The organism is Paenibacillus sp. JCM 18996 (assembly GCF_055392555.1).
The window spans coordinates 3,875,108-3,917,731 of the sequence record NZ_AP043884.1 but is presented as its reverse complement, the minus strand read 5'-3'; the positions used below and the strand labels follow the sequence as shown (position 1 = coordinate 3,917,731).

The window sequence follows — 42,624 nt, the reverse complement described above, 5'->3', positions numbered from 1 at the left end:
GGCATTTTTCTCAAAGCGCCGTGACGCCCACTTTTGAAAGTGATATAATGACAGCAAAATGATCGCATTCTATGGAAGGATGAAAGTAATGAATTCACTTGCGCAGCTCCTCAACAAGACCATTGAACAAGAAAACCGGCATGTCTATGACATGCTTTCCGGTTTGGGCAAGCAAATTTACTTCCCGAAAGAAGGCATCCTCAGCCAATCCGCAGAAGCGAAAGCGAAAGCGAACAAGTTTAACGCCACCATCGGGACCGCTTTGGAAGGCGGCAAGCCGATGCATTTGAAGGTTATTCAAGATACATTATCCGCCTACGATCCGAAAGATATATACGAATACGCGCCTCCTGCGGGCAAGCCCCAATTAAGAGCCGCATGGCGCAAAAAGATGCTGGAAGAGAACCCGTCCCTGGCAGGCAAAAGCTTCGGCAATCCGATCGCCACCAACGCTTTGACACACGGTTTGAGCATTGTGGCCGACCTGTTTGCGGACAGCGGCGACAGCGTCATTATCCCGGACAAAAACTGGGAGAACTACGAACTCACATTCGGAATTCGCCGCGGAGCGGGCATGGTGAACTACCCTCTCTATAATGAACAAGGACTGTTTAATGCGGAAGGATTGAAGCAGGCCATCCTGGCTCAAAAGGAGAAAGGCAAGGCCATTGTCGTCCTGAACTTCCCGAACAACCCTACAGGATACTCCCCAACGCAAGAAGAAGGCAAAAGCATCTTGGCCGCTATCGCCGCCGGGGCGGAAGCCGGAATTAATGTGGTGGCTGTGACGGATGACGCCTACTTCGGCCTGTTTTTCGAGGATTCGATGCATGAATCGCTGTTCGGCGCTTTGGCCGACCTTCACCCTCGCGTGCTTGCCGTCAAAATCGACGGTGCGACGAAGGAAGAATACGTATGGGGATTCCGTGTCGGTTTCATCACCTATGCCGGCGAAAGCGAAGCGCTGCTCAACGCTTTGGAGCAAAAAACGATGGGGATCATCCGCGCCACCATTTCCAGCGGACCGCACCCTTCGCAGACCTTCGTGCTGCACGCCCTGACTTCCCCGGATTTCGCCGCGCAGAAGCAGGAGAAATTCGACATTATGAAGGGCCGGGCAAATAAGGTAAAAGGCCTGCTCGACAGCGGCAAATACGGCGATGTGTGGGAATATTACCCGTTCAACTCCGGCTATTTCATGTGCTTGAAGCTGAAGACAGTAGACGCGGAAACGCTTCGCACGCTCCTGCTTGACAAGTATGGCGTAGGCACCATCGCCTTGGGCGACACCGATCTGCGCGTCGCCTTCTCCTGTATTGAGGAAGAGCACATCGAGACGCTGTTCGACTTGATCTTCCAAGGCGTGCAGGATCTTCAGAATGTGACTGTAAAGTAATTTATCTCGATCTATAAAGTCAGCGTGTGAGCAAAGCAGCCGAACCGGCTGCTTTTTTTGGATTAAAAATCCAATTAATTGTAAAATTTTGTCGGAAAGTATCTTGTTTTTTCTCTGTTCTTTTGACATATTTATTCACTTAAATAATCTATAATGCTAGATGCCGGAGTATCCGCCCACGAACAAATAGAAAGGGATGACTTTTACAAACATGAACGAATTGTCTATGAAGAATCTGCTTTTCATTGAGAACGATTGCATCAACCCACAGGATGCCATTATTATCCGGCTGTTGCTTGAAGGGGTTGAACTCCATGAAATAAGTTTTTTACAAAGCAGTTCGCTCGACCCTGTAAATAAAAGTCTCACCATAGAAGATGTTTCCGGCAGGATTAGACAGCAGAGGGTGAGCCAGCAATGTGTGAGTTTGTACGAAAAAGCGACAAAACAGACCCAATATTTTTTGGATCCGCGGCTTCACATGTCTAGAGATAAGTATGTAGAACTCCGGGCCAGCAGCCATCTTATTAAGGTAAGCTTACGCGATTACATAGCTAATGAAGCGATGATCCAGGAGATGGATTCCGTCAGGTTACGGACTATTTATAAAAGGATCCGCCAACTGTCCGTGATTTACTCCATCCCGGATCTTAGCTATTTGAACACGGAAACCTTCTCGATGGCTCCAATGTTGTTTGCTTGAAAATATATCAGTGCCAGAAGGCTGCCGGAGCAATTTCGGCGGCCTTATTGTATTTTCCGTTTTGAAGGATACGTTCTCTTCTTAAAAAATAATAACCTCCGAATCATTTATCCACCGCTCTTCTAGCGTCGGAAGCGCTTTGCTATTAGCCTTCTTAATATTCTTACTGCTAAAACAGTGGTTAAAGTAATAAAGTCCAAGGAAAATTGCCAATAAGGTCCCGTAGTAACCAATCACAAAAAACCAATCCATAAATGTCGGTTTTGGGTTGAAACCGTTCATTTTATTTAACGATTATCGGAGTGGATTGTTGCGCTAAGCTGTCCGAATATATCATAAGCGATTCATGATCAAGGTGTTAGCTTGCTGTTACGAACAAAATAACCCTTCGGGTGAATAAAGACAGAAATCTGTTTCTAAGGACAGGGACTGTCTTGTTCATAAATTATAATGAGAGGCAAGTGACGAAAAACATACCGTTCCATTCTGCCGAGTGGAAGCATTGTGTTTTTGTGGAGGGGTATGAGAGACAGACTTGGCTGGCCGTTCCGGTCGAAAGATGTAGAGCGTCATTTTAAAGAATTGATATGACGGCGGTCTTGATGTGGAAAAAGTTATGTAGAAGGCTGGCTGCCCCCTTCTTTGCGAGGCAATGGTGAAAGGGTTTGCCCGGAATGTTCTGGCCCACGGCATACTGGGTTGCTTTGATTAACAGGAAAATATGCTTCTATTTGCTCAGTTTGATTGCCTTGCTGGTCATATAACTGGAAAATGTGCAGTTAATTCAACCCATTCGGGCCAGATATTAGATTAACCGCTGATTTTGATGGAACTTTTCCAGTTAAATGCATCTCCAACCAAATCGAAGTCAAATTAAATGGAGGAATTCCCTTTACTTTTTCCCATTCCGCGATTCTCCCGGCGCATTGCGACACTGCACGGCAAGTGCTCAGACCAACACTTATCCACAGCCACCGAAAATCATAATTTCCTAGACAATAAAAAAGTTCAAGCAACTCGTCTTTCCTTGGAGTCGCTTGAACCTTATATATATGTTTCATAGCATAGTTACTATAGTAATCTGTGTGCAACAGAAACTTCAAACTCTTGACAAGCTTTCACATATAATGCCGTAGTTCAGGTTCAGATCACCGCTTGACCTCAATACCCCCATCATCTGACTCTACTTCAAAATAATCGAATGTACGGTCGTGCCGGTCACCTTGAGTTCAACTGAGCGGTTCAGAGTGAGCTGACCCTCGCCCTGGATCTTCACATCCGAAGCGACAGTGTAAGTTGCATCGCTCACTGTGGTACTATTGTTTACAAGTTGTGAAATGGTGACTGTGGATAATGCGCCTTGATTGTTCAGCGTGCCCAGCTTGTACCACCCGGGTACGCTGACTTCGGCTATGGCTGGCAGCGCAGCTTGTACGACCTCGATATATACGACGACGTTGTTATAAGTGCGGACCTTTACTTCTTCGCCGGCTTTAATATCGGTGACCGTTATTTTTTGGCCGTCGCGGAATACGAAGGTGTTAAGGTCAAGCGTTAAAGCAACCGGGGCGCCGCCTTGAGAGACGGTCAGGACGTTGCCGGAAACGCTTGAAATTACCGTACCTTTAGTCAGGCTCTTATCTTCAGGCATTTTGTCGCCGGTACGGTCAAGCAGGGCGGCAAGCTCTGCGCGCCTGACCGGAGCATTCGGGCGGAATGTATTGTCCTCATAGCCGTCGATCAAGCCCTTTTCCACAGCAACCGCTACGTATCCGCGCGCTCCGGCGGGAATTTTATCCGCATCCTTGAAAGTCAGGTCGGCATTCATCTTGGTCTTCGCTTCACCGTCAAGCTTTAAAGCTTTTACCAATAGAATCGTTGCCCATAAACGGTCTGCGGACTTGTCCGGTTGGACGGCGTTGTCGCTTTCCATAAACAAGGCGTGCTCGGCCGCTACAGCCACATAACCGGTGGCCCAAGGATACGCCGCTTGAATCTTGACTGCATCGGAGAAATACAGCTTCGTCCCCTGCTTGGCCTCAGCCTCGCTGCGCAGACCTAACAAGCGAACTGCGGCCGTTATAGCTTCGATTCTGGTAATATGGTTGTTAGGCTTGAAAGTGCCGTCCTCATAGCCTTCAAACACTCTTTTGGACGCCAAGCTGGCTATGTATCTCATAGCCCACTGCACATCCTGCCCTCTCATGTCTTCAAAATTAAGATTAATTTGAATGTTCGAACCTGTCTGATGTCTCTGATGGTCCTCATTATCATCATTGTTCTGTTGATTCCGCTGTTCCGATCTGTGTTCCCACTTCACATTGCGCTTTTCGTTCTCGTGGTCATCGTCCCTGTCCTTGGCGAATGCAGCCGTAGAGCCTCCCAGAGCCAATGCTAGAGTCAAAGAGCTTACAACCACTTTTTTAAATACAGAATTCATTTCACTGCACTTCCTCTCTTTTTGAGTATGGATTGTTTTTTCTTTGAACCTTCGCGAAGTGTTCATCTTTTCGGTAAAGCATTCGGCGGCGCTGAAACTTTTGGGGGGGTATTGCCAATCTATGAAAAATGGTACAATAATTTCGGTAAAATGCTAGCGAAGGAGTAATAGAATGCCGGTTAAAAAGAAAAAGATCTGGGTGCTGCTCGCGGCATTCACAGTGCTTGCAGCTGTTTTATTTATGGTTATTAGATGGAATGGCTCTCTCCTTGAATCCCGCAAAAACTCACCGGGCACCGAGGTGTCTTCCGACAGTCCGAAGGATGCATCCAAAGCGAAAACCCAGCCGGAGCCGGAAATCCCTTTGGAGAAGACGGATGTGCTGTTGGCAGGAACGGAGCTGGAAGGCCTCTACCTGGCGCGCGCCGCCGCGGATGAAGGGCTGAAGGTGAAGGTGATCGACCCGAGGGACGCTTTTGGCGGGCAGGTGCTGCAGGGAGAGATGCTGTTCCTCGACGAAGCCCGGGACGACGCGTACAAAACTCTGCTGCAGGGCCGGGTAAAAGAGCTGTTCGACGGCTTCCGCAGCGCTAAGATACGCAAACTTCCGGAGTTCCAGTCTTATTTTGGCAAATTGAGCAGTAATCTTCCTATAGAGCAGGGCGTCAAGATCATTGATGTTAAAGAAGCTCCCGCAAGCAGCAGTGGAGAATCGATTCAGACGATAACTTACACATCGAAGGACGGTGCCAAGAAGAGGATTACCGCATCCTATTATGTGGATAATACGGATGACGCCGCGCTGCTGAGCAGGTTGAAGGTGACCCGCCTTCCGGGGCTCGAACAATTTTACGGACAGAAAAATATCGAGTATATGAGCGCCGGCATGATGATGAAGTTCAAGAATGTGGATTGGCAGAAATTTTCCGCCCATTTCAATTCGCTTACCCCTCAGGAAAAAAGTAAAAAATACGGCGGGGGTTCGGTGAACGAGAGCTTTGCAATCGGGTTAAGCGGCATGACCAGCCAATATAAACCGTCCAATGACCGGGTATTCCTGAGAGGGCTGAACGCGGTCAATCAGCGGGACGGAGAGGTTTTGATCAATGCGCTGCTGATATACACCGTCGACCCTTCCGATCCCAAATCGGTAGAGGGGGGCCTTGAGCTGGGCAGGAAAGAAACGCCGCTTATTTTGAACCATTTCCGCAAAGGCATGGTCGGTTGGGAGAACGCAGAGATTAACGGCTACCCGAATTACTTGTATATCCGCGAGTACAACCATTATGAAACGGACTATGTGCTTAAGCCTTCCGATATGCTTGGCGGCCATATGTTCTGGGACAACGTGAGCATCGCCGGATATCCGCTGGATCTGCAGGGAACGAGCGCAAACAAGTGGGGCATCGAGATGGGCCGTCCCGACAAATACGGCATGCCGCTTCGCAGCTTCCTGCTGAAGAACTACGATAACGTGATCGTTGCCGGCAAGAATGTCGGCGCCTCCGCCATCGCCTACGGCAGCGCCCGCATCCAGCCGAATACGAGCCTCGCGGCCGAGTCGATCGGTGTCATTCTCGGTCAGATCAACGGCAAGAAGAAGCTGAAGGATTTGCAAGAACCGGATATGGCCCAACTACACACTTATTTGCAGACAAAGTACGATATCAAGCTGACCAACATCACAGGCAAAAACAAGCTGGCGGGATGGTCTCCGGACGAAATCGCCAAGCTCGACACGGGTGAGATTGTGTATCCGACCTATGTGCACAAGAAGCATTAGACAACAAAAGGCACTGTTACTTCTGGCGTCTCCAGCTGTCGTTAGTCTTTCTGCATCGAAAACTTCAGCAGCATGTCCCGCATCTTGTCCGCTGAACCGCAGTCGGAGCCTCTTTCACCTGTCACCGGGTAAACGTCCATCTCCTCGGCGTCATACGGCATAAGCAGCGAGGATAATATATCTTTGTCTGTTATCCGGGCATCCAGCCAGCGGTTAGCCGTCTGTTGATCCAGTATAACGGGCATACGTTCGTGGTAGACTGCGGCCAAGCGGTTAGAATACGTGGTAAGTATAGTACACGAACGGATTTCTTCCCCGCCCGGCTTCAGCCATACATCGTAAAACCCGGCAAAGCCGAACAGTTTTTGATGACGGAGGACGAATCGGACCGGCTGCTTCACCTTCCGTTCAGCTTTCCAGCCATAGTAGCCGTCACAAGGGATGACGCAGCGGCGGCTGGTAAAAATTTTGCGAAACGCCCGCTTATCCGCCACAGTTTCGCTCGCCGCATTGATGGAATCCGGCGCCCAGAAAGGGAAGAGCCCCCATCTGTAATGCTCCAGCCTCCTCGATCCCCCTTCTGCGACAATGACGGGAACCGGTTGTGTCGGTTCGAGCAAATAGCTGCTTTTGAAGGGAAAAGCCATCTTGTCGATCTGATAATAGGCTTCGATATCGGATAAGGAAGAGGCTAAACTATAACGTTCGCACATAAAACCCACCTGCCTGTCTTTCTCTCTATAGAGATTTGTAGTATAAGAACTCTCCCTGCGGAAGGTACCGAAAGGGCGCATTCGGAATATGCTTCAACAACCATGCGTCTTTTGTCGGGTTATTCTACAGTATCCATTGGCAGGTGGAAAATTATGCGTAAATCAAGTATGGCCGGCCTTCTTCGTTTTTCTGCGCCGAACCAGCAGGGTGACCGTCACCGTGAGGATCGCGCCGTAAAACGCCAGCTCCATATCGTGCTGTGAATCCCAGGGATCTCCCTGCATGCCGAGAAACTGGTCCGCCGTTTCCTTGGAAGCAAGCAGTGCGACCCACATTTCCCCGATTTCATACAGCGCCCCCGCAGCGGTAACCACCGCTATTGCCAGACCGTACGCCCATAGCCGTGCCGTGCCCGCAACCCGTTCAAGCACCTCGGAAATCGGCAGGACAAGCAGCACACCAAAGAAAAAATGAACCACACGGTCGTAATTGCCGCGCGTTGAATGAAAAATATTTTTCATTGTCCCGTCCAGCGGAGTGGCTTGGTAGGAATAATGGGCGCCGATCGTATGCAGCACCAAAAAAGCAGCCATTAGAACATAGGAGCGGTTGGTAAACGTAAATTTCTTGTAGGTAAAAATGACAGCTGCCAGAAAAGCGATAATCAGGACATTCTCCAACATCCAGCCGGTCCGGTCTCGCGGTGAAATGGCGAGCAGCGCCCAGATAATCGCATACACTCCTGCAAAAAACTGCAGAAAACGATTTTCAGAGAAATTATCGTCCCTGCGCATCCAGATGCTTTGCTCCGAACCGGAAAAATCTTTGCCGCGGTCAGCGGCCCAGGTAGTCATCGTCATTCTCCTTTCCCAGCATGCATGGCCTTCTTCTACCTTAGATTTAGCTTTAACCCGATTTTTATGTCCTTCTCCTCAATCACCACATTCTGGATTCTGATCAGCTCGGGCAGGTTTTCGTCCGCCCTCATCTCAAGCGGTTGAATGCTGAACAAGCGTGTTGGAACATTAAGCGCTTTTATCCGAGTCTCCGTGTGTTCAGCTGCAATGTAAGGATCTTTCCAATCCAATGTAAAATTCAGAGTGGCCCCGATCGGCACCAGGTCCCTGTATAACAGGTTCACATCCGCCGTCAGCCGGTTTCCGTTCAGCGAGAACCTGGCCCCTGTCACGGCCAAGTCGGCCGAAACCTGAGGTCTCTGGCTTAGCCCTTTGCGCAGCAGATGGTCCACTTCCTCTTCAGACAGCCTGATCTCCAATTTGCGTGTTTTCAGGATTTCATTGAACTTGCCCGCCAACGCCACCTCTCTATAATTCAAATCCAGGCTCTTGTCGGGCTTAATATAAGCCAAGACTCCAAGCAGCATGAGGCCCGCAATAATGGCTATGCCCGCAACGAAATAGATCAGCTTCTTTATCATCGTTTTGCCTCCATAGGAAATAATAAATATTTTGTTACCCAGATGAACAGGCAAAAAAAAGAGGTCCCCCTTCAACGGAGAACCCATATCTGCCTATTCTTTCGACTGCTTGGCCTTTAGCCACTTTGGAGCCCCTTTGTTTTTGCGGTCCCGTTCCCGGTTCGCTGTGGTTTTGTCCGGCGTCCCGCGCGCGGCTTTTGCCGGGCTCCCGCTTCCCGCTGCTTGGCGGATTCGGGCCGGTTCTTCGCGCTTCTTCCGGCTCGGCGCGATAGACGAACTGTCCGTGCTCTCATTGACTAACGCTTCCTCATTCATCCGGGCCGGTGCGCCGTCCTTACCTGGCGGCTGATGCACCCGCTGTGGTGCCCTCTCCCTCCCCACAGTCCGCGGATCCCTGACCGCCGAATCTGCGGCCGTATCCGGGTGTCTTTTGATCCCCCGCGACTTCTGCGGTATGAACTCGTCAGCGTCGTAAATTTTTCCGCCGTACAGCTGTTTAGCTTGTATCTCAATGTTAAGCTGCTTTTCAAATTTACGCAGAATGAACAGCTCGTTAGGCGCAGCGATGTTTATTGCCGTGCCTTTCTTGCCCATGCGTCCCGTACGGCCGACCCTATGCACATAATGGTCCGCATCCACAGGGGGATCGAGATTAATGACGTGCGTCACATCCTCGATGTCCAATCCCCGCGAGGCCACATCTGTCGCAACCAACAATTGAACGCTTCCTTCGCGGAAAGCTTTCATCACCCTCGCCCGGTCCTGCTTGCCGGCCTCACCGTACAAGGCTTCCGCCGACAGGCCCATATACTTCAGCTTCTCGGTGACCTCGGCTATGCCGTCGGTATCATTGATGAACACCATCGCCGACCGCGGATTGTACAATCGGACCAGCCTTCTTAAGGTATCGATTTTGTCTCTCTCGTCACAAACGAACTGTAGATGCTCGACGGTCGCGGAAGTCCGCTGGGCCGGCTCAATCCGCACCAACTCGGGATCCTTCATCCAACGGTCTGCAATTTGCTGGATCTCCGGAGGGATCGTTGCGGAGAAAAAAAGGATTTGCCTGTCCCGAAGCGCGCTTTTCAGAATGATTTCCACTTCCGCCATCGACCCCAGGTCAAAAACCTGATCCGCCTCATCGACAACGATCGTACGCACATAATGCATGCTTAGCTTTTTCACCTTGATCAGCTCGACAATTCTGCCTGGCGTCCCTACCACGATGTGGGGATGAAGCTTCAGCTTGTCCACCTGCCGGGAAAGCGCCGCTCCTCCGATTAACGATTGGGCCAGAATGCCAGTCCCTTCAGACCAACGTTCCGCCTCCTGAAAAATTTGCATCCCGAGCTCCCGGGTAGGGACAAGAATAACCGCCTGCAGCTGTTTGCTTGACGGATCGATATTCTGCAGCACCGGAAGCAGGTAAGCGAGCGTCTTGCCTGTACCCGTCTGGGACTGGGCGATAAGATCCTTTCCGTCCAGAATGAACGGGATCGACTGCGCCTGTATCGGCGTCGGATCATCGATGGCTCCCCGCCGGAGCTTATGGACCATATCCGGTGAGATTTTAAGCGTTTCAAAACTGGGTACCATGATCTACCTCATTTCTGTCTGGCTGCTTATATTTATTATATGTAACTTTCCTTGGTTTCACAAACCTCCCTGGTCCTGGTTACCCCATTCCTGCTTTATTTTATCGCGGACCGCTTCCCTCGCCCTATACAGCTTCTGCCGAACCATTCCCTCCGTGACCTGGAGCTCATCCGCCATCTCTTTGTAAGTCATCTGCCTGACCCACCTCATCTCCAAAATGCGACGGTAATCCGGCTTAATTTTGCCCACGTAGTCGAGCACCGTTTCAATCAGGATCTTGGCCTCGATTTGATCCTCCAGCGTAGAGACCGCGGACGTGCACACAGCCTCGACGGCGGACTCCAATGCTTTGGGATCCAATTGCCGGACAGCTCTCCTATGCTTTTTCAAATAGTTCAAGGTGACATTCCTTGTCAATTTTCGGAGCCAGTTTTCCAGCTTGTCCGTTTCCGCCAGCCTGGGAGCTTTATTAACCGACCGCAAAAAAGCCTCCTGGATGACATCTTCTGCAGCGGCGCGCTCCTTTACCATATAATATACGCCCGGGTAGACGAGCGAGTTAAATTCCTGATATACCTGCTCCTGTACCATCTTGGGCAATGATACAAATTTTTCCGTCACCAATAAAGCCAAAAGCTTGGACATAAACCCCTCCCCGCAAACGATTTCAAGCTGCCCGATCTTATCGGTAGACAGTCGGCCGTCACTCAAGAGATATAAATTCTAAATTTAATGTGCGTAATAAAGAACGATCGGGCCAAAAGGAAGTTTGCAGCGCGGTGAATGTTATTTGCGGTTGACGATCTTCACAAAAATCCCGTCAAGCATACGGGGAAATAAATGATACAATTTGACGCCAAAGCCGGCGATCCAAGGAAGATTCTTCTCGGGAATGTCACGCACGACGGCATCGACCACCTCGTCCGCAACTCGATCAGGCTTGAGCATAAACCTACGCACGTTAAAGGCATAGCCTCCCGATGGGTCCGCTTTCTCAAAAAAGGGTGTATCGATGGGTCCCGGATTCACCGCGCTCAGAACGACACCCGAGCCAATCAGCTCCTGGCGCAGGGAATTGGTGAAACCTAACACCGCGTGCTTGCTGGCTGTGTAGCCGGACGATTTGGCCGTACCGATCTTCCCCGCCATAGAGGCGATGTTGACGATATTCCCCGCTCCCGCCTGCACCATATGAGGAAGCACGGCTTTGGTACAGCGCACTACACCCATGTAGTTGACGTCCATCATCTCTTCAAAATCGCTGAGCGGCGCTTCCAGCGCAGACTTGAATATACCGAAGCCGGCATTATTGACCAAGACGTCGATGCGCCCGTACTTTTCCATAATCTCATTCACCGTGCGTTCGACATCTTGGGAGGAGGTAACGTCCATAACATACGTATCCAGCGTTCCGGGAAACCTGGAAGCGGCCTCCAGCAGCTTGGCCGAAGAACGGCCCGTGAGTACCGGCACCGCTCCTTTGTCCGCGAACTTGCCGCCTAATAGTGCCCCCAGCCCGCTGGTTGCGCCTGTAATGACAACGATCCTGCCATGTAAGTCTCTCATCGGGCCGCTCCTCCGTCTGCGTTCATCTCAGGCAATCAATACCTGGATATCCAACTCTCCTATGCCTTCCATAATTAACGGAATTGTCAAAGCCTTGACTGAACCCAGCGCTTCTCCGGAAGCATGGACAACTTTGGGAGGCGTAATGTCCACCCGGACGCCCTGGTTGTACAGCATCGTACTGGCGTTGCCGCTGATCATGTTGCCGAGCTCGGAAATCGCGCTCTGGGTAATCTCGTTCATTTCGGTGAGGATATATCCGCCCATCATGGCCGATACCACCTTGAGTGCCACTTCTTCCTGCAGCATGAACACGATGTCCCCCTCCATTTGCCCCGTCATACCTATATAAATCCGTATGTATCCGCCCACCGGCACGATCTCTTTGATGCCGAGCTCACCTGTGGAAGGACGAACATTGGCAACCTGCTCAATGACTATTCTTGCCGACTCCAGAAAAGGATGAATCAATTCTGCCTTCATAGCGACTGCGACGCCTCCGTTACCGATACTCATCCGAATAAAATTTTGTCATGGAATGTCGATCCATGTTAGAAAAGATTGGTAGTAATGCACTAATTATATCGGATTCGCAAGGACAAGTATAGGCAAAAATCGTCCGTTCTTATAGGAACTTAGATTCAATTTTTGCAGCCGGTGCCTATAACTCCGGAAAAACGGCTTTTCCCCGGATCGAGCAAGGTGGTCATTCGCACAGCGGCAGGCCGCTTTTACATCCTTATGCCCGCAGTGTTCCCAGAGCTGTACCGTTTTAGCCCTCTGTGAAAGAACCACACTGAAAATACGCAAAAACAGCAAAGCGTTGCCGCCGCATGGAGAAGAAATCCTGTATCCAGCCGCCCTAGCAAACCAACAGGCACGTACGAGATTATACCGGCGGGGACGACTGTGAAGAGGATGAGCTTGCCCCAGCCCTTGAAAATAGATGTGGGATACAGGCTGAACGTAACCATCGAGCCAGTGAACTGCTGGCCGATCCCCTCGGCATTGCCGATATAAAAAGCAAGCGATTGAACGATTAGAATTGTGGTCAGGAACAGCAGCATGATCAGGATCAGCGAAAGGATGTACTTTCCCCACCCCGCGAGTGTCGGCTCCCCGAATACGGCATAAACGGCCAAGCCGAACAGAATATCGCCCAAATTCGCCACGGCCATACGGCTGATAAGCACATTGAGCAGAACAGGCTTCGGTTGGGCTAAATATACGTCCAGAGTTCCCGTAGACACAATATTGGCCAGCCGCATAGTATTGCCGAAGAAGGACGCCACGAGGCCGAAGCCTGCTGAACCGGTAGCCCACAGCATCAGCATTTCGTGCATTCCCCAACCGCCGACGCTGTTGAATTTCTGAAAAAACAGTCCCCAGAACAGCAGCCAAACCATATCATTAAGAAACATCATGCCTGCCGTCAGCAGAAAGCTGACCCGGAATTCCATGGCTCCCGCCAAATTCAGCTTCCAGCACGTCCAGACAAACTTAAGAGTGTTAACCGCCGTTGACATTGAGTTTCCGCACTCCTCTCCTGTACATGTAAGCCAGCAGCGCTCCGCACAACGAGATCCACAGCCACTGGATACCGAGCGCCGACAAGAGACTGCAAGGATCGAAACGGACGGCCGTTTTGGCCGAAGCATACACAATAGACTGAAAGGGAAGCCACGAGCACACCGTTCTCATCGCATCCGGCATCATTTCCGGAGGAAGCATCATCCCTCCTATGATGAACACGATTTTTTGGTAGACAAATTCAATGCCTCTCGTCTCCTCTACCCAGAAAGCGCACAAAGCCACTATCATATTTAAAATATAATACAGCGTCAATGACCCGAAAGCGGTAACGAGAAAACTGGGCCATCCCCAGCCGAGCGCGGGCCAGCCGAACAAGACGACTCCCAGACAGCAGCCCACGCTGAAGGTAATGGCCAAGCGGAGCAACGCCTCCCCTAAATAGCTGACGTACTGGAACAATAGATAGCTTACGGGGCGGGTGAGCTGGTAGCCGATATCTCCGCTTTTCACCTCCCCTTCGATCTTCAGCGCCATCTGCGGACACGACAGTACGATCGATTCGGCGAAGATCAGGTACCACACCATTTGCTGGAAAGTAAAACCCGAGATGGCAAGAGACGACTGCCCTTCGTAAGTCACCCTCCAAAGCTGGATCAATACATAGAGAATCACCAGGATAAAAAGGGACCTGAGCAGCATCTCATACAGGTATGCCAGCTGGTTGCGGGCCGTAATTTTGCCGATGGCGAAATATTTGGCGCTTTTCATAAACAATCGGGAGCCGGGCCTTGCGGTTTGGGCGGAAGCTTGAAGACTGGGCATCAGCCGGCCTCCTTTCCTGCTTTGGTGTAGATTTGCGCTATGATATGCTCCATCGGAGGATCCTCAATCGTCACATCCGAGAGTCGGCAGGATTGGATCACCTCGGCGAGCACGGCCTCGATTGTAGTTTGGGATAAATCAACGGTTAGAGTCATGGTCTTTTCGGCCTTTTCCGCTACCTCGGCTCCGTGGAGAAGTAAAGATGAGGGCTCCTCCGTCAGCGCCAGCTTGACGGTTTTATGGGTCAAATAATACCGCTTCATCCCGCTTACCGTGTCGTCCAGAATGATCTGCCCGTGATTGATCACAATCGCCCTGTGGCACAGCTGCTCGATATCTCCGGCATCGTGGGACGTCAGGAATACAGTGGTCCCTTCCTCCCGGTTCATTTCCCGGATCAAATCGCGTATTCTCTGCTTGATCACGACGTCCAGCCCGATCGTCGGTTCATCCATGAACACGACTTGGGGCCGGTGCAGCAGGGAAGCCGCAATCTCGCAGCGCATTCTTTCGCCAAGCGAAAGCTTTCTGACCGCTGTATTCAGATAGGGGCCGAGTTCGAAGCGTTCCACCAGGTTATTCCTGCGCCTGAAAAATTCCGTCCGGTCCAGCTCGTATATGCGGCTCATCAGCTCAAAGGAATCGATCGGCGGCAGGTGGTACCACAGCTGCGATTTCTGCCCGAAAACGGAGCCTATCCTGAATGAGAGCCTGCGGCGCTCTTTCCAGGGGCAGCATCCGAGCACCTCCGCTTCTCCGAACGTGGGATGCAGGATGCCGGTGAGCATTTTCATCGTTGTCGACTTGCCCGCGCCGTTGGGCCCCAGAAAAGCAAGCATCTCTCCCTGCTCAACCGTGAAATCAATGGGATGGACCGCCATCTTCTCGCTTAACTCCGGCTTAAGCAAAGAGCTGACGCTGCCCAGAAAGCCCTCGCGCTTCTTCTTTACCGTAAAGCTTTTGCTGAGCCCGTTTACCCGTATGGCTGTCATCGTCTCTCCCCCTCACCGCTCATGCAGAGCCGTCACTCCGTCAGCATCACCTTGATGACTCTTTAAAGCAATAAAGACCTTCGGAAGCTTCGCTTAAGCAGCGGAACTTGCCGAAGGTCTTTTATCCCTACGGTGTAGCGCGGCGATCGCCCTGCGCCCGGCTTCGCTCGGTTGGAACGTCGCTGCGGCGCAGCTCAATTCCGTTTCCCTAGAAGCCCTTCCATCAATTTTGTTAGATATTAACATCCCATGTTGGTTATTGTCAATACAAATTATGGGAAGCAAATTACGAGAACGGACAAGTTACGGAAATAGCAGAGGTCTCCTTGTACGACCCTCGTTCCCTGTACGCCTCTTGTTCCTTGTGCGCCTCACCCGAAATTGTCTGATAGAGCTAATTTTGTTACGATAAGCTTAATCTTTGATTCAGAAAGGAAGAAACTAATGCCCGGCTTTATTCTCGATATGGACGGCACGCTGTACCATGGAAAACATCCGATCCCCCATGCCGCGGAATTCGTGCGGCATCTGAGGGACCGGCGTCTGCCGTTCCTGCTCATGACCAACAACTCCTCCAAAACTCCGGCACAAGTCGCCGATCATCTGCGGGAGACGGGAATTGCCGCGGGTGAAGAGGAAATCTTCACGTCCGCCCAAGCCGCCGCTCAGTATTTGAGCGAGCGCCGGAAGAATGGCCGGGTCTACGCCATCGGCGAGACCGGCTTGCTGGATGCCCTTCGCGCCGCCGGCTTCACCTTGACGGATGAGGGGCCCGACTATGTCGTGCAGGGCATCGACCGCGAGTTCAATTACGGCAAGCTGGCCGCTGCCGTAAGGGCCATTCTTGACGGCGCCCGCTTCGTCATGACCAACCCGGACCATCTGCTGCCTTCAGATGGTCTGCTGAACCCCGGCGCCGGCTCGCTGGGAGCCGCCATACAGACCGCCAGCGCGGCCGAGCCGGTAGTGATCGGAAAACCGTCGCCGATCATCATGAACTACGCGCTGGAAAAGCTGGGCGGCTTGCCCCCGCAGGACGTGTGGGTGATCGGCGATAACATCCGCACCGACATCGGGGGCGGGCAAGCCGCCGGGTGCAGGACGGCCCTTGTGCTCACGGGCCTGGCCACGGCGGACAATGTGGAACTTCACATTGCCGAGTCCGGCATTCAGCCGGATGCGGTCTGCAAAGATCTGGCTGAATTTTTGAGGCTCACGCAAATATGAGGTGCGGAACATTCGGAAATCTTTTTTTTACTTATAAATCACACTGCCCGCATCCTTGAACTCGGCCGCCTTTTGCTCCATCCCTTTTTCGATAGCCTCCTGATCTTGCAGCCCTTGCTGCTTCGCATACTCCCGGATGTCCTGAGTGATTCTCATACTGCAAAATTTCGGTCCGCACATCGAGCAGAAATGAGCCGTTTTGGCTCCTTCCGCCGGCAGCGTCTCGTCATGGTATTCGATCGCTCTTTCCGGGTCCAAAGACAGGTTAAACTGGTCTCTCCAGCGGAATTCAAACCGCGCTTTGGACAGAGCGTTGTCCCTCTCCTGGGCTCCAGGATGGCCTTTGGCAAGATCGGCCGCGTGAGCCGCGATTTTATAGGCAATAACTCCCTCACGGACATCATTCTTGTTCGGCAGGCCAAGGTGCTCTTTAGGAGTGACGTAGCACAGCATGGCGGTTCCGAACCATCCGATCATGGCCGCGCCGATCGCCGAAGTAATATGGTCGTAGCCGGGCGCGATATCCGTCGTAAGGGGTCCGAGCGTATAGAACGGCGCCTCTTGGCAAACTTCAAGCTGCCGGTCCACATTCTCTTTGATCAAATGCATGGGCACATGTCCCGGGCCCTCGATCATCACCTGCACATCATGCTTCCAGGCGATTTGGGTCAATTCACCCAATGTATCCAGCTCCGCGAATTGTGCCTCGTCGTTGGCATCCGCTATCGATCCGGGACGCAGCCCATCCCCAAGCGAAAAAGCCACATCATACGATTTCATAATTTCACAAATTTCTTCAAAATGAGTGTAAAGGAAGTTTTCCTGATGGTGGGCAAGACACCATGCCGCCATGATGGAACCGCCGCGAGAGACGATGCCCGTCACCCTCTTGGCCGTCAAAGGCACATAGCGCAGAAGAACTCCGGCATGGATCGTAAAATAATCCACTCCCTGCTCGGCTTGTTCTATCAGCGTATCGCGGTAAATTTCCCAGCTCAGCTCTTCGGCTTTGCCGCCAACCTTTTCCAATGCCTGATAAAGCGGTACGGTTCCGATAGGCACCGGGGAGTTGCGGATAATCCATTCGCGCGTTGTGTGTATATTTTTTCCCGTGGACAAGTCCATAATGGTATCCGCACCCCAACGGGCAGCCCACCGCATTTTTTCGACCTCTTCGTCAATAGAGGAAGCAACGGCGGAATTACCGATATTGGCGTTGATTTTGACCAGGAAATTCCGGCCGATGATCATAGGCTCGCTTTCCGGATGGTTGATATTTGACGGAATAATCGCACGTCCCGACGCAACCTCGCTGCGCACGAAGTCAGGGGACACATTTTCCCGAATCGCGATATATTCCATCTCCGGGGTAACGATCCCTTTTCTCGCATAGTGCATTTGCGTGACATTGGCTCCGCTTTTGGCCTGCAATGTCCGGCGGTTCGGACCGGGAAAGATTTCCACCTGATTTACCGAGGCCTCGTTCACATATCCGTTGTCCTCGGGCTTGACCGTTCTACCTGTAATTTCTTCCACATCGCCGCGTTCCAGGATCCATGCCCGACGGTTCGCAGGCAGGCCTGCGCGGATATCCGTTTGAACACCCGTATCCGTGTAAGGACCGCTGCTGTCATAGACCCTTACAGGCGGGTTGGCTTGCTCGCCGCTCGCACCGGTTGTCGAAGACAGGGCGATTTCACGCATGGGAACTTGAATGTCAGAGCGCGAACCTTGGACATAGACCTTCTTGCTGCCCGGAAAAGCCGTCGGCTCTGAGATGCTTTCATTTGATTTGATTTCGCTTGCCATTTTCATTTCCTCCTCGGTATAAATGAATTGGTACAAGCGGAGATTCCTCTGCGCACGCAGCTAAAAAAGACCGCGGGCGGAAAAGAAGCGGTCTTTGTGTACACAAAGGCTGAGGCTTTCCTCCGCTGGCGTTGCCTATTTGGTTAACGGGACAACAAAGGGGTGCCAGAGGAGCAAAAAAAACCGCCACGAATAACCGGACGGTTTGATGTCACATGCTATTCTCTACGCTGGCATTACCCAGATCAGATTTCCGGTCAATGACATAAGGTCATTATCTCAGCCTGACTTCATCAAGCACCCGGTGCGCGATATGTTGTTGTCGTTGATTAATACAATACAGTATATTTTTGGAATTGACAACCTGTTTTCGTTCAGAAAAAACAGCTGCTGCCAGCAAAGACCGGTCATTCTAATTTTCAACAATCTGGCTTCTCTCAAATATTGCGGCACCTGGACAAGAATCCATGATCACTCGGCTCCGATGTTTATGCCAGGTTTTGCACAAATGAAAAAGCACCCTTCAGGGTGCTTGGAATTGCTTGGGCGCTCTTTTTTACTGAGCATGCCACCAGGACTCCACGATTTGATGAGCTACTGCGGGATTATAACCTTTTCCCACTAAATAGGTGATTGCAGTTGCTTCTCTTAAAGCATGTTCAGTCGATATAGCATAGGCTTCTTGTAAACCGTGTCTAACCCAAGGCTCAACCACTGTTAAAGTTTCATACTTTAAATTGTGCGGAAGAGAATACGTTGGATATGAATAATAAGGATAGGCCAAAGCCTTTTCCTCCTTTCAATATCTAGAATTCTCTTCAGCATATGCCTAACTCATTTATTGTTGCGCCCAAAAAACCTTCGAGAATACGTCTCTTAAGCGGGCTTTTGCAAACCTGTAACGAAACCTCAAGGCCAATTGCTAACGATGAAAATCGCCGAACTGCTCGAAGGCCTCAATGGGTAAAAAGACTGTTTGCCCAAAATAGAGGCATCTTTACACAGAAAAGCTCGCCCAAAACCGGACGTTCAAAAAAGCTAAACTCCCTGCTTCGCGCCGACAGTCTTCCTTTCGGCAGCCTTGGCCGGCAGCTGTTCCTTGGCTTTTCCCATAAACAGGATAAACAGCAGCGCAGCCACAGCCATAACGAGAGACCATACAAACACATGGGCGATGGAGTCCGCCAAAGCCGCCGTAATTTGATCCAGGATTTCCTTCGGTATCATTTTTCTTACTTCAGGCTGCAGTAAAGCATTCGCATTAAGATTCTCGAACCGCGGATTCGGGGCGAGCTTCGACAGCTTCGATTTCAGATACGAGCTTTGGACCGTGCCGAGAATAATAATTCCTACAGCTGAGCCGATCGTCCGGAAAAAGCTGACCAACGAAGTGACGATACCCCTCTCGCGGAATTCGATTTTATGCAGGGCGGAAACCGAGATGACAGGAAAAGAAGCGCCGACGCCCAGACCCATAAGCACCATATAAAACGTGACCAGCGTACGGGAAGTGTTTACGGAGATGCCGGACAGCAGCAGGCTCGAGAGCAGGACAAGAACGGCGGAAACCAGCATAATATTGCGGTAGGAGGTTTTTCCGATAAACCGCCCGCCTAAAGTGGAGCTTACCACGACGCCAAGCATCATAGGAGTCATCACGATGCCCGCATTGGTCGCCGAGCCTTCATACACCCCTTGGATAAACAGCGGTATGTAAGAAGCCGCGGCGAGCAGCAGCACGCCGTAAAAGAAGCTCGCACCCATCGAGGAAGTGAAGAGCCGGTTTTTAAACAAGCCGAGCGGAATGATCGGCGACTCCACCTTGGTTTCGATCCACAGGAAAAGAGCCAGAAAAACGATGCTACCCGCGAAAAGAGACAGCTCGCTGACCGAACTCCATTCGAAGTTTACCCCGCCGACGGTTTTGCCGCCGAACTCCAGGGCGAACATCAGCAGCAGCACCGCCCCCATCATTGTTACCGTTCCAAACCAGTCGATCTTCTGTTTTCTTCTTTCCACACCTTCCTTGTAGGCCATGGCGATCAGGAAGAAGGAGACGACGCCCAGCGGAAGATTGATATAGAAAATCCAATTCCAGGTCCAATGGTCGGTGAAATACGCGCCTGCAATCGGTCCGAATACGCTGGAAAGGCCGAATACCGCGCCGAACAGTCCCTGCATCTTGCCGCGCTTCTCGGGCGGGAAGAGATCGAAAATAATCGCAAACGTAATCGGCATCAATGCGCCGCCGCCGATCCCCTGGATCGCGCGGTAAACTATCAGCTGCGTCATGTTGCCCGATGTGCCGCACAGCGCGGAACCGGCCATAAATACGGTAATGCCGAGCAAAAAGAACAGCTTCCTGCCGTACATATCGGACAGCCTTCCGAAGATCGGCATGGAAACGACGTTCGCGATCAGGTAGGAGGAATACACCCACACAAAATAATCGAGCCCTCCCAGCTTGGAGATAATCGTAGGCATCGCCGTCGATACGATCGTTTGGTCCAGCGCAGCCAGAAGCAAACCCATGGCCAATCCGATGACCGTTAATCTAACATTTGAAGTGGCGCTCAAACTAGTCCCCTCATTTCATATTTCAAATTAAAGTGCATTTCATTATTCTATATTTAAACTTGAACTGTACACAATATCCGCCCGTGTATTTTACAAAATTTTCATCTTGCAGCTTTCGCCTTACTGCGTCCGGCTTTGTCTGCGATATCCGGCCTCCTCCGTTATTCCCGGCTATTGCAAGGCCGTGACAGCGTATCATATAATAGTTTTATTGAAAAATAAATTTTATATGTACCATGACTTTATATAGAAATTATCTATTCTGGAGGGTCGACTTTGAACATTAGCCAATTGGAAACACTGCTGACGATATCCAAAACGATGAGCTTCCGCAAAGCGGGAGAGCTGCTCAATCTGACGCAGCCCGCAGTATCGGCCCAAATGAAGAGCCTTGAGGACGAATTCCAGACAGTGCTGATCGACCGCAACCAACCGGTTACCTTGACGGAAAGCGGCAAGCTGTTTCTGACCCACGCCCAGATTATTTTACAGACGGTGGAAGATTTGAAGCAGCGGCTGGCCGACCTGAACCAGGCCCCTCAGGGGCATATCCATCTGGGGACGACCACCTCGATTGCGATGCAGATTCTTCCGCGGGTGCTGTCTTATTTCCAGAACCAATATCCTATGATCAAGACGAGCATCCATTCCATGACGACATCGGAAATTATGTACGCCGTGGAGAACGGCACGATCGACCTTGGCATTACCTACTTGTTCGACAAGAGCTCTTCCCTGCAGACGGCAGCCCTGTATTACGACACCTTCGAGCTTGTTGTGTCTCCTGAGCATCCTTTAGCCAAGTACGACAGGATTGCCGTGGAAATGCTGCGGAATATACCTCTGATCATGCTTTCCCCCGAAACGGCAGGAAGAAGATTTATCGATAATGTGCTGCAAAAGCATGGAATCGTGCCCAAGATCGTGATGGAGCTCTCTTCCTCGGAAGAAGTTAAGCGCATGGTGGAGCTCAATCTGGGCGCGGCCGTGATCTCCAAGCTTTCCATTTCGGTCGAGCTTCGCCTCGGGTCCTTGAAGATGATCCAGGTCGCCGATCTCGAGACCTCCCACCCGGTAGGCGTCATTTACAAATCCGGACGTTATCTCAACTCCGCCATGCAGCAGTTCCTGAACGATCTGATGGGCATGCAGGAATACCAGTTCCTCGGTTCGGAATAAGGTGGTTCAATCAGACGTTTTCGGTTAAAATAGTTTTATTATCCATTGCTGCCCAGGAGAGGAGGTTCCCATGAAATTTGATCTGCATACCCACCACAGAAGATGCGGCCACGCCGAAGGCGACATCGAGGATTATGTTCGCGCAGGCATTGAAGCGGGCCTCAAGGCGATCGGAATTTCCGACCATTCGCCTTATTTCGCAAGCGACGAGGATCAGCTGCATCCGCTAATCGCCATGGCCAAGAGCGACTTTCCGAACTATATCGACGAAGTGCTCCGCCTGAAAAAAAAGTACGAAGGAACAATCGACGTGCTGCTTGGTGTGGAGTCCGATTTTTTCCCGGAGCACATCCAGGCGTACAAAGACATCTATGAGCGTTATCCTTTCGATTATATCATCGGCTCGGTCCATCAGACGGACGGAGTAAGCATTTTCAACAAGAAGCGCTGGAACGGATTGAACGAGGAGCAGAAGGTCCGGCAGAAAGAGATTTATTACGATCTCATCCAGCAATCCGCGCACAGCGGCATGTTCCAGATTCTAGGCCATATCGACGCGATGAAGGGCTTCTATCCCGAGTTTTCGGATATTCAAACCGATATCGTGGAGAAGACTCTGAAAGTCATTGCCGACTGCGACATCGCAATTGAAATCAATACCTCCGGCAAAACAAAAACCGTTGGCGGCTGGTATCCTTCCCATATCATGCTTGAGCAGGCGAGGCATTATGGAGTGCAGGTGACGTTCGGTTCGGATTCCCACAAGCCAAGCCGCGTCGGCGACGAATTCGAAGAAGTGCGAAGCAAGCTGAAAGAGCTGGGCTTCAAGCAATGGGTTTATTTTAAACAGAAGGAAAGAATTTTTGTGGATTTGTAGACATTGACGCTGCACATCGTCAGGAGACCGCCTTAGGGCGGTTTTTTTGTTTCCGGGGCAAAAAAAGTGGACCTGCAACGGGCAGGTCCTGCAAGGTTTATATATTAAAAAGGGGGTCTTGGTTATTATAGTACCCGATCAATATTATGGAACCATAACAGAAACATTTCATTTGTGTAACAAAAATGGAAACGGTTCACGAATCCTAATTCCCGCGTGTTTCCCGTTTATAATAATAGTTTGATCCTGCCAGGGTTATGATTGCTGTCAACAGGGCTACGGAAACAATCGCCGTAAACTGGACGGCGGCGCCGAGGAACGCGGTGCAGATAACGGCAAGCCCGCCGAGCACAAAGCTCCAGCCGCCAAGATGATGGGTCTTTCTCCATACTTCTTCGTTCGCCAGAGTCCACGGAGTGCGGACACCGACGAAATAGTTCGCCTGGAAACGGGGCATGACATTGCCTATGAGCACAAACAGCAAGCCCACCGTAACTGCCATGATGGTGGACACGTCCACTGGATAGCCCAATCCGTAAGCGATGATGGTGGTATGGCCGATTAACAGCAGCAACAGCGTCCCGTTCATCACCGTGTCCAGCCCGGACTTGAATCTGGCGTAATTGCCTTTCTTGGGATCGAGCACAGGGATCAGTACAAAAACCAGATAGATCGCGATCATCGTCACCGGCATAATCAGAACCGCCTGCCAGCGCGGTGAATAGCCGTTGGGCTGCATATTCATTCCCCAGTGGGTGGCTACATTATCAGGAAGCTTCGGGTAGCTCCACAAGGAAATCACTGCCGCCGCCAAAAGCAGAATCAGAGGTATTCCGTATTTTCTCATTTCGTTTCCTTCCCTTCTGTTTGATAATACTGCATAGCCCACTTCATCACATCCTGAAAAATCGTCGTATTCAAAGAATACATAATGTGCTGCCCCTTCCTTTCGTCCCATACCAGCTCCGCCTGCTTGAGCAAATTCAAGTGATTGGAGATGCTGGGCTTCGTCATTTGAAAATGATCCGCGATTTCCCCAGCAGTCAAATCCCGTTCCTTGAGCAGATCGAGTATTTTTCTTCGCGTCGGGTCCGACAATGCTTTAAACACGAGCTGTAAGGACATGGCCCCCTCCTTCTCTTGCAAACGAGATCAAGTTTTATATTTAGTTAAATTTCTAATTGTATAAATTTAACCATATATTTTTGCATCCGTCAACGGTTCGAGACAAAAAAATAATTATCACTCATTTGCAGGGAGGCTGCGAGGTATCGTATAATTCAGGGCATAATCCTTTTCAAAATTAACGGAGAGCAGGCTGCATATGTACGATTACCACCACCTATCTCATGTAAAGGAACAAAGCAGGTCCAAGAAAACGTTGTGGACCACACTTCTTATTACTCTATTCTTCACTATAGTGGAAATTGTCGGCGGCTTGCTTTCGAATTCTTTGGCTCTGCTGTCCGATTCCGCCCACATGATATCCGATGTCATCGCTTTAGGACTGAGCATGTTCGCCATCTATATGGCTTCATGGCCTCCCAATGCCCGGTACACATTCGGGTACCTCCGGTTTGAAATTGTCGCTTCCTTCCTCAACGGGCTGGCGCTGGCGATTATCGCCATAGGTATTTTCATTGAAGGAATCTTGCGCTTTATTTCGCCCCAGCCGATTGAACTGGGCCTGATGCTGACGATCTCCTCCATCGGCTTTGTCGTCAATCTGGTGCTTACTATAGTGCTGAGCCGTTCTATGAAAGAAGAAGAGAATCTCAATGTGCAGAGCGCGCTGTGGCACTTTTTCGGCGATCTGCTCAGCTCTGTCGGAGTTATCGTGTCGGCGATCGTTATTTATTTTACAGGTTTGCAGTTCTTCGATCCTCTTGTCTCGATCGTAATTGGAGGCATCATTTTCACCGGGGGCATCAAAATCCTTAAAGAATCCTATCTGATTCTGATGGAGTCCGTTCCCGCCCATTTTAACCTTGATGAAATCCGCGCAGCTATAGGAGAAGTCGAGGGTGTGGAGGACGTGCACGAGATGCATCTATGGGCTGTTTCGTCCGATCACTATTCCTTGACCGCGCACGTATTTGTCGATGAAAAAATCCAGCCGTTCTGCATTATCCTGGCAATCAACGAAGTGCTGACGCAAAAATACGGTATCGGGCATTCCACCATCCAGATGGAGCACGCAAACATTCATCCGCACGGGGAGTACGGAAGGGAGTTTTTGCGCAAGCAGGAAGAGGAGAAACAGCAGGAAGTTGAGGAAAAGGACTTGGTGGGAACAACACGCTTTGCTAAATCGAACTAAAGTACGCAGAGCGTACGGTTTCGCATCAAGTTGCAGGAAAAGCTCCATCTAATCTACTTTTTTTACATTTACATATCTGATTTAACGGGAATTTGTCCATGTAAATCGGCACGTTGACTACACAAAAAGCATTTTCTGCAAAATTAACTGGAGCTATTCCCGCAAAAGGATCCACAAGAGCGCATCCGGGCAAGATTAGCAGGAGCTTTTCCTGTTAGTCTGTGGGGTGTTCAGGGTTGAAGTGGCTGCCGTGCCATGCCGCACCAAATTTGATATAATGTGCCTATCCTGTCTTCTGGAGGCTGTCAAAATGTCCGATTCATTGCATCGCATAGAAGAGATGATAACCAGCCTTATAAAAATGCAAGCAACAAATAATGCGAAACTTGAGGAACTGTACGAGATGCAGACGGCCAGCAATGCCAAAATCGATCAGCTCTTCGAGATGTAGGCAGCCAGTAATGCCAAAATCGATCAGCTAGCCGATGAAGTCAAAGAGGTAAAGGAAACGCTACACATTTTTCATTCGGAAACCAGTGTAAACTTAAAGAAGATGAATCGAAGGATGAAGTTGATTGAACAGGATCATGATGCAACGATGACTAAAGTCGAATATATGCAAAGCACAAAAAATTAACCGCCTGCCGGGCTTTGCAAAGTGACCTGCACTTTGTAAAGCCCGGCAGGCGGTTTTTCTTTCTCGTTAAATATATTCGTTCTTGCCGCCAATAGGGATAGTGCTCAGCACAATACACACATACCGCCTTGTCCTTTCCTCCGTGATGCTTCACATCCGCCTGGCCGTCCCCGATGAAGCCGGTTGCCGTAAGAAACAGCGGCTCCGAAGACGGCAGCTTGTTGATGCCGCTCGTATGTCACCATCTTTTGAGGCTGACCCACGTCCTGTAAAAAATAGGGAGTTGGCCCCACGGTGCTGTTACGATAAGTACCGCTCCTGAACGATCTGCTTGTGGTGCAGCTCATGGCCGGCAATAATGAACGCAAGCGCCTGTGCGGTAATTTCATGGCCATTGGCGAAGCCGCGGCGTGTCCAGGCTTCTTCCGGCATGCCTTTTATCAAAGTCAACGTAGCTTGACGCACCGCTTCGTAATTCTGCAACAGCTCCTCTAACGAGAGTCTGCCGAAATCCGCCCCGTTCACGAACAGGTTCTCTTCAAAACCCGCCAGAGGCGTTTGATCGCCGCGCGCAATACGCAGGAGACGGTAGCTCATCACACGCTCCGTATCCGCCATGTGCCCGAGCACTTCTTTGACGCTCCATTTATCCGGCGCGTACCGGTGATTGGCCTGCTCATGCGTCAAGCCCAGGAAGAGATTCACCGTTTCCCTGGACTGCTCGATGAGAATATCCGGCAGCTCCCCCTCCGGCATTTTGCTGACGTAAGCTTCAAATTGCGGCGAATAATCGGTTCCTGATTGCGGTCTCTTCTTCATATGGATACGAGGCTCCTTTCAGTTTAAGAAAAGCCGCAGACACTAAAAGTCTGCGGCTTCTTTGATGTTTATTACATTGGGCGGTCTGAGGCTTCTTTGATGTTTATTACATTCGACAGTCTGAGGCTTCTCTGATCTATATTACATTCCGAGCCATTTTTTGAACAGATGTTTTGTTGTATCTTTGTTCATTGCGGCAATGGAAGTTGTCAAAGGAATACCCTTCGGACAGGAGCGTACGCAGTTTTGCGAGTTGCCGCAGCCCTCGATGCCGCCGTCTTCCATCAGTGCGTCCAGACGCTCTTCCTTGTTCATCTCGCCCGTCGGGTGAGCATTGAACAAGCGCACTTGCGAGATTGCCGCAGGCCCGATGAACGAGGTTTTCTCGTTTACGTTCGGGCAGGCTTCCAGGCAAACGCCGCAGGTCATACATTTGGACAGTTCGTAAGCCCACTGCCGTTTGGACTCGGCCATTCTTGGTCCGGGACCGAGATCGTAGGTACCGTCGATTGGAATCCAGGCTTTCACTTTCTTCAAAGCGTTGAACATTCTGCTCCGGTCGATGACAAGGTCGCGGACGACAGGGAAGGTGCTCATCGGGGCGATGCGGACCGGCTGCTCCAGCTTATCGATCAGTGCGGTACAAGCCTGGCGCGGCCTGCCGTTGATCACCATGGAGCAGGCGCCGCACACTTCCTCAAGACAGTTGGATTCCCAGCACACCGGAGTCGTCTTGCTGCCGCTCGCAGTCTTGGGATTCCGTTGAATTTCCATCAATGCGGAAATGACGTTCATATTGGGACGGTAGGCAAGTTCAAATTCTTCGGTGTAAGGCTTGGTTTCAGGAGAATCTTGACGTGTGACCACAAACTTTACAGTTCTGTTCGCTGTTTGTGCTTCAGCCATGATTAATGACCTCCTTTCTTGTCTGTTGTATAGTCGCGCTTGCGAGGCGGGATCAAAGAAACATCCACATCTTCATAGCTGATTTGCGGACCGTCCGGAGTCCATTTGGCTTTGGTCGTCTTCAGGAAGTTCTCATCATCGCGTTCAGGGAATTCCGGCTTGTAGTGCGCTCCTCGGCTTTCATTCCGCAGCAAAGCGCCCTTTGTCATCGCTTGCGCCAATTCAAGCATATTCCACAGCTGGCGGGTAAACGCTACGCCTTGATTGTTCCAGCGGGCAGTATCCGTCATGGAAATATTGCCGTATCTTTGCTTCAGCTCCTGGATCTTGTCCAGTGTCAGCTGGAGCTTGTCATTGAAGCGTACGACCGTCATATTGTTGTTCATCCACTCGCCCAGCTCTTTATGGATAACATAGGCGTTCTCGGAGCCTTTGTCCATTGCCAGCAGGCCTTCGTATTTATCGGTTTGTCTCTTCTTCTCTCTGTCAAACACCGAGGAAGAGATGTCTTCCGCATGTTTATCCAACCCTTTGATATACTCGGCCACTTTCGGTCCGGCCACCATGCCTCCGTAAATCGCAGAAACAAGCGAGTTCGCACCCAAACGGTTCGCGCCATGGTATTGGTATTCGCATTCTCCGGCAGCGAACAGTCCCGGAATATTGGTCATCTGGTTGTAATCTACCCACATGCCGCCCATCGAGTAATGGACCGCAGGGAAGATTTTCATCGGAATTTTACGCGGATCGTCGCCCATGAATTTCTCATAGATTTCGATAATCCCGCCCAGCTTCACATCCAGTTCCTTCGGATCCTTATGGGAAAGATCGAGATACACCATGTTCTCGCCGTTGATTCCGAGCTTCTGGTCTATACAGACCGAGAAAATCTCACGGGTTGCGATGTCACGGGGTACGAGGTTTCCGTATGCGGGGTATTTTTCTTCAAGGAAGTACCAAGGCTTGCCGTCTTTATAGGTCCAGATCCGTCCGCCCTCACCGCGCGCCGATTCGGACATCAAGCGCAGCTTGTCGTCTCCGGGAATGGCCGTAGGGTGAATCTGAATGAATTCTCCGTTCGCGTAGTAAACACCCTGCTGGTAAACTGCGGAAGCCGCTGTACCCGTATTGATCACCGAGTTGGTCGATTTGCCGAAAATAATGCCGGGGCCGCCTGTCGCCAAAATGACCGCATCGGAAGAGAAAGTATGAATTTCCATGCTGCGCAAATCCTGCGCGGATACTCCGCGGCAAACGCCGTCGTCGTCGATGATCGCGCCCAGAAACTCCCAATGCTCGCGCTTGGTCACCAGACCGGCGGTCTCCCAACGGCGGACCTGCTCATCGAGCGCATACAGCAGCTGCTGTCCTGTAGTCGCTCCGGCAAACGCAGTACGGTGATACTTCGTTCCCCCGAAACGGCGGAAATCGAGCAGTCCTTCCGGAGTACGGTTGAACATAACGCCCATCCGGTCCATCAGGTGGATGATGCCGGGAGCCGCGTCGCACAGCGCTTTTACCGGCGGTTGGTTGGCCAGGAAGTCGCCTCCGTAAACCGTATCGTCAAAATGCTCCCAAGGAGAGTCGCCCTCGCCTTTGGTGTTGACCGCTCCGTTAATGCCGCCCTGCGCGCAGACGGAGTGGGATCTTTTGACCGGGACCAGGGAGAAGAGCTCCACGTGAACCCCGGCTTCCGCAGCTTTAATGGTAGACATCAGGCCCGCAAGGCCTCCGCCTACTACGATCACTTTTGAATTAGCCATTGTTGTTCACACCCTTTACCCTTTTATATTCATAGCTGTTGTATTTGCAAAAGAAGGATCGATGAACGCGGTCAAAGACAGGATAAACATAACCGCCATGATCACGAACACGCCCATCCAGATATAGCTGGAAATGCGCTGAGCGCGGGGTCCCACAGTGACGCCCCAGGAAACGAGGAAAGACCACATTCCGTTGCTAAAATGGAAAGTAGCCGACAGAATACCTATGCAGTAAAGCACGAAGTACACCGGATTGGAGGCGATGTCATGCATCGTTAAGCCCAGCCCTGCGTGGGTAGTAGTGCCGAGCGCCACCTGAAGGCGGGTCTGGAACACATGCCATACAACGAAAATAAACGTAATGACCCCCGTCACACGCTGAAGCATAAACATTTGATTGCGGAAATAGCTGAAGTTGGTGACGTTGTTGCGCGCCGTATAAGCGACGTACAATCCGTAGACGCCATGGTACAGCAGCGGAAGCCAGATTCCAAACAATTCCAGGAAGAACACCAGCGGCAGCCCGTTCAAAAAGTTAACGGCCTCGGTGAAACCCTCTGGCCCTTTGCGCGCGGAGTAATTCGTCAATAAATGCTCGACCAGAAAAGCGCCTACCGGAATTACACCCAGCAAAGAGTGAAGCTTGCGGTAATAATAAGAATTTGCAGCCATCTCTTATGGATTCCCTCCTCTTGATTATAAAACGCCTGTTAAAACCATGATTCATTGTACTCCCCGTTAAGACAAGCGTCAATGCAGCTTCTGCGCCAATCTTCATAATTTCGACAAAAATGTAAGCTTTGCCAATTGTGAACAACGAGTGACATTAATATCGTACCTCTATGTAGCTTATAATGGAAGTGCTTATTTAGTATAATTACTTATAACGAATGATCATAAGGAGAATAACTGCATGGAAAATTTGAACGTATTCGCAACCGTAGTCGAGCATGAAAGCTTAAACAAAGCCTCAGCCATCTTGAATTTATCGCAGCCTGCCCTCTCGAGAAAAATAAGGAAGCTGGAAGAAGAACTGGGCGTAGAGCTGTTCGAACGCAAAGGCAAGAAGCTGATCCTCACCCGGGTCGGGGAGCTGTGCTACGAATTCGCCGTAGAGTCGCGCCGGATGCAGCGCAATTTTCTCCAATCCATCAATGAATATAAACTGGCCAAAACGAACCGGTCCTTCATCCTGGGCGCTTCGCTGACCACTCTGCAATCTACTCTTCCCGACCTTGTAACGGTTTACACATCGGAGACCCCTCATACGGACATTAAAGTGTTGACCGGCAAAACGCATGAAGTCGTCTCAATGGTAAAAGAGAAAAAGGTGGATGTCGGCCTGCTCGCCTCCACTATCGACCATCCCGGCCTGGTCTGCATGCCTTTATTTGACGACCATCTCTGCCTGGTGCTCCCGGAAGGCCACCCCCATGCGCAAAAAAAAGCGATAGAAATGAGCGATCTGCATGAGCTGTCCATGATCCTTTTCTCCAAAGGCACTTGGTACCGCGTGCTGACAGACGAGCTGTTCATGCGCACAGCCATTTTTCCCGACGTCAAAATGGAGATCGATTCGTTCGAAGCGATTATCCGTCTCGTTTCGACCTGCCAGGCAGCCACTCTGCTGCCCAAATCGTATGTCCGGCAGGATATGCTGGAAGAGAACCGTCTGGTCGTGCGCAGCATACCGGAGCTGGAATCCGCCAAGCGGACGACCTCGCTCATCTTTAACGAAACAACGGCCCTGAACGAAGCGGCGCGCCAGTTTGTGGACAAAGCAAGGCGGCATTTCAGCACCGCCAGGTAACCGTAATTGTTTAGGACGTTCTCATCTTCTTCGCCCGGTTCAGAAGCGTGAAAATCAGCCTTGGCCGCTCCAATAACCGGGTTTTCCACAGGGCCTCTTTTCCGCTTTAGCGGATATTATAGAACCTGCAGGTATTTTGGTAGATCGTGTCCCGAGCTTCTTCGAAGGGTATCCCCTTGATTTCGGCAATCTTGCGTATGACCTCGCCGATCATGCGGGGATGCGTCCTTTCGCCTTGGAAACGCCCTTCGAACGGCCAAGGCCCGTCCGTCTCAGCCATCATCAGCTCAAGCGGGTAGGCCGCAGCGAGATTCCGGATTTCCTCTTCATACCAAATATCCGGCGTGAAAGAGATGAAATAACCGCTGCGCTTCATGCGGTCGATGGTGGAGGCGCTTCCTTTGAACCAGTGAAAATGGGCTTTCGTCACCCCATGCTTCTCGAGCAGATCACACGCTGTATCCGCATCTTCATATACCGCGTGCAGCACCATTGGCGTCCGCTCAGCAGCGGCAAATTCCGCGAATCTGTCCAGCAGACCGATGTAAAACGCAAGTTCAAAGCTTCTGCCTTCGCGTTCCGCTTCCTTGCGGATGTAGTATGGCAAACCTACTTCCCCGACCGCTGTCATCTCGCGTCTGTGCTCCGACATCCAATGAAACAGTGCGTCCATCTCCGCATCTGACGGCAGCGGCTGTTCCGGATGAAAGCCGAACGCCGGCTTCACTCTGCCCGGATGCTGACGATGCAGTGTGAGATTGTCTCGGCAGGAAGCGAGGTCCATGGAAACCGCAATAAGCTGCTCAATCCCGATATCAGGCAGCTCCTGCAGTATGTGCGCTTGTTCTTCAGGCGCATACTTATCCAAATGAATGTGAGAATCGATTCCGGTCATTGTTTCCCTCTCCTCGAACGTTCCTGCTCCTTCTTCATAAGCCCGTAAATTTCTTCCTTCAAGCGGATGAAATCCACACTATGTACGACTCCTTCTTCTCTTGGCCGCGAAAAAGGAACGTTTATCTCCTTCAGCACTACCGTCGGCTTGCCTGATAACAGGTAGATCCTGTCCGACAAAAACAGCGCTTCATCGATGCTATGGGTAACGAACAGGACTGAGCGCTGATTCGCCTCCCACATCCGCAGCAGCCAGTCCTGCATCTCCTGCCGCGTCAGCGCGTCCAGCGAGCCGAATGGCTCGTCGAGGCACATCAGCTCCTGCGGGCTGAGCAGCGCCCTGAGGAACGACGCCCGCTGCTGCATCCCGCCGGACAGTACAGAAGGGTATGCTCGCTCGTACCCCTCCAGACCGACCTTCGGCAGCCACTCCCTTGCTTTCCTGAGGGCTTCGGCTTTAGGCACTCCCGCTACTTCCTGCGCCATAATGACATTGCCCTCTATCGTTCGCCACGGAAGCAAAGCGTGATTTTGCGGCATGTAGCTGATGTAGCCTTTTGCCCCGGTGATTTCCTTCCCGCCGAGAAACACGTGCCCCGAGGTAGGCCGCTCCAGCCCCCCGATAATATGAAAAAGCGTACTTTTCCCGCTGCCCGACGGGCCGATCAGGGTGACGAACTCCCCTTTTCCCACCGTGAGCGAAATCTCTTCAAGCACAGGCGCCGGCTCTCCTTGGCCGGGGAAGGTTTTGGAAATTCCGGTTAGCTTAAGTTGATCCTTGGCCTCCATGGCGTCCTCCTGTCTATTTGCCCGGCTTCCAGCGGATTACACGGCCTTCCACCCAGGCGATCAAGCCGAATAAGCCCAAGCTGAGCAGCACGATGATGAAAATCGCCACAAACATGCGGTCCGTCCGGAACGAGGCTTTCTGCAGCAGCATGTATACTCCGATCCCTTTGTCCGATCCAAGCCACTCGGCGATGACGGCGCCCATGACGCTGTAAGCCGCTGCGATTTTCAGCCCGGAGAAGACAGAAGGAAGGGCGCCAGGCAGCTCCAGCTTGAAAAAAATCTGCTTTTTCGTGGCCCCAATCATTTTCATATAATTCATCATGGCCGAATCGGTCTGCGTGAGCCCTCCCAAGGCCGCGACCGCAACAGGGAAAAAGCACACCAATGTAATGACGATCAGCTTGGGAAGCAGTCCAAACCCGAACCAGATCATGAGCAGCGGAGCGAGTGTAATGGTGGGAATATTTTGCGAAAGGATGAGCAGCGGGTAAAAACCCCTTTTGACAAGAGGAAACAAGTGCAGCACAAAGGAGAGCAGCAGCCCGACGGAGGAACCGACTGCAAATCCAAGCAGAGTAAGTCGAATCGTGGACAACGTATGTGTCCAAATTCTCGGGAAGCCGGCAGCCCCTTCCTGCACGATCAGGGAAGGTGCAGGAAGCAGCCAGTCCGGAATGTCGAACAGCACCGCGCACGCCTGCCATATCGCCAAAAACAGGATGACCACCACAAGGGGCGGCCAGCCTGCTTTTAACGGGCGATATTTGCTGCTCATGGCCTGTACTTCTCCGTCTGCTTATCCATCGAGGCGCCGGAAGGGTTGTACAGAATTTTGATCTGGGAAATGACGCTCGGGCTGCCGATCTCTAACATCGCGGCATTCATACGTTTTACGATGTCCAGCAGCTCGTCCAGATCCCCTTCCATCGTAGTGTCCAGCGGGTTGACCTGGTGCTTTACCCCCGACTGCTGAATGACCTCAATAGCCCGGTCCACATAAGGGATGACGTCTTCATTGTTTACGGTTTTCGGTATAATTTGAATGCTGAGCAGCGCGTTGGCCATTTGATAACCACTCCTTATCTCGCTTATTTGGATTCCGGAAGGAACTGATTCGTAAATGCTGCGTCCGCGTCAAGCTTCTTTTCCAGCAGTTTATGGTCCTGCATCCAGGCCGCGTAATTTTCCCACACAGACTTCTTCTGCTCGCCCCAGCGGGGAGCGTCGTCCTGATATTTCGGGCTGAGCCACTTCTGGCTGGCGACGACGAGATTTTTATCGAGGTCCGGATTCGCCTTCAGCAGAATGCCTGCCGCCTCTTCAGGCTTCTGGATCGCATATTGATAGCCTTTGGCAGTTGCCGCCATAAAAGCCTTCACCGTGTCCGGCTTCTCCTTGATCATCTTCTCGTTTGTTACGATCACCGGAGTGTAGTAATCCAGCTTCGGATCGTATTTATTCAGATAGATCATATTAATCGGTTCCTTGCGCAGCTCCGCCTGTATGCCCGTCCAACCGTAATATATCCAGGAGAAGTCAATGTCTTTTTTAATCGCAGTGAAGAAGTCGGCTTCCCCCACATTGACGATTTTCACTTTGGACACATCGGCTTTTTCACCGGACATTAACGATTGCAGCATCGCTTCCTCTACGGGAGAACCAAAGCCTCCATAGGTTTTTCCTTCAAAATCTTTGGGAGCTTTAATGTTCTTGGCTGCCGGAGACGCAAAGCCGGACGTATTATGCTGAATCACGGCAGCGATGGACACAAGCGGCACCCCTTGCAGCCGCGCTTGCGTAACCCCTTCCTGATAGCTGACTCCAAAAGGAGCCTCCCCTGAAGCCACCATCGCGTCGGCGCCGCCCGAGCCAGGCTGGATTATTTCTATATCCAATCCTTCCTTCTCATAAAAGCCTTGGTCCTTGGCGACATACAGCCCGGTGTGATTCGTATTGGGAGTCCAATCGAGCACTACTTTCATATGGGTCAACGGTTTCGAGCCCGTTTGCGGAGCCGCTGCGTTCGAACCCGGTTCAGCCTTCTTGGCTCCAGCCCCGCATCCTGTAAGGCCCGCCACCAGCAGCCCGCTCATCAACCATTTCATTGCTTTTCTCTGTCTGATTTTCATTCCCCATCCTCCTATAGTCCGGACAAATTAAAAAGCGCCCCTGATCAAGGAGCGCATAGATGCACATGAATAGCACTAATTCCTACGCTGGCATTATCCAGATCAGGTTAAAGGGTCAGTATCTTGAGGGATACAATCTCAGCCGGCCAATTCCAGCTCCCCTGGCGTTATTTAATTTGGCTTAGTTTAACATGGACTTATTATAAGCCTAAGCATTGGAAATGTCCACTAGCGGTCTGGGCAATCAGTCTGGGCAGCCGCATTTTCTTTTTTAGCGCAAAACAGGGCTGTCCTCAAGCAGATTTGTCCGCTCTTCGGATAACCCTGTTTACGATAATTCCCTACTCATTTAAAGCATTGGCATCAACTGTTAAGTGTCTACCCTTGTTTAACGATAATTGTAACATTTGACTGAAGCCCCGAATGATCCCTCAATATCCCGGAAACGGTGAGTGTCTCGCTTCCAAGCTGCTCTCTCAGCTTACCGACCGATATTCCGTTGTTTTGAGGATCAAATCGATCACCTAGAAACTCCCGCACAGTCATGTGCGCCATTCCATTTTGGAACGGGACCGTTCTGGTAAGACCGTTTGACGTAACCGACAGCTGATAAGAGTCGTCTGATGCATTAATTGTGAATCCTGTCACCATTTCTGTGTCTGGCCACGATTTGAGGACTATAAATGAGATTCGATTGCTGCTCTCAATAGAAGCGAATTCATTTCTGCTATTGATTTCTGCTGCAGTGGATTTAATAATAGGTGCCACTGTATCAGTAGTGATGAGGATCGTTAAAGTCACCGTGGATTGATTGCCGGACGTATCGGTCAAGGTTCCGGCTATGGTCAAATTCTTGCCGCCCATTGCGCGTTTGAGCGTACCTACTGTGATACCGTCCTGTTGGGGATCCAACTTGCCAAGCAAATCTTTTACAGCGAGATTCACGCTGCCGTCGTTAAAATACACGGATCTGCTTACCCCACCGGCAGTGAATGTAAGCTGTTTGGCTTCTTTGGACGATTTCATTTTAAAGTCGGTGATTCTTGATGAATCCGATATTGTCGACGGAATCTCGAGCGTCACGAAATTGCCTGTTTGAATCATTGCCGTAATATCATTACCTGCAATCACGGCGGATGCATTAATCAACACCGGTGCCGGGGCATTCGAATCTTTGACCAGCCTCAGCAGTACAATGGACTTACGGTTGGGATTACCGGAAATGTCCCTTAATTCACCGCTTACTTCCAAGCTTTGTTTGCCAAGTAAATCTCTTAAGGTTCCAACGGCAACCCCATTGCCTTGCGGATCAATGGAAGGACCGAGCAATTCGCTCACGGTTGCGTTGGCCTGGCCGTTGCGGAACGTAATTGTTCTTGTGATGCCGTTCATAACCGTTACAATTAATTTGTCCGCATTGCTGCTGGCGTTAATTGTAAAGCCTGTTACCATATCCGAACTGTTCAAGCCACTAGACAGGGTAAATGTGATTTGATTTCCAGCGACATTCGCTTGCACATCATTTCCGCCAATCTTCGCGGCTGCCGAGATAACCATCGGTGCGGCCGCGCCGTCCCCGCTTCCTTGCTCCAGCTGTGCAATCGTATTCTCTGCGGAAACCAGTACATTTAAGTTGGTGATATCCGCATCTTTCGCACCCAACGCTTGCGCATCTCTCACTTTAGCACGGGCTGCGATAACTGCCGGTTTGTCCGTGAGCGTTATTATGCCGGGCAGCGACCTGATCGCTTGAATAGCCGATTGCACCGCTTCGTTTTTCATTTCTGTCAGCCTGCTCTCCGATTGGACCAATTTCGATAACTCGTTGACGTTGAAAGTCGCCCCAAGGCTTAGGGCTCCGTTCACCAATTCACGCGCCCGGCCCACTGCCGCTTTATCACTGGCAGTTATCGTCGCAGGCAGTGCGTTAATGGCATTGATAGCAGCCGTTTTGGCTCGGTCTTTTAAGGCAGTGTCGCTGCCTGTCAATACTACACTGACCACCGTAGTGGACTGAACAGTAGTAACGGTTCCGTTAGAAATAAGACTGGCAGTTGTAATATTGACAAGTCTAATTGTGGCAATCGTCGTGTTCTGCGCAACGTTGATAGTAGACCCTTCCGTGGCCACGATAATGGTAGTGGCAGAAAACAAGCCGACAAATTTCACTTGTTGATTCTCGGCCCCCGCTGTAGTCACCACTTGATTCACAGTGCCGCTGGAGTTGATGGTTACAGCAGCAGCGACCTGGATTTGCGAAACCGACGTATTCTGTCCCACCACGTTTAATGTAGATCCTGCAGCCGCCAGTGATACGACAGTCGTCAAGAACGAGCCTTGCAGATTCACCTGGCTGTTCACTGCCGCCGAAGTGACGGAAAGCTGGCTGACAATACCGTTGGACACAATGGTGGTGCTGGCAGCCACATTTAACTGCGACACGTTGGAGCCTTGGGCAATGACTACTGTAGAGCTCGCGGCCGCCACAGATATACTTCCGGTAAAGTTACCCTGCAAATCCACCTGCCGGCTGTTCGCTTCAGAAGTTACCTGCACATTTCCGAAGGATCCGGCTTCAGAGTTCAGAATAACCTGCGATTGAATAACAGTAGTAGCAATCACAGTCGTTTGCGAAGTGACGATCCTCACGGCATTATTTTGTTGTATCGTATTGACTGTTAATGTGGTGATCGTAATATTGGTCAAAAAGTGTATGGAGTTTGCGGCACCGGAAAGAACTTTGACCTCGTCCGCTTTAATATTTTGCAAGGACAAATCGCCAGCGGCACCCGGGTCCACTATTAAAGTACCATGAATAACTGCTGTTCCGTTCTGAGGACCGAATAATTTGGCATTTTTGCAGACTGTGATATTCCCCGTGTACTCGCCTGCGTCGATAGAGCATTTGCCCGACGGACGCGAGGACGAATCGGAATCAGACACAACACCGCCTCCGCCGGAGATAACAGGCGGTTTCAGTAATTCTTCGATTTTCTTCGCTGCTTCGTCCAGCTTCGATAAATTTGTAAAATCTTTATCCAGTGCGCCCAGCTTTCGAGCGGCGTCTACCTTCGCACGAGCCGCTTCAACGGCGGCCTTGTCTTCTTTTGCCAGAGAAGATACGATGGGCAGCGCAGCGATGGCTTCATTCGCCGCCTTCACCGCTTGCTCCAATGTCAGGGCCGGCTCCGGAATCAAGGACGCGGCCTTGTCAGCATACGTCTTTTGATTAAATTTGAACTCATATGCCAATCGCGCCAAAGCCTGTCTTTCGGCGAAGCTCCGCGGCATAAAGCTCACCGCTCCTTTACCGTTATCGACACCCTGCAGGAAGCCGATTTTAAAAGCCAGGGAAACATAAGGTTTAGCCCATTCGGAGATCTCGGCAAAATCCGCTAAAGTTGTGTCGGCCGGCAGCATCTTCGCCGTCTCTTCCAATTTCAGAGCGCGTATGAAGAATACCGCTAATTGCTCTCTTGTAACGCGGCTCTCCGGTGAGAATGTGGTGGGCGACGTACCGTCTGTAATGCCTGTTTTGAGCAGTGCTCCGACAAATCCCTTATACCAGGCATCTGCGGGAACATCCGAGAATTGAACGGAGGCGGCCGCGTCTTCTTTCAGCCCCAAAGAAAGAACCAAAACCTTCGCGAGCTGAGACCGGGTCATGGCCTCTCTCGGTTTAAAGCTTCCGTCCTGGAAGCCGGCTAATATCCCGGTGTTCACTAACGCCTGTATTTCCCGCTTGGCATAAGATCCGTCCAGATCGTTGAATGGATCGGTGCCGCCGGCGCCGGCATATGCCTTTGAATCGGCCGCAGCCGCAAAGTTCAAGTTCCCTGCCGCAAATAAAGAAAAGAGCATCGTAAAGATCATCACAAGGGCAAATTTGCTGCGGTGAGTTTTGTTATGAAAAATGGAATACAAGGAAACATTCCTCCCTATTTAAAGTAAAACTAATGGTTAACGATATTCTGCTTATGGATTAAAAACCAAGGTAATACTCTTATTGCTTCCGTTGCGGAGCTTAATGGATGCTGCGGGGGTCACCGGCATTCCCCCGGCTAATGCTCTCAGCGTTCCCACCGAGACGCCGTCGCCCCGTTTATCCAAGCTCCCCATAAGCTGGCTTACTGTGACGCTTGCGGTACCGTCCTGAAATGAAACAGTCTTCGTCAATCCCAGCATCGTTACCGAAATGCTCTCGACATCTCCGGAGGTTTGTACGGAAAAACCGGAGAAGCGGTCCGTATCCTTTAATGTTTTAGGGAGATTAAAGGATATGGTATTGTTTGCGCCAATCTGGGCCGGAATATTTTGACCGCCGATGCTCGCGTATGCCGATTGAATGATGTTGGTATTGACGGTTGGCGGCTGCGCCGTTTCCAGCTGGGATATCTTCTGTTCGCACGCGGTGAGCAGGTACAGATTGGTGATATCGGCATCTACGGCACCCTTGGCTTTGGCCGCCTCTACTTTCTGCCGGGCCGCCTTTACCGCCTGCTTGTCCGCCAGCGTTAGCTGCTCTGCGGAGGCAAGCGCTTTGATGGCGTCGACAGCGGTTTGTATCTCACCGGGCGGCAGCGCTCCCGGTGCGGTTATGCCGGAGTCCTGGCTTTTGCCCGGACCGGGCGTCGGTGCAGCGGGTGCCCAGCCGGATGACGACGATCCTTGCGAGCCTTCACTGCCTGAAACCGGTGAACTGGATCCCGTGCCGGCTGACGCTCCTGACGAAACTTGAGCGCCTGCGGTAGGGGGGGCCGGGCCCGGTTCCGGCTTGGCAGGCGAAATTCCTTCACTGCCGTCGGGACTCTGTGTGTGATGGGCCGCATCCGTTAGCTCCTTGATGATTCGCGCGGCGGACTCCGCGTATTGTTGGCGATTGAAGTTGAACTCATAAGCGAGTCTGGCCAAAGCTTGTCTTTCCGCTTTTTCCCCCGGAGCGAAACGTAAGGTACCGTCCGCATTCTCGATCCCTTTGATAAAGCCGATTCGATTGGCCAGCGATATATAGGGTCGAGCCCATTCAGACACTTTGTCCATATCCGCTATGGTTGACTGGGCCGTAGCGGCTTTTGCCGTTTCCTCCAGACCGAAAGCCCGGATGAAGAACACGGCCAATTGTTCCCTCGTTACCGTATCGTTAGGGGAGAAGGTTGTTATGGAGGTGCCCTGAGTAATACCCGCTTTCACCAATGCTCCCACATATCCCCTGTACCATGCATCCCCCGGAATGTCGGTAAATCCGGAAGCCGCATCAGCATTCTCTTCAAGTTTCATGGACAAGACAACGATTTTGGCAAGGTCGGCGCGTGTAATCGCTTTAGTCGGCCGGAAAGTTCCGTCCTCATATCCGTTAATAATACCTGCTCCAACCAACCTCAAAATTTCCGGCTTCGCGTAAGAGCCTTCGACATCGCTTAGCAGTTCGTTCGCATTTGCATTTGCGGCTAAAAACATAGATAACACGGCAGATAGCAAAATAATATGTTTTAACGGGCTGCCTTTACTTCTCAAAATATGTCCCCTCTCTAGTTTGTTATGATACAAAATGTATCACATGGAATAACGATTTTCTACTGTTAATTTAAAATTTTATAATAATTTATTTAAAATCCAGCCTCCAGCATGGGGTCTGACCACCCGCCGCGCGCAATGTCAAAAAAAGCGCCCCGATTAAAAGGGCGCTTCCAGTCACAACATGTTTGCACTTATTAGCTTGAAATATGGCCTTGGCTCAAACCGCCTTTCAGCCTCCGGCCTTAATCCTCCATAACTTGGACAAAAAGCTTGCCCAATTCTTCCACCGCTTCTTCTTCCCGCTCTCCGTCAGCCTCCAGAGTCACTTCGTCATTCAATTCAATTCCCAGCGTGAGCATGCTCAGAGAGCTTTTTCCGTTCACTTTCTTGCCGTTTTTGATGACGCTGATTTTACAAGGAAATTCGCTGGCTTTTTGCACAAATATTTTCGTAGGGCGAACATGAAACCCCGATGGATTTACGACAGTATACGTCTTGGTGATCAATGCGACTCACTCCTCATGTTGTTCTCGATAAATGTCAGGACCTCGGTTTGATTTCTCATGGATACGATCTGATCCGCGAAACCGGACCACTCCTGGCGGGAGGTCCTCTTGATCAAAGCACGGGCGGGCAGAATGGAGCTTGCGCTCATGCTGAATTCATACAAGCCCATTCCGACCAGCAGGGGGATAGCCTTTTCGTCTCCGGCCATTTCACCGCACATGCCTACCCAGCGGCCTTCCCGCTCCGCCGCGCTGATTACCATCCGGATCAATCTTAGGATGGATGGATGGCACGGCTGGTACAAATAGGACACCGTCTCATTCATTCGGTCCGCTGCCATCGTATATTGAATGAGATCGTTCGTGCCGATGCTGAAGAAATCGACTTCTTTGGCTAAAGCATCCGCAGCCAAAGCCGCAGCGGGCACTTCGATCATCATGCCCACCTCAATGCGGCCGGCCACCTCAATGCCCTCCGCGATAAGTTTGTCTTTCTCCTCCTGCAGCAGCCGCTTAGCTTCCAGCAGTTCTTCCATAACGGCTATCATTGGAAACATAATTTTTAGCTCGCCGTGCCGGCTGGCGCGGAGAAGCGCCCTCAATTGAGTACGGAACAAGTCTTGGCGGTCCAGGCAAAGACGGACGGCACGAAGGCCGAGAAACGGATTGCTTTCCGCCGGAAGCTTCATGTAAGGCAGTTCCTTGTCTCCTCCGATATCCAGCGTCCGGATGACAACGGGCTTGTTCTCCATTTTTTCAAGCACGTACTTGTATACCTGAAATTGTTCTTCTTCCGTCGGCAGCGAATTGCGGCCCATATACAAAAACTCCGTGCGGAACAAGCCGATACCCTCGGCCCCGTTGTCGACCACCTTCTGCACGTCTTCCACACTGCCGATGTTGGCGGCGAGCTCCACTCTTCTGCCGTCTTTTGTGACCGTAGGCTGCCCGGCCAGCTGACGAAGCTCGGCTTTCCTTTGGTCAGCCCGTTCTTTTTTATCCCGGTACGCCTTCAGCTCTTCCTCGCTTGGGTCAACCAGGATTTTTCCTTCCGCCGCATCCATAATGACCCATGCGCCGTCGGCAATTTCGGCAGCCGCTTTTCCCACTCCGACGATCGCGGGAATTTCAAGAGAACGCGCCATGATGGCGGAGTGGGAGGTACGGCTTCCGACTTCCGTAATAAAGCCGCGGACATAATCCAGGTTGAGCTGAGCCGTGTCTGAAGGCGCCAAATCCGCCGCGATCAAGATGGACTCCTCCGCAATCACGGAAACTCCGGCATCCGCCTGGCCGCGCAGGTGGCCCATGATCCGGCCGGACACGTCGCGGACATCAGCGGCCCGTTCTCTCAAAAGCTCGTTATCCATGCCCATAAGCATCTCGATAAAGCCTTGGGATACTTCGTACAGCGCATACTCCGCATTGATTTTCTCGGCAGAAATATTTTCAAGGATGACATCGATCAGATCAGGATCCTCCAAGAGCAGCATATGCGCTTCGAAGATTTCCGCTTTCTGGGACCCCATCTTTTGTTCGGTCAGGTCGCGGATGTCTTCCAACTCCCGCCTTGCATTTTCGACGGCCTCTTGAAATCTGGATACTTCCTGCTTGGGATCCGGCACGGCAGTGCGCGTTGGAATATAGTTCTGATTTTTCAGACGGTAAGCTTTCGCAATGGCGATGCCCGGGGATGCGGCGGTGCCGGTTATGATGTGTGCGATGCTGGACATATTGAATTCCCCTTCCGTTTAAGAGTTAAGCGATGGCTTTAAGAGTCCATACTGACGAACGATGTTTTCATGCACCGGATGATTCGCCGGTATTTCCGTATATTGGGCAATGGCTTCCCGCAGCCCCTTCTCCTTGATCGCCGCCT

The 42,624-nt window shown here is 51.2% G+C and carries 39 protein-coding genes, 1 pseudogene and 2 riboswitches (1 of these 42 running past the window's edge); of the genes and pseudogenes, 9 read left to right on the top strand and 31 right to left on the bottom strand.

What is annotated here, in order from left to right:
- Window positions 1-88: 88 nt before the first annotated feature.
- Together ACZ5N7_RS19385 and ACZ5N7_RS19380 are read left to right on the top strand one after the other, a co-directional pair.
- Window positions 89-1,396, top strand: a complete 1,308-nt coding sequence (locus ACZ5N7_RS19385; protein ID WP_464656250.1) for an aminotransferase class I/II-fold pyridoxal phosphate-dependent enzyme — start codon at window positions 89-91, stop codon at window positions 1,394-1,396.
- 211 nt (window positions 1,397-1,607) lie between these two features.
- On the top strand, window positions 1,608-2,099 hold the full coding sequence (locus tag ACZ5N7_RS19380; RefSeq protein WP_464656248.1) for a hypothetical protein: 492 nt from the start codon (window positions 1,608-1,610) through the stop codon (window positions 2,097-2,099).
- 1,183 nt (window positions 2,100-3,282) lie between these two features.
- Here ACZ5N7_RS19380 and ACZ5N7_RS19375 read toward each other — a convergent pair.
- Window positions 3,283-4,539: an S-layer homology domain-containing protein gene (locus tag ACZ5N7_RS19375; protein WP_464656246.1), complete on the bottom strand. Its 1,257-nt coding sequence runs from the start codon at window positions 4,537-4,539 to the stop codon at window positions 3,283-3,285.
- Between the two features lie 172 nt (window positions 4,540-4,711).
- Here ACZ5N7_RS19375 and ACZ5N7_RS19370 point away from each other — a divergent pair, with 172 nt between their 5' ends.
- Entirely contained in the window at window positions 4,712-6,322 is a 1,611-nt protein-coding gene (locus tag ACZ5N7_RS19370; protein WP_464656244.1) for an FAD-dependent oxidoreductase, read from the top strand.
- Between the two features lie 41 nt (window positions 6,323-6,363).
- Here the strand turns inward: ACZ5N7_RS19370 and ACZ5N7_RS19365 are convergent, their stop codons facing one another.
- From ACZ5N7_RS19365 to ACZ5N7_RS19320, 10 genes are all read right to left on the bottom strand, one after another.
- On the bottom strand, window positions 6,364-7,035 hold the full coding sequence (locus ACZ5N7_RS19365; RefSeq protein ID WP_464656242.1) for an SOS response-associated peptidase: 672 nt from the start codon (window positions 7,033-7,035) through the stop codon (window positions 6,364-6,366).
- A gap of 162 nt (window positions 7,036-7,197) precedes the next feature.
- Complete coding sequence (locus tag ACZ5N7_RS19360) at window positions 7,198-7,890, bottom strand: DUF2238 domain-containing protein (RefSeq protein WP_464656241.1); 693 nt, start codon at window positions 7,888-7,890, stop codon at window positions 7,198-7,200.
- A 35-nt stretch (window positions 7,891-7,925) separates the two neighbouring features.
- Window positions 7,926-8,474: a hypothetical protein gene (locus ACZ5N7_RS19355; RefSeq protein WP_464656239.1), complete on the bottom strand. Its 549-nt coding sequence runs from the start codon at window positions 8,472-8,474 to the stop codon at window positions 7,926-7,928.
- Window positions 8,475-8,567: 93 nt separating this feature from the next.
- Complete coding sequence (locus ACZ5N7_RS19350) at window positions 8,568-10,070, bottom strand: DEAD/DEAH box helicase (RefSeq protein ID WP_464656237.1); 1,503 nt, start codon at window positions 10,068-10,070, stop codon at window positions 8,568-8,570.
- Window positions 10,071-10,127: 57 nt separating this feature from the next.
- A complete protein-coding gene (locus ACZ5N7_RS19345) occupies window positions 10,128-10,715 on the bottom strand; it encodes an RNA polymerase sigma factor (protein WP_464656235.1) in 588 nt (195 codons plus the stop codon).
- Window positions 10,716-10,856: 141 nt separating this feature from the next.
- Window positions 10,857-11,636, bottom strand: coding sequence for an SDR family NAD(P)-dependent oxidoreductase (locus ACZ5N7_RS19340; protein WP_464656233.1), 780 nt, complete (start codon window positions 11,634-11,636; stop codon window positions 10,857-10,859).
- A 27-nt stretch (window positions 11,637-11,663) separates the two neighbouring features.
- On the bottom strand, window positions 11,664-12,119 hold the full coding sequence (locus ACZ5N7_RS19335; protein ID WP_464656231.1) for a chemotaxis protein CheX: 456 nt from the start codon (window positions 12,117-12,119) through the stop codon (window positions 11,664-11,666).
- A 248-nt stretch (window positions 12,120-12,367) separates the two neighbouring features.
- The gene (locus ACZ5N7_RS19330) at window positions 12,368-13,162 is read right to left on the bottom strand and encodes an ABC transporter permease (RefSeq protein WP_464656229.1); all 795 of its coding nucleotides are present in this window, start codon (window positions 13,160-13,162) and stop codon (window positions 12,368-12,370) included.
- On the bottom strand, window positions 13,146-13,991 hold the full coding sequence (locus tag ACZ5N7_RS19325) for an ABC transporter permease (RefSeq protein WP_464656227.1): 846 nt from the start codon (window positions 13,989-13,991) through the stop codon (window positions 13,146-13,148). Before ACZ5N7_RS19325 ends, ACZ5N7_RS19330 begins: the two co-directional genes overlap by 17 nt.
- Window positions 13,991-14,983, bottom strand: coding sequence for an ABC transporter ATP-binding protein (locus ACZ5N7_RS19320; RefSeq protein WP_464656226.1), 993 nt, complete (start codon window positions 14,981-14,983; stop codon window positions 13,991-13,993). Before ACZ5N7_RS19320 ends, ACZ5N7_RS19325 begins: the two co-directional genes overlap by 1 nt.
- 444 nt (window positions 14,984-15,427) lie before the next feature.
- Between ACZ5N7_RS19320 and ACZ5N7_RS19315 the strand changes: the two genes are divergently transcribed.
- A complete protein-coding gene (locus ACZ5N7_RS19315) occupies window positions 15,428-16,210 on the top strand; it encodes a TIGR01457 family HAD-type hydrolase (protein WP_464659368.1) in 783 nt (260 codons plus the stop codon).
- Window positions 16,211-16,237: 27 nt separating this feature from the next.
- Here the strand turns inward: ACZ5N7_RS19315 and thiC are convergent, their stop codons facing one another.
- The 3 genes from thiC to ACZ5N7_RS19300 all read right to left on the bottom strand — a co-directional run bounded on the left by thiC (window position 16,238) and on the right by ACZ5N7_RS19300 (window position 20,596).
- Window positions 16,238-18,019, bottom strand: a complete 1,782-nt coding sequence (gene thiC / locus ACZ5N7_RS19310) for a phosphomethylpyrimidine synthase ThiC (RefSeq protein WP_464656224.1) — start codon at window positions 18,017-18,019, stop codon at window positions 16,238-16,240.
- 205 nt (window positions 18,020-18,224) lie between these two features.
- A riboswitch (TPP riboswitch) is annotated at window positions 18,225-18,334 on the bottom strand.
- Between the two features lie 241 nt (window positions 18,335-18,575).
- Window positions 18,576-18,803, bottom strand: coding sequence for a hypothetical protein (locus ACZ5N7_RS19305; protein WP_464656222.1), 228 nt, complete (start codon window positions 18,801-18,803; stop codon window positions 18,576-18,578).
- Window positions 18,804-19,057: 254 nt separating this feature from the next.
- Window positions 19,058-20,596: an MDR family MFS transporter gene (locus tag ACZ5N7_RS19300; RefSeq protein ID WP_464656220.1), complete on the bottom strand. Its 1,539-nt coding sequence runs from the start codon at window positions 20,594-20,596 to the stop codon at window positions 19,058-19,060.
- Between the two features lie 276 nt (window positions 20,597-20,872).
- Here ACZ5N7_RS19300 and ACZ5N7_RS19295 point away from each other — a divergent pair, with 276 nt between their 5' ends.
- On the top strand, window positions 20,873-21,775 hold the full coding sequence (locus ACZ5N7_RS19295) for a LysR family transcriptional regulator (protein WP_464656218.1): 903 nt from the start codon (window positions 20,873-20,875) through the stop codon (window positions 21,773-21,775).
- 70 nt (window positions 21,776-21,845) lie between these two features.
- Complete coding sequence (locus ACZ5N7_RS19290) at window positions 21,846-22,652, top strand: histidinol-phosphatase (protein ID WP_464656216.1); 807 nt, start codon at window positions 21,846-21,848, stop codon at window positions 22,650-22,652.
- A 205-nt stretch (window positions 22,653-22,857) separates the two neighbouring features.
- Here ACZ5N7_RS19290 and ACZ5N7_RS19285 read toward each other — a convergent pair whose 3' ends face one another.
- Both ACZ5N7_RS19285 and ACZ5N7_RS19280 read right to left on the bottom strand, forming a co-directional pair.
- Window positions 22,858-23,499 carry an SdpI family protein gene (locus ACZ5N7_RS19285; RefSeq protein ID WP_464656214.1) on the bottom strand — a complete coding sequence of 214 codons (642 nt, stop codon included), beginning with the start codon at window positions 23,497-23,499 and terminating at the stop codon, window positions 22,858-22,860.
- The gene (locus ACZ5N7_RS19280; RefSeq protein WP_464656212.1) at window positions 23,496-23,777 is read right to left on the bottom strand and encodes an autorepressor SdpR family transcription factor; all 282 of its coding nucleotides are present in this window, start codon (window positions 23,775-23,777) and stop codon (window positions 23,496-23,498) included. Before ACZ5N7_RS19280 ends, ACZ5N7_RS19285 begins: the two co-directional genes overlap by 4 nt.
- Window positions 23,778-23,976: 199 nt before the next feature.
- Here ACZ5N7_RS19280 and ACZ5N7_RS19275 point away from each other — a divergent pair, with 199 nt between their 5' ends.
- Entirely contained in the window at window positions 23,977-24,972 is a 996-nt protein-coding gene (locus ACZ5N7_RS19275; protein WP_464656210.1) for a cation diffusion facilitator family transporter, read from the top strand.
- 310 nt (window positions 24,973-25,282) lie between these two features.
- On the top strand, window positions 25,283-25,423 hold the full coding sequence (locus ACZ5N7_RS19270) for a hypothetical protein (protein ID WP_464656208.1): 141 nt from the start codon (window positions 25,283-25,285) through the stop codon (window positions 25,421-25,423).
- Between the two features lie 265 nt (window positions 25,424-25,688).
- Here the strand turns inward: ACZ5N7_RS19270 and ACZ5N7_RS19265 are convergent.
- From ACZ5N7_RS19265 to ACZ5N7_RS19245, 5 genes and pseudogenes are all read right to left on the bottom strand, one after another.
- Window positions 25,689-25,835 (bottom strand): annotated as a pseudogene (locus ACZ5N7_RS19265) (MOSC domain-containing protein); the annotation flags it as partial.
- Window positions 25,836-25,909: 74 nt separating this feature from the next.
- On the bottom strand, window positions 25,910-26,428 hold the full coding sequence (locus tag ACZ5N7_RS19260) for a DinB family protein (RefSeq protein ID WP_464656206.1): 519 nt from the start codon (window positions 26,426-26,428) through the stop codon (window positions 25,910-25,912).
- 141 nt (window positions 26,429-26,569) lie between these two features.
- A complete protein-coding gene (sdhB, locus tag ACZ5N7_RS19255) occupies window positions 26,570-27,334 on the bottom strand; it encodes a succinate dehydrogenase iron-sulfur subunit (protein ID WP_464656204.1) in 765 nt (254 codons plus the stop codon).
- Window positions 27,335-27,336: 2 nt separating this feature from the next.
- Complete coding sequence (sdhA, locus tag ACZ5N7_RS19250) at window positions 27,337-29,097, bottom strand: succinate dehydrogenase flavoprotein subunit (protein WP_464656202.1); 1,761 nt, start codon at window positions 29,095-29,097, stop codon at window positions 27,337-27,339.
- Between the two features lie 15 nt (window positions 29,098-29,112).
- On the bottom strand, window positions 29,113-29,769 hold the full coding sequence (locus tag ACZ5N7_RS19245) for a succinate dehydrogenase cytochrome b558 subunit (protein ID WP_464656200.1): 657 nt from the start codon (window positions 29,767-29,769) through the stop codon (window positions 29,113-29,115).
- Between the two features lie 241 nt (window positions 29,770-30,010).
- On the opposite strand from ACZ5N7_RS19245, the gene ACZ5N7_RS19240 reads away from it, so the two are divergent.
- A complete protein-coding gene (locus tag ACZ5N7_RS19240; protein WP_464656198.1) occupies window positions 30,011-30,907 on the top strand; it encodes a LysR family transcriptional regulator in 897 nt (298 codons plus the stop codon).
- A gap of 106 nt (window positions 30,908-31,013) precedes the next feature.
- On the opposite strand, the gene ACZ5N7_RS19235 is transcribed toward ACZ5N7_RS19240, so the two are convergent.
- From ACZ5N7_RS19235 to ACZ5N7_RS19190, 10 genes are all read right to left on the bottom strand, one after another.
- Window positions 31,014-31,802 carry a TatD family hydrolase gene (locus ACZ5N7_RS19235; RefSeq protein ID WP_464656197.1) on the bottom strand — a complete coding sequence of 263 codons (789 nt, stop codon included), beginning with the start codon at window positions 31,800-31,802 and terminating at the stop codon, window positions 31,014-31,016.
- Complete coding sequence (locus tag ACZ5N7_RS19230) at window positions 31,799-32,590, bottom strand: ABC transporter ATP-binding protein (RefSeq protein WP_464656196.1); 792 nt, start codon at window positions 32,588-32,590, stop codon at window positions 31,799-31,801. Before ACZ5N7_RS19230 ends, ACZ5N7_RS19235 begins: the two co-directional genes overlap by 4 nt.
- Before the next feature lie 13 nt (window positions 32,591-32,603).
- Window positions 32,604-33,368, bottom strand: coding sequence for an ABC transporter permease (locus tag ACZ5N7_RS19225; protein ID WP_464656195.1), 765 nt, complete (start codon window positions 33,366-33,368; stop codon window positions 32,604-32,606).
- A complete protein-coding gene (locus ACZ5N7_RS19220; protein ID WP_464656194.1) occupies window positions 33,365-33,658 on the bottom strand; it encodes a thiamine-binding protein in 294 nt (97 codons plus the stop codon). Before ACZ5N7_RS19220 ends, ACZ5N7_RS19225 begins: the two co-directional genes overlap by 4 nt.
- A 23-nt stretch (window positions 33,659-33,681) precedes the next feature.
- The gene (locus tag ACZ5N7_RS19215; RefSeq protein WP_464656193.1) at window positions 33,682-34,722 is read right to left on the bottom strand and encodes an ABC transporter substrate-binding protein; all 1,041 of its coding nucleotides are present in this window, start codon (window positions 34,720-34,722) and stop codon (window positions 33,682-33,684) included.
- 62 nt (window positions 34,723-34,784) lie between these two features.
- Window positions 34,785-34,895, bottom strand: a riboswitch (TPP riboswitch).
- Between the two features lie 205 nt (window positions 34,896-35,100).
- Complete coding sequence (locus tag ACZ5N7_RS19210; protein WP_464656192.1) at window positions 35,101-38,646, bottom strand: S-layer homology domain-containing protein; 3,546 nt, start codon at window positions 38,644-38,646, stop codon at window positions 35,101-35,103.
- Between the two features lie 51 nt (window positions 38,647-38,697).
- Window positions 38,698-40,236 (bottom strand): S-layer homology domain-containing protein, encoded by a 1,539-nt coding sequence (locus tag ACZ5N7_RS19205; RefSeq protein WP_464656191.1) that lies wholly within the window; start codon window positions 40,234-40,236, stop codon window positions 38,698-38,700.
- Between the two features lie 245 nt (window positions 40,237-40,481).
- On the bottom strand, window positions 40,482-40,745 hold the full coding sequence (locus tag ACZ5N7_RS19200) for an HPr family phosphocarrier protein (protein WP_464656190.1): 264 nt from the start codon (window positions 40,743-40,745) through the stop codon (window positions 40,482-40,484).
- On the bottom strand, window positions 40,742-42,478 hold the full coding sequence (gene ptsP, locus ACZ5N7_RS19195; RefSeq protein ID WP_464656189.1) for a phosphoenolpyruvate--protein phosphotransferase: 1,737 nt from the start codon (window positions 42,476-42,478) through the stop codon (window positions 40,742-40,744). Before ptsP ends, ACZ5N7_RS19200 begins: the two co-directional genes overlap by 4 nt.
- An 18-nt stretch (window positions 42,479-42,496) precedes the next feature.
- On the bottom strand, window positions 42,497-42,624 hold the 3' end of the coding sequence (locus ACZ5N7_RS19190) for a mannitol-1-phosphate 5-dehydrogenase (RefSeq protein ID WP_464656188.1). The gene runs 1,030 nt beyond the window's last position; only the last 128 of its 1,158 coding nucleotides appear in the window; its start codon lies beyond the right edge, outside the window; its stop codon occupies window positions 42,497-42,499.

Excerpts from the sequence above, each read along its gene's own strand:
- ACZ5N7_RS19315 (WP_464659368.1), top strand. The coding sequence starts at position 15,428 with ATGCCCGGCTTTATTCTCGATATGGACGGCACGCTGTACCATGGAAAA.
- ACZ5N7_RS19245 (WP_464656200.1), bottom strand. The coding sequence starts at position 29,769 with ATGGCTGCAAATTCTTATTATTACCGCAAGCTTCACTCTTTGCTGGGT.
- ACZ5N7_RS19380 (WP_464656248.1), top strand. The coding sequence starts at position 1,608 with ATGAACGAATTGTCTATGAAGAATCTGCTTTTCATTGAGAACGATTGC.
- ACZ5N7_RS19230 (WP_464656196.1), bottom strand. The coding sequence starts at position 32,590 with ATGGAGGCCAAGGATCAACTTAAGCTAACCGGAATTTCCAAAACCTTC.
- ACZ5N7_RS19320 (WP_464656226.1), bottom strand. The coding sequence starts at position 14,983 with ATGACAGCCATACGGGTAAACGGGCTCAGCAAAAGCTTTACGGTAAAG.
- ACZ5N7_RS19280 (WP_464656212.1), bottom strand. The coding sequence starts at position 23,777 with ATGTCCTTACAGCTCGTGTTTAAAGCATTGTCGGACCCGACGCGAAGA.
- ACZ5N7_RS19365 (WP_464656242.1), bottom strand. The coding sequence starts at position 7,035 with ATGTGCGAACGTTATAGTTTAGCCTCTTCCTTATCCGATATCGAAGCC.
- ACZ5N7_RS19370 (WP_464656244.1), top strand. The coding sequence starts at position 4,712 with ATGCCGGTTAAAAAGAAAAAGATCTGGGTGCTGCTCGCGGCATTCACA.
- ACZ5N7_RS19270 (WP_464656208.1), top strand. The coding sequence starts at position 25,283 with ATGTCCGATTCATTGCATCGCATAGAAGAGATGATAACCAGCCTTATA.
- ACZ5N7_RS19375 (WP_464656246.1), bottom strand. The coding sequence starts at position 4,539 with ATGAATTCTGTATTTAAAAAAGTGGTTGTAAGCTCTTTGACTCTAGCA.
- sdhB (WP_464656204.1), bottom strand. The coding sequence starts at position 27,334 with ATGGCTGAAGCACAAACAGCGAACAGAACTGTAAAGTTTGTGGTCACA.
- ACZ5N7_RS19275 (WP_464656210.1), top strand. The coding sequence starts at position 23,977 with ATGTACGATTACCACCACCTATCTCATGTAAAGGAACAAAGCAGGTCC.
- ACZ5N7_RS19215 (WP_464656193.1), bottom strand. The coding sequence starts at position 34,722 with ATGAAAATCAGACAGAGAAAAGCAATGAAATGGTTGATGAGCGGGCTG.
- thiC (WP_464656224.1), bottom strand. The coding sequence starts at position 18,019 with ATGGCAAGCGAAATCAAATCAAATGAAAGCATCTCAGAGCCGACGGCT.
- ACZ5N7_RS19330 (WP_464656229.1), bottom strand. The coding sequence starts at position 13,162 with ATGTCAACGGCGGTTAACACTCTTAAGTTTGTCTGGACGTGCTGGAAG.
- ACZ5N7_RS19285 (WP_464656214.1), bottom strand. The coding sequence starts at position 23,499 with ATGAGAAAATACGGAATACCTCTGATTCTGCTTTTGGCGGCGGCAGTG.
- sdhA (WP_464656202.1), bottom strand. The coding sequence starts at position 29,097 with ATGGCTAATTCAAAAGTGATCGTAGTAGGCGGAGGCCTTGCGGGCCTG.
- ACZ5N7_RS19340 (WP_464656233.1), bottom strand. The coding sequence starts at position 11,636 with ATGAGAGACTTACATGGCAGGATCGTTGTCATTACAGGCGCAACCAGC.
- ACZ5N7_RS19345 (WP_464656235.1), bottom strand. The coding sequence starts at position 10,715 with ATGTCCAAGCTTTTGGCTTTATTGGTGACGGAAAAATTTGTATCATTG.
- ACZ5N7_RS19235 (WP_464656197.1), bottom strand. The coding sequence starts at position 31,802 with ATGACCGGAATCGATTCTCACATTCATTTGGATAAGTATGCGCCTGAA.
- ACZ5N7_RS19335 (WP_464656231.1), bottom strand. The coding sequence starts at position 12,119 with ATGAAGGCAGAATTGATTCATCCTTTTCTGGAGTCGGCAAGAATAGTC.
- ACZ5N7_RS19290 (WP_464656216.1), top strand. The coding sequence starts at position 21,846 with ATGAAATTTGATCTGCATACCCACCACAGAAGATGCGGCCACGCCGAA.
- ACZ5N7_RS19360 (WP_464656241.1), bottom strand. The coding sequence starts at position 7,890 with ATGACTACCTGGGCCGCTGACCGCGGCAAAGATTTTTCCGGTTCGGAG.
- ACZ5N7_RS19325 (WP_464656227.1), bottom strand. The coding sequence starts at position 13,991 with ATGCCCAGTCTTCAAGCTTCCGCCCAAACCGCAAGGCCCGGCTCCCGA.
- ptsP (WP_464656189.1), bottom strand. The coding sequence starts at position 42,478 with ATGTCCAGCATCGCACACATCATAACCGGCACCGCCGCATCCCCGGGC.
- ACZ5N7_RS19355 (WP_464656239.1), bottom strand. The coding sequence starts at position 8,474 with ATGATAAAGAAGCTGATCTATTTCGTTGCGGGCATAGCCATTATTGCG.
- ACZ5N7_RS19240 (WP_464656198.1), top strand. The coding sequence starts at position 30,011 with ATGGAAAATTTGAACGTATTCGCAACCGTAGTCGAGCATGAAAGCTTA.
- ACZ5N7_RS19350 (WP_464656237.1), bottom strand. The coding sequence starts at position 10,070 with ATGGTACCCAGTTTTGAAACGCTTAAAATCTCACCGGATATGGTCCAT.
- ACZ5N7_RS19225 (WP_464656195.1), bottom strand. The coding sequence starts at position 33,368 with ATGAGCAGCAAATATCGCCCGTTAAAAGCAGGCTGGCCGCCCCTTGTG.
- ACZ5N7_RS19385 (WP_464656250.1), top strand. The coding sequence starts at position 89 with ATGAATTCACTTGCGCAGCTCCTCAACAAGACCATTGAACAAGAAAAC.
- ACZ5N7_RS19220 (WP_464656194.1), bottom strand. The coding sequence starts at position 33,658 with ATGGCCAACGCGCTGCTCAGCATTCAAATTATACCGAAAACCGTAAAC.
- ACZ5N7_RS19260 (WP_464656206.1), bottom strand. The coding sequence starts at position 26,428 with ATGAAGAAGAGACCGCAATCAGGAACCGATTATTCGCCGCAATTTGAA.